The 57671-nt window shown below is 55.4% G+C and carries 52 protein-coding genes and 3 tRNA genes (2 of these 55 only partly in view); 8 read left to right on the top strand and 47 right to left on the bottom strand.

Translation table 11 applies throughout. The annotated features are described in order from the left end of the window. Positions 1 to 706 carry the 3' portion of a sensor histidine kinase gene (locus KQX66_RS37275; protein ID WP_253956953.1) on the top strand. It extends 674 nt beyond the left edge of the window, so 706 of the gene's 1380 nt are visible here — the last part of the coding sequence; its start codon lies beyond the left edge, outside the window; it ends in the stop codon at positions 704 to 706. 126 nt (positions 707 to 832) lie between these two features. Here KQX66_RS37275 and KQX66_RS05875 read toward each other — a convergent pair whose 3' ends face one another. From KQX66_RS05875 to KQX66_RS05860, 4 genes are all read right to left on the bottom strand, one after another. Next, complete coding sequence (locus tag KQX66_RS05875; protein WP_216790866.1) at positions 833 to 1750, bottom strand: PadR family transcriptional regulator; 918 nt, start codon at positions 1748 to 1750, stop codon at positions 833 to 835. Positions 1751 to 1925: 175 nt separating this feature from the next. Continuing rightward, the gene (locus KQX66_RS05870) at positions 1926 to 2240 is read right to left on the bottom strand and encodes a type II toxin-antitoxin system RelE/ParE family toxin (RefSeq protein WP_216790864.1); all 315 of its coding nucleotides are present in this window, start codon (positions 2238 to 2240) and stop codon (positions 1926 to 1928) included. Then, entirely contained in the window at positions 2224 to 2496 is a 273-nt protein-coding gene (locus KQX66_RS05865) for a type II toxin-antitoxin system Phd/YefM family antitoxin (RefSeq protein WP_216790861.1), read from the bottom strand. Before KQX66_RS05865 ends, KQX66_RS05870 begins: the two co-directional genes overlap by 17 nt. Positions 2497 to 2615: 119 nt before the next feature. After that, positions 2616 to 2972: a hypothetical protein gene (locus tag KQX66_RS05860; RefSeq protein WP_216790859.1), complete on the bottom strand. Its 357-nt coding sequence runs from the start codon at positions 2970 to 2972 to the stop codon at positions 2616 to 2618. Positions 2973 to 3200: 228 nt separating this feature from the next. Here KQX66_RS05860 and KQX66_RS05855 point away from each other — a divergent pair, with 228 nt between their 5' ends. Further along, a complete protein-coding gene (locus KQX66_RS05855) occupies positions 3201 to 3428 on the top strand; it encodes a helix-turn-helix domain-containing protein (protein WP_216790857.1) in 228 nt (75 codons plus the stop codon). Between the two features lie 58 nt (positions 3429 to 3486). Here KQX66_RS05855 and KQX66_RS05850 read toward each other — a convergent pair whose 3' ends face one another. From KQX66_RS05850 to KQX66_RS37270, 25 genes are all read right to left on the bottom strand, one after another. After that, the gene (locus KQX66_RS05850) at positions 3487 to 3714 is read right to left on the bottom strand and encodes a hypothetical protein (RefSeq protein WP_216790855.1); all 228 of its coding nucleotides are present in this window, start codon (positions 3712 to 3714) and stop codon (positions 3487 to 3489) included. A 151-nt stretch (positions 3715 to 3865) separates the two neighbouring features. After that, entirely contained in the window at positions 3866 to 4078 is a 213-nt protein-coding gene (locus KQX66_RS38195; protein ID WP_368858146.1) for a helix-turn-helix domain-containing protein, read from the bottom strand. 71 nt (positions 4079 to 4149) lie between these two features. Beyond that, entirely contained in the window at positions 4150 to 4476 is a 327-nt protein-coding gene (locus KQX66_RS05840; protein ID WP_216790851.1) for a hypothetical protein, read from the bottom strand. Between the two features lie 14 nt (positions 4477 to 4490). Further along, complete coding sequence (locus tag KQX66_RS05835) at positions 4491 to 4790, bottom strand: hypothetical protein (RefSeq protein WP_216790849.1); 300 nt, start codon at positions 4788 to 4790, stop codon at positions 4491 to 4493. A 126-nt stretch (positions 4791 to 4916) separates the two neighbouring features. After that, positions 4917 to 5504 (bottom strand): pentapeptide repeat-containing protein, encoded by a 588-nt coding sequence (locus tag KQX66_RS05830; RefSeq protein ID WP_216790847.1) that lies wholly within the window; start codon positions 5502 to 5504, stop codon positions 4917 to 4919. A gap of 29 nt (positions 5505 to 5533) precedes the next feature. Beyond that, positions 5534 to 6181: a pyridoxamine 5'-phosphate oxidase family protein gene (locus KQX66_RS05825; protein WP_216790845.1), complete on the bottom strand. Its 648-nt coding sequence runs from the start codon at positions 6179 to 6181 to the stop codon at positions 5534 to 5536. 77 nt (positions 6182 to 6258) lie between these two features. Beyond that, complete coding sequence (locus tag KQX66_RS05820) at positions 6259 to 7578, bottom strand: AAA family ATPase (RefSeq protein ID WP_216790843.1); 1320 nt, start codon at positions 7576 to 7578, stop codon at positions 6259 to 6261. Positions 7579 to 7622: 44 nt separating this feature from the next. Further along, a complete protein-coding gene (locus KQX66_RS05815) occupies positions 7623 to 9062 on the bottom strand; it encodes an RtcB family protein (RefSeq protein WP_216791091.1) in 1440 nt (479 codons plus the stop codon). 953 nt (positions 9063 to 10015) lie between these two features. Beyond that, the gene (locus KQX66_RS05810) at positions 10016 to 11983 is read right to left on the bottom strand and encodes a dihydroorotate dehydrogenase (protein ID WP_216790840.1); all 1968 of its coding nucleotides are present in this window, start codon (positions 11981 to 11983) and stop codon (positions 10016 to 10018) included. A gap of 106 nt (positions 11984 to 12089) precedes the next feature. Then, on the bottom strand, positions 12090 to 13274 hold the full coding sequence (locus tag KQX66_RS05805) for a response regulator (protein WP_216790837.1): 1185 nt from the start codon (positions 13272 to 13274) through the stop codon (positions 12090 to 12092). Then, on the bottom strand, positions 13271 to 15082 hold the full coding sequence (locus KQX66_RS05800) for a cache domain-containing sensor histidine kinase (protein WP_216790833.1): 1812 nt from the start codon (positions 15080 to 15082) through the stop codon (positions 13271 to 13273). Before KQX66_RS05800 ends, KQX66_RS05805 begins: the two co-directional genes overlap by 4 nt. A 95-nt stretch (positions 15083 to 15177) precedes the next feature. Further along, positions 15178 to 16065 carry a carbohydrate ABC transporter permease gene (locus KQX66_RS05795; RefSeq protein WP_253956952.1) on the bottom strand — a complete coding sequence of 296 codons (888 nt, stop codon included), beginning with the start codon at positions 16063 to 16065 and terminating at the stop codon, positions 15178 to 15180. A 19-nt stretch (positions 16066 to 16084) separates the two neighbouring features. After that, positions 16085 to 16966, bottom strand: coding sequence for a carbohydrate ABC transporter permease (locus KQX66_RS05790; RefSeq protein ID WP_253956969.1), 882 nt, complete (start codon positions 16964 to 16966; stop codon positions 16085 to 16087). A gap of 177 nt (positions 16967 to 17143) precedes the next feature. After that, positions 17144 to 18493, bottom strand: a complete 1350-nt coding sequence (locus KQX66_RS05785) for a sugar ABC transporter substrate-binding protein (protein WP_216790828.1) — start codon at positions 18491 to 18493, stop codon at positions 17144 to 17146. Positions 18494 to 19181: 688 nt separating this feature from the next. Beyond that, positions 19182 to 20387: a VWA domain-containing protein gene (locus tag KQX66_RS05780; protein WP_216790825.1), complete on the bottom strand. Its 1206-nt coding sequence runs from the start codon at positions 20385 to 20387 to the stop codon at positions 19182 to 19184. A gap of 3 nt (positions 20388 to 20390) precedes the next feature. Continuing rightward, entirely contained in the window at positions 20391 to 22793 is a 2403-nt protein-coding gene (locus tag KQX66_RS05775; RefSeq protein ID WP_216791089.1) for a DUF5682 family protein, read from the bottom strand. Next, complete coding sequence (locus tag KQX66_RS05770) at positions 22772 to 23863, bottom strand: ATP-binding protein (RefSeq protein WP_216790822.1); 1092 nt, start codon at positions 23861 to 23863, stop codon at positions 22772 to 22774. The genes KQX66_RS05775 and KQX66_RS05770 overlap by 22 nt, the downstream gene beginning before the upstream one ends. After that, a complete protein-coding gene (locus KQX66_RS05765) occupies positions 23839 to 25638 on the bottom strand; it encodes a HEAT repeat domain-containing protein (RefSeq protein WP_216790820.1) in 1800 nt (599 codons plus the stop codon). The genes KQX66_RS05770 and KQX66_RS05765 overlap by 25 nt, the downstream gene beginning before the upstream one ends. Before the next feature lie 16 nt (positions 25639 to 25654). Beyond that, positions 25655 to 27094 (bottom strand): SWIM zinc finger family protein, encoded by a 1440-nt coding sequence (locus tag KQX66_RS05760; protein WP_216791086.1) that lies wholly within the window; start codon positions 27092 to 27094, stop codon positions 25655 to 25657. A 169-nt stretch (positions 27095 to 27263) separates the two neighbouring features. Continuing rightward, positions 27264 to 33407 carry a putative Ig domain-containing protein gene (locus KQX66_RS05755; RefSeq protein WP_216790817.1) on the bottom strand — a complete coding sequence of 2048 codons (6144 nt, stop codon included), beginning with the start codon at positions 33405 to 33407 and terminating at the stop codon, positions 27264 to 27266. A 68-nt stretch (positions 33408 to 33475) separates the two neighbouring features. Continuing rightward, positions 33476 to 34000 (bottom strand): phage tail protein, encoded by a 525-nt coding sequence (locus KQX66_RS05750; protein ID WP_216790814.1) that lies wholly within the window; start codon positions 33998 to 34000, stop codon positions 33476 to 33478. A gap of 17 nt (positions 34001 to 34017) precedes the next feature. Continuing rightward, the gene (locus tag KQX66_RS05745) at positions 34018 to 34515 is read right to left on the bottom strand and encodes a phage tail protein (protein ID WP_216790811.1); all 498 of its coding nucleotides are present in this window, start codon (positions 34513 to 34515) and stop codon (positions 34018 to 34020) included. Positions 34516 to 34545: 30 nt separating this feature from the next. Further along, entirely contained in the window at positions 34546 to 35064 is a 519-nt protein-coding gene (locus KQX66_RS05740; RefSeq protein WP_216790809.1) for a phage tail protein, read from the bottom strand. Between the two features lie 37 nt (positions 35065 to 35101). Further along, entirely contained in the window at positions 35102 to 35401 is a 300-nt protein-coding gene (locus KQX66_RS38675; RefSeq protein ID WP_438804173.1) for a DUF6916 family protein, read from the bottom strand. A 14-nt stretch (positions 35402 to 35415) separates the two neighbouring features. Then, the gene (locus tag KQX66_RS37270; RefSeq protein ID WP_216790807.1) at positions 35416 to 35937 is read right to left on the bottom strand and encodes a GNAT family N-acetyltransferase; all 522 of its coding nucleotides are present in this window, start codon (positions 35935 to 35937) and stop codon (positions 35416 to 35418) included. A 144-nt stretch (positions 35938 to 36081) separates the two neighbouring features. Here KQX66_RS37270 and KQX66_RS05730 point away from each other — a divergent pair, with 144 nt between their 5' ends. Together KQX66_RS05730 and KQX66_RS05725 are read left to right on the top strand one after the other, a co-directional pair. Next, positions 36082 to 37746 (top strand): PhoX family protein, encoded by a 1665-nt coding sequence (locus KQX66_RS05730; RefSeq protein ID WP_216790804.1) that lies wholly within the window; start codon positions 36082 to 36084, stop codon positions 37744 to 37746. 156 nt (positions 37747 to 37902) lie between these two features. After that, positions 37903 to 38415: an SEC-C metal-binding domain-containing protein gene (locus tag KQX66_RS05725; protein ID WP_216790802.1), complete on the top strand. Its 513-nt coding sequence runs from the start codon at positions 37903 to 37905 to the stop codon at positions 38413 to 38415. A 102-nt stretch (positions 38416 to 38517) separates the two neighbouring features. Here the strand turns inward: KQX66_RS05725 and KQX66_RS05720 are convergent, their stop codons facing one another. The 11 genes from KQX66_RS05720 to KQX66_RS05670 form a co-directional block, all read right to left on the bottom strand. After that, on the bottom strand, positions 38518 to 38901 hold the full coding sequence (locus KQX66_RS05720; RefSeq protein WP_010492813.1) for a winged helix-turn-helix transcriptional regulator: 384 nt from the start codon (positions 38899 to 38901) through the stop codon (positions 38518 to 38520). Between the two features lie 232 nt (positions 38902 to 39133). Further along, positions 39134 to 39691 (bottom strand): 6-phospho-3-hexuloisomerase, encoded by a 558-nt coding sequence (gene hxlB, locus KQX66_RS05715; protein WP_216790800.1) that lies wholly within the window; start codon positions 39689 to 39691, stop codon positions 39134 to 39136. Between the two features lie 5 nt (positions 39692 to 39696). Next, the gene (gene hxlA, locus KQX66_RS05710) at positions 39697 to 40329 is read right to left on the bottom strand and encodes a 3-hexulose-6-phosphate synthase (RefSeq protein ID WP_216790798.1); all 633 of its coding nucleotides are present in this window, start codon (positions 40327 to 40329) and stop codon (positions 39697 to 39699) included. Between the two features lie 458 nt (positions 40330 to 40787). Then, positions 40788 to 41582, bottom strand: a complete 795-nt coding sequence (locus KQX66_RS05705) for a TatD family hydrolase (RefSeq protein ID WP_216790796.1) — start codon at positions 41580 to 41582, stop codon at positions 40788 to 40790. After that, entirely contained in the window at positions 41579 to 42151 is a 573-nt protein-coding gene (locus tag KQX66_RS05700; RefSeq protein ID WP_216790793.1) for an RNA 2'-phosphotransferase, read from the bottom strand. The genes KQX66_RS05705 and KQX66_RS05700 overlap by 4 nt, the downstream gene beginning before the upstream one ends. Positions 42152 to 42185: 34 nt before the next feature. Continuing rightward, positions 42186 to 42761 carry a ribonuclease H-like YkuK family protein gene (locus tag KQX66_RS05695; protein ID WP_216790791.1) on the bottom strand — a complete coding sequence of 192 codons (576 nt, stop codon included), beginning with the start codon at positions 42759 to 42761 and terminating at the stop codon, positions 42186 to 42188. 53 nt (positions 42762 to 42814) lie between these two features. Continuing rightward, positions 42815 to 42888 (bottom strand) — tRNA-Asp (locus KQX66_RS05690). 9 nt (positions 42889 to 42897) lie between these two features. Beyond that, positions 42898 to 42968: transfer RNA gene (locus KQX66_RS05685), tRNA-Gln, on the bottom strand. Positions 42969 to 43061: 93 nt separating this feature from the next. After that, a tRNA-Glu gene (locus KQX66_RS05680) sits at positions 43062 to 43138 on the bottom strand. Between the two features lie 929 nt (positions 43139 to 44067). Then, a complete protein-coding gene (locus tag KQX66_RS05675) occupies positions 44068 to 46128 on the bottom strand; it encodes an iron ABC transporter permease (RefSeq protein ID WP_253956950.1) in 2061 nt (686 codons plus the stop codon). Next, positions 46125 to 47162, bottom strand: coding sequence for an ABC transporter substrate-binding protein (locus KQX66_RS05670; RefSeq protein ID WP_216790788.1), 1038 nt, complete (start codon positions 47160 to 47162; stop codon positions 46125 to 46127). The genes KQX66_RS05675 and KQX66_RS05670 overlap by 4 nt, the downstream gene beginning before the upstream one ends. A 193-nt stretch (positions 47163 to 47355) precedes the next feature. Here KQX66_RS05670 and KQX66_RS05665 point away from each other — a divergent pair, with 193 nt between their 5' ends. After that, a complete protein-coding gene (locus tag KQX66_RS05665) occupies positions 47356 to 48015 on the top strand; it encodes a DNA-3-methyladenine glycosylase family protein (protein WP_308647134.1) in 660 nt (219 codons plus the stop codon). A 26-nt stretch (positions 48016 to 48041) separates the two neighbouring features. Here KQX66_RS05665 and KQX66_RS05660 read toward each other — a convergent pair whose 3' ends face one another. Together KQX66_RS05660 and KQX66_RS05655 are read right to left on the bottom strand one after the other, a co-directional pair. Continuing rightward, complete coding sequence (locus KQX66_RS05660) at positions 48042 to 48740, bottom strand: PIG-L deacetylase family protein (protein ID WP_216790786.1); 699 nt, start codon at positions 48738 to 48740, stop codon at positions 48042 to 48044. Positions 48741 to 48822: 82 nt separating this feature from the next. Next, a complete protein-coding gene (locus tag KQX66_RS05655) occupies positions 48823 to 49866 on the bottom strand; it encodes a LacI family DNA-binding transcriptional regulator (RefSeq protein ID WP_216790784.1) in 1044 nt (347 codons plus the stop codon). A 262-nt stretch (positions 49867 to 50128) separates the two neighbouring features. On the opposite strand from KQX66_RS05655, the gene KQX66_RS05650 reads away from it, so the two are divergent. Then, positions 50129 to 51181, top strand: a complete 1053-nt coding sequence (locus KQX66_RS05650; protein WP_216790782.1) for a 2,3-butanediol dehydrogenase — start codon at positions 50129 to 50131, stop codon at positions 51179 to 51181. 310 nt (positions 51182 to 51491) lie between these two features. On the opposite strand, the gene KQX66_RS05645 is transcribed toward KQX66_RS05650, so the two are convergent. Together KQX66_RS05645 and KQX66_RS05640 are read right to left on the bottom strand one after the other, a co-directional pair. Further along, positions 51492 to 51800 (bottom strand): DUF6809 family protein, encoded by a 309-nt coding sequence (locus KQX66_RS05645; protein WP_216790780.1) that lies wholly within the window; start codon positions 51798 to 51800, stop codon positions 51492 to 51494. A gap of 138 nt (positions 51801 to 51938) precedes the next feature. Next, entirely contained in the window at positions 51939 to 52118 is a 180-nt protein-coding gene (locus KQX66_RS05640; RefSeq protein ID WP_216790778.1) for a CopG family transcriptional regulator, read from the bottom strand. A gap of 340 nt (positions 52119 to 52458) precedes the next feature. Here KQX66_RS05640 and KQX66_RS05635 point away from each other — a divergent pair, with 340 nt between their 5' ends. Beyond that, positions 52459 to 54054 (top strand): GmrSD restriction endonuclease domain-containing protein, encoded by a 1596-nt coding sequence (locus tag KQX66_RS05635; protein WP_216790776.1) that lies wholly within the window; start codon positions 52459 to 52461, stop codon positions 54052 to 54054. Positions 54055 to 54513: 459 nt separating this feature from the next. On the opposite strand, the gene KQX66_RS05630 is transcribed toward KQX66_RS05635, so the two are convergent. After that, positions 54514 to 55824, bottom strand: coding sequence for a homocysteine synthase (locus tag KQX66_RS05630; RefSeq protein ID WP_216790773.1), 1311 nt, complete (start codon positions 55822 to 55824; stop codon positions 54514 to 54516). A gap of 396 nt (positions 55825 to 56220) precedes the next feature. On the opposite strand from KQX66_RS05630, the gene KQX66_RS05625 reads away from it, so the two are divergent. Next, complete coding sequence (locus tag KQX66_RS05625; RefSeq protein ID WP_216790771.1) at positions 56221 to 56766, top strand: OsmC family protein; 546 nt, start codon at positions 56221 to 56223, stop codon at positions 56764 to 56766. Between the two features lie 91 nt (positions 56767 to 56857). On the opposite strand, the gene KQX66_RS05620 is transcribed toward KQX66_RS05625, so the two are convergent. Further along, on the bottom strand, positions 56858 to 57214 hold the full coding sequence (locus tag KQX66_RS05620) for a dockerin type I domain-containing protein (RefSeq protein ID WP_216790769.1): 357 nt from the start codon (positions 57212 to 57214) through the stop codon (positions 56858 to 56860). 430 nt (positions 57215 to 57644) lie between these two features. Next, positions 57645 to 57671, bottom strand: the final stretch of a protein-coding gene (locus tag KQX66_RS05615) for a hypothetical protein (RefSeq protein ID WP_216790766.1). It continues 174 nt past the right edge of the window; only the last 27 of its 201 coding nucleotides appear in the window; its start codon lies off the right edge, out of view; the stop codon is at positions 57645 to 57647.

The raw sequence follows: 57671 nt of genomic DNA, 5'->3' as shown, positions 1-57671 counted from the left end.
TAACCGGATGGCCGGCGAGCTCGGTCAGATGGAGCGAATGCGGCAGGAGTTTATTGCCAACGTCTCCCACGAAATCCAGTCGCCGCTGACGTCGATCAGCGGTTTCTCGCGCGAGCTTCAGAACGATAACGTCAGCAAGGAAGAGCGAATAGAAATACTGGGGATTATCGAGACGGAAAGCAGGCGGCTATCCAAGCTGAGCGACAACTTGCTCAAGCTGACGTCGCTCGAATCCGACCATCATCCGTTCGAACCGAAGCGCTACCGGCTGGACAATCAGCTGCGGAAGATCGTTCTTGCCTGCGAGCCGCAGTGGGTCGCGAAACATCTGGAGATGGACGTCGAATTGGACCACGTCACCGTAACAGCCGACGAAGACACCTTGAGCCAGGTGTGGCTCAACTTGCTGAGCAACGGTATCAAATTTGCCCCGGAAGGCGGCGTGATTGCTATCCGGCTGCAGCAGTTGGAAGACCGCGCCGTAGTTACCGTCCGGGACAACGGCTGCGGCATCGCCGAGGAGGATCTTCCTTTCGTCTTCGACCGGTTTTTCAAAGCCGACAAATCGCGCAGCCGCTCGAGCGGAGGCAGCGGACTCGGATTATCCATCGTCAAAAAGATCGTCGATATGCATCAAGGCACGATAACCGTGCACAGCGAACCGGAGAAAGGGACAGCCTTCACCGTCTCGCTGCCACTCTCCTAGAGCCGGTGTCGAAAAAAGAGATGATTTGTCTGAAAAACAGCAGGGGCGGAGCTGTCTTTTCGCCGCTCGCTATCACAAACGTATCCCCATAACGGGTAGGAACGTACCATGTTTCGTGCGGCGACGTCAAAAGCTTAAAAGCCACGCTTCCGCTTCCCCGGCGCTGCCGAATACCCTGAAATCATTTCCTTTGTTGGCTTCGGCCAGCAGCTCTTTAAATCTCCCCTTCACAACCTGTTCGTTCGTGATGATAAGGGCTGCCTTTACGCGATAGTTTATGAATTTTTGCAGCATTTCTCCTGCCAAGCCCGTTTTAAGATTGAAGAAATCGTCGGACAGCGCCTCCGCGTGAAGCACTAACAGATTGGTGTCATGTTCAAAACATCTTGCAATAAGATCCAACGCATCTTGTCTTGTGCTCAGCGGCGTTTCGGCAGAAGTGTATTCCACGTATTTTTTCGTGCCTCTTTCGATAATTTGAACGTTCATTTGATTTTCCTCCTTCTCTATGGGAATACGCAATTCGCTGCGCAGCTTTTGAATCCATTCCCATTCGCGCTTGTAGAAATCGATTAAATTGTCGTAGATCATATCCCATAAGCAGATCTCCCTGTCGGTTCTCCCGGGAGAAAACGGGCCTCTGAGCTTTTGTTCCTGCTGCAATAAAATCTGCGTCCGGACTTCCTCTTCATATTTTGTGAGCAGGGCGTTCAATTCGTCAGTGTTTAGCTGATCGGCCCAAGCAAGCTGAATCAGAAACGATTTCTTCAAATCCGGTGGTTCGGGCGTGGAAATCACCCAATTCTTCAGCTCGGCCAACCCTTCTTCCGTGATCGTATAAATCTTCTTTGAGGGCGAGCTTTCCTGATGCTGAACTTCGCAGGTCGCGAAGCCTTCGTCCAGCAGCTGCACCAGCGATTTGTAAATCTGATTGTTGTTGGCCGACCAGTACATGAAGGGGGATTCCTGAATGATTTTTTTCAAATCATAGCCCGTGACAGATTTCCAGCTTAAAATCCCCAAAATCGCGTGCGTAATGGACATGGCAGTTGCTCCTTGATCAGTATCATATGTTAACAGTAACATATGATAATCAATATTTCAACATTCGATGTGGAATGAATCTGCCACTCCGGTATCAAGCAAAACAAAAAGCCCTTCATTTCGAGGGCTTTGCAACATATCTGTATTCGTTTGTTGTTTACGACAATCCGTTTCCTTAAAAAAGTTCTCGCAAATAGTCTCTTCGGCCATGCAGAATCCGGTGGATGATGACTTCGTTATTTATGATTCTGTAGAAAACCAAATATGGCGAAACGACAATAAAACGATACCCTCGCTGTATTAACGTATAGTCATCCTCTGACAATACAGACCCCATATGGGGAAAATCAGCAAGGCCCCCGATTTCACGGCTCAACTTCTCCAGCATCTTTTCAGCGTTTTGCCAGTTATCTTGGGTTATATACGAAAAAATTTCATCCAGATCATCTACCGCTGCCGGTGTATATCTCACTCTACTCTTTGGAGGCATTCACTTTCCTCCGCAGGTTTGCCATCACTTGATCATGATCCGGCAGTTCAGCACCTTCGGCAACTTGCTTCTCGGCAACCAGAAGCTTGGTCTGCAATTTGATACGGGCCTCCATACGGCGGAAAGCTTCATGGCTCATAACCACCAAATCGGCTTCTCCATTGCGTGTCAGCACAACGGGTTCATCAATCTCATGGCAAAATTTCGAAAACCCGTTGTAATCCTGACGAATGCTCGTAGACGGCTTTATATGCATCGTTTCACGCCCTTTCCCATATCATTAATCTGACTATATTGTATCATTATTATTGTATCCAAGTCATCCCGTTTTAGTGCGTAGTGCGCTCTCCGACTGACAACTTACCGGATAAAGACTCACTCGAAAACAACCCTTGTCGTATGATCATCGGCATTGGCGTTAACGATATCCATCAATCCGATCCCCGCAGCCTGCATTAAAATATGAGCGGCTTTGTCCAGCCCCATTGCCTCATGAAAATATTTTCTCGCTTGATCAGTCTCGTCTAGAGCCTCGCACATCCTTCGAGCGGCCTGGAGCCGTCGATGCTCTTCATAAATTTCAACGCAAGCCTTGATGATGATTTTCTGTTGTTCCGTATCCTTGCGAAGTATCGAATGTAAAGCTACCGCCGCGTGCTTAAAGCCGTCACTCACCCCGCTGGCATACATTTTTTCATTTTCGTCCTCCTTCCTCTCCGCTTCCCAAACCATATGGATGGTCCTGAAAATCTTTCAGCAGTTTTCTCAGTGCTTTACTCATCGTTTCCTCCTTCGGGGCTAAGCTACATTTGTCGGATTAAATACATTACATACTAGCCATTTTGATCAACTTGTGGTTATAATGCATAACAAAATTATCATTAAGTCAATTATAACAGTCAACTTTTTGATCATTTTCGTTAACTTTGATATCATGAAGACAAAGGGAGGGAGAAAGGTTTGATCATCAATAAGTTAAGCGAAATCATGGGGCGTAAACGTCTGAAGATATCCGACGTAGTGGATGGTACGGGCCTTGCCCGTAATACGGTGACCGAACTTTATCATGGGCGCGCAAAAAGAATTGACCTTGAGACATTAGACAAGCTCTGCTCATATTTAGATGTTAGTGTCGGTGAGATATTCGAGCATGAAGACCAAAGAAAAGAGTCCCTGCCTGCGGATTAAGTGGGCTGGGACTCTTTCTCATACAAACATGCGATCAACAGCTTATACTTCTTCTGGTCTAGCATGGGAAATTTCCGTCGTCATCAGCCCGCTCGCTTTCATTCAACTCAAAAGCAACATATTTCCGAAGTACCGTATGTAAAGCTATTGCTGCATACTTAAAGCCATGACTCATTCCGTCTGCGGACATCTTTCCACTTTCATCTTCCCGCATTTTTGACTCGGTACTCCAGTAAGTTTGAAGATCGTGTAAATCTTCGAGTAACCGATTTAGTTCATCGACCATAGCATCCTCCCATGATTAAGGCCTGCCAAGCCAATTGATAAGCTGGTGCGGTACTTTTACGATACTTCCCCAACCAAAGTAGCATACCCCCAAAATGAGAACATTTTGTTCTCATTTTATGCGCGGGAGTGCGGAATTTTCCGCAGCCTGCTCAATGTTCAATCCATTCATAAAGATCTTCCATTTTGCAACCCAACAACTTGGATGCGGTATACAAATCCTCCGGCAGCATAACGCGTGTATCGTTGCAAAAATGCGAAATAACTCGTTTGGATCGACCGGAACGGCGAGAATATTCAGCTTGGGATAATCCCAATTTGTCCAGCCAGTCCGGGAGCAAGCATCTCCCTCGGGAGTATGCCACTGAAACCCGGGTCTCCTTCCATCAAGAATGAACACTACTAAAATTATAGCATTAAAATGGGAGTTCGTGTTTTACCTTCCAGCCAACACTTCTCCACTCCAATCGAAGACCATCGGCGGTCCGTTCTCTTTAGGATTCCATCCTTGTTCGATGGCCTGAGAAATCATCGTCGCGACTTCCTTCGGCGTTACAATTTTCAAGTTCAAGCCGTCCACATATGGAAACCGCGCCCAATAATCATTTATATCTGATTCAATATGGACATGAAGCTCCCGCCCTTTTTCCTGCCCGTGTTCCGCAATTAAGGCAATATGTCCTTTTGAAGCTGCGGAGATAATCCACCGATATGGTTCGTTTCCTACAACGATTTTCCGGGACCCTTTGTTTCTTAACGTCACCTGTTCACCCCCACTCACCTAAACCCTAATTCATCGATAAGAAAATCACCTTGTTCGATTTTCATCGTTTGCTTCTCTTGGGCAAAGTCCCATCCCTGCTCAATGGCATATTGAATCAAGCTGGCGCACGTATGCGGCCGATGCAGGTTGATATACCAATTGCCTTTCCACGAAAAGCGAACTTCGAAAAAGGAAGTTTTCGAAGAATACACTCTAAAGCCGACATCTTCATTACGGGGAAATGGGTTAATCACACAATGAAACAAACAACCGTTTACCGTAATCTTTTTCGTGTCTTTGCCAAACGATTTCACGAATCCCTCACCCCTATCACACAAAAAGGCCGCTCTCCCGGCAGCCTTTTTGTTCACTCCAACCTCTAAATTAAAAACTGCATATCTTTCACCTATGCAAGGGTTATCTCAGAAAACGGCTAAAAATCAGTCAATAATATGAATTCCCGGTATTACCATTAATAGCGACCGTACTTCACTCAAAGGCAAGCCGCTTTCCTTGGCCAGCACACTGGCATCACCAAACGTAGCGACACATTCCCGATCCTCATCCGTATAAATATCCAAAATCAGGCCGATCTTTTTCGGCCATGATTGTGAGTTCATAAAATCCCGTGCTTCCGCCGGATTAGATAAGCAAAAGCATGGCCATTTGGGAATACGAATCCTCTTCATGTCACAATTTAACAAACGGCACTCGTGCATTCGAGCAGATGAAAAATCACACTCGGATACGGATGATCGGTTTATGTCATCCCAGTCACCAAAATCGCAGCCCAAATAATTGCCCATAAACCTGACACGCGAGAAATGTGCGCCCTGAAAGTAAAAGTCCTTCAAAGCTCGCTTCTGATGGAAAATCCCTCCGTGCATCCTCAGTCCGACAAAAGTCAGGCCTTTGCCATCAGCCTCCGAAATTACGGTGCAATCGTGCATCTCCAGGTTCGGCCCCAAAATACTTACCCGATTTCGCTCAAGCTCAATCGTTTGGCTTGAAAGCACTTGAATATTCATTTTCTCACCTTTGTCCTCGAACCGCTAAATTAATACAACCGCTTCGTGTAGCTCTCCTGCAGCATTTGATCGACTTGATCCGCCGTAAGCTCTATTTTGCCCTTCACATGAGCGGCGATAATCTGCGCAGGGGACGGGCGGTCGCCCTCCGGCAGCCAGGAGTCCGGCTTCCACAGCCCGGACCGCTTGAACGCTTTGGCACAGTGCATGTAGCACTCCTCCACCTCGACGCCGATGCCGATCAGCGGCTCGCGTCCGTTCACGGCGGTCAGCTTGAGCAGCTCCGGGTCGCGGGTGACAACGGCTTTGCCGTTCACGCGGAACGTTTCTTCCAAGCCGGGGATGATGAAAATCAGGCCGATATGCGGATTGGCGATAATGTTATGAATGGTGTCCATCCGGCGGTTCCCGGGGCGCTCCGGGATGAACAAATGCCGGTCGTCCAGCACATGCACGAACCCCGGAGCATCGCCGCGCGGCGAGACGTCGCAATGTCCCTCGGCGTCGCCCGTCGCGACAGCGACAAACGGCGCCTTGGCAATAAACGCTTTGCCGTGAGCATCAAGCGCGTGGATGACTTTGTCCCTCACCAGTTGGCTCGGCGCTCCTCCCAAGACCGGAAGCAAGGCTTCCAACTGCTCTTCCGTTGTGATTCGCTCCCGAAATACATGCTCCATACCGATCACCCTCGTTTCCAGAAATGTAAGCTCATTGTAACACGTTCCGGCAAGCGGGGGCGAACCTTCCATGATACTCAGCCGGTCGTAAAACCGACCCGGGACGATTTTTGATCGGAATGCCACAGCTGGGTGCGGCCTTTGCCAAGCTCCGTATTCATCTCGCGCACAAGCTGCTCCACATCGACGGTATGCTCGTAATGCTTACGCAGCGCCGCCGACACATACAGCTCGCCGAGCTGCGCGAAGGTGAATCCTTCCGTCGCTCTCGCCGCCACCGCGACCGCTTCGTCGTCGAGAAGCTCGTGCAGCCGCTTCAACAGCAAATAGCTGCGGCGCTGCTCTTCATCCGGCAGCTTGATTTCGTAGGCCCGGTCGAAACGGCCCGCACGGTTCATCAGCGCCGGGTCGATTTTCTCCGGATAGTTCGTCGTCCCGATCAGGAAAATGCCTTCCTTCGAGGTCGCCCCGTCAAGCGTGTTCAGAAAATAAGACCGCGCCGACTCCGGCATGGAATCGATATCTTCGATCACGAGCACCATCGGGGCCATGCGGACAGCCGCTTCGAACACCTCCTGGATCGAGTCGCTGGTTGTGTACTCGGTAATGTGCCAATAAGCGACCGGCGCGTCCACACTGCCCGCGATCGATTTGACTAGAGTCGTTTTGCCGTTGCCCGGCTTGCCGTACAGCAGAATGCCCCGTTTGTAGGGGAGGCCGTACGTTTGGAAAAAGTGCCGGTCCTGCGCGAAAAACTCGTCGATGGAACGATAAATTTCCGTTTTCACGCCTTCGTTCATCACCACTTCGTCACGCTTTACGCCGCGCGTCAACGATTCGCGTTCGCGATCCAGCCCGTCGCGGGTATCCTTGAATACGGTCACCTGCTCCCGGTCGTACTGCCGCTGTCGACGGGACATGTCCTTCAAGAATTCGGCCAGGCCCGCGTCGGATTCGGCCCATATGAAATCCTCGCAGGAAATGCCATGCTGCCGGAACATCGGTACCCGCGCCATGGCCACCCGGAATCGGGGGTAAACAAACACGTTGTTGCGCAGCGACGGGAACATGCGCGGGCCTTCCCCTTCCATCGCGTCTCCGAACGTGAACGTGCGAGCCTCCACCGTATCGAAGACGGCGCAAAGCCGCTCGACCTCGGGATTGTCCGCCTGGATGTCGCGCTCCAATTGATCCCAAAGATCTTGCCCGTAATCTTCTTGAACATATAGCTGAAAACGGGCCCGGTACTGCCCCTCCAATCGGGCTTGGATCGACTGAATGACGAAGGCGTAATCGCCGTATTCGACGATATCGAGACCTGGTATGCCGTCGCCGGAAGCGGTAATGATCGGCTGCGGATGATTTGCTTTTTCATTTATTTTAATAACAGAACTCATAGTAGAACTATTTCCTCGTTTCATATTTTTAGATTAATTCGATATTAAACGCCCTTGATGCTCGCCAGCGGTTTGCATTTGGCGACGACGGATGCTAGCCCGGCTCCGACCACGCTGTCGATGATCTGATCGACGTCCTTGTACGCCTGCGGCGATTCGTCGATGATCGACTCCAGCATGCGCTGGTTGACGACGATTTCGTCCGCCGTTCCGACGCGCAGCGACGATTCGAACTGATCGACGGTCACAAGCCGCTTCGTCGCGCTGCGCGAGCGAATCCGGCCGGCGCCGTGGCAGATCGAGTAATAGTTGCGCTCCCCGCCGGGCTGACCGACCATCAAATACGACGAGGTGCCCATGGACCCGGGGATCAAGGCCGGGTGGCCGGTTGCCATATACGGCTCCGGATTGTCCGGATGCTGCGCCGGCAGCGCCCGCGTCGCCCCTTTGCGGTGCACGAATAAAGGCGTGCCGCCATGCGTTTCTTCCCAAGCGTAGTTGTGCATCAGATCGTACAGCGTCGTCATTTCGAACTTCGAGCCGCAGACGTCCCGGAACGCTTCCCGGATGGCGTAAGCGATCAGGTGCCGGTTTGTGACGGCATAATTCAGCGCGGAATACATCAGATGGATGTAAGCCTCGGCCGCCTCGCTGTCCAGCGGGGCAAAAATCAGCCGCGGATCGGCCGTCCCCGTCCCTGTGCGGCGCATCCATTTGCCGATTTCCGAGCCGCCGTACTGGCTGACTGCACCGCCCCAAGCCCTCGAGCCGGAGTGGATCATGACGATGATCTGACCGTCGCGCAGTCCCCATTTTTCGGCAATGGCGCGGTTGTCCTCGTGAATCTCAATCGCCTGGATTTCGGCAAAATGGTTCCCGCTCCCGAGCGTCCCAAGCTGCCGGTGGGACCGGTGCCAGTACATCTCGGGCAGGCGATCCAAGTGCGACTCGTCAAAAGCAAACTTGCTGTGCTCCACATGCGTGAGCGACGTGGCTTTTTTCGGCGTGTAGCCGTCCGGGATGTACTTTTTGGGGAGGCCGTGCAGCCCTTTGCGCAGCACGTGCTCCAGCCGGATGTCCGAGAAGTGCCCGCGGGCATGCTCTTCGGCCGGAAGCAGCTTTTCGATCGTCTTGACCAGCTTGCGCCGCAGCTTCACCTCCTGCAGATCGTCCCGGTGCAGGTTCGTCAGGTGAACGCGCATCCCGCAGCCGATATCGCTGCCGACAATCGACGGGGAGACGTAGCCGTTCTCGGCTTCCCACACCGCCGTCGTGCCGATGCACGTGCCGACGCCCACATGCACGTCCGGCGTATAGCTCATGTAGAGCCGGTTCGGAATTTGCAGATTGTTATTGGCCATGTCGAACACTTTGTAATCCAGCGCTTCGAACAGCCCGTCTCCAGCGAAAACGTGCAGATCGCCCGCCGGCATTTGCACCTTGCGGTAGTATTTTTCGTTTGGTTGATCGTTGTAAGTAAACATAAATGCCGTCAAACTTCCTTCCTGTTTCTCGGATTGCCGTAAAAATGAATGCAAAAAGACCGTAAGCCATAAGCCTACGGTCGTCATGTCACGCGTCTATGCGTACGATGGCATGGAGCAGCTCGCAGCTCACTGCGCCGCTCTTCATGCCGTTTGTATCGATGCAAACGAAAGACCCTAGCGGAACGTACATGGAACGAACGTGCCGGGGGTTGCTCTCGCTTACGTCGGGCCCGTAGAGGCCGATGGAACGAATTCCGGTATGCGATTGTCGCTCAAACGGTCGGACAACAAAACACCATGGCGGATCATGTGGATCGGCCTCCTTTCTCCATTCAAGATACGGTTATCATAAACGCGGGAGGGAAACTTTGTCAACCGTTAAATAAAAACTATTTATTAGTTATATTTATTTTTTCTATTGCACTGGCAGATGGGACAGGGGTGTTTACGGTAACATGAGGGAGCTTTTGCGGCTGTTTGGAGCTGTTTGCTCCCGTTACCCGCTCTTCAACCTATGGTGAAAGTGGATTAAAACCCGCCTCTCCCATTCGTCTCAGCGATAGAGGAACGCTGATGCGTTAAGAAGGTCGGGAGAGCCGCCCCCTACAATTTAAAGGAACTCACATTCGCTATTCGTGTCGAATTTTATCACCGCTGCTTGTTTTGGCGGATATAACGCATCGCAGTTCCTTTATGCTGCTGGCTCCAGCAAATTCCGCCAAATAAGGCATCCACGTTCCTCTATTGCGGCGAGCCGCTAGAGTAGCACGCATCTTGTGCCAACGCAGAAAAAAGCGCTCCTGCAACGGATAACCGTTGCAAAAGCGCGTCCCCAGTACGGATCGTATACGGGCAGTAGCTTGTTCTCCTCCGATCATAGATCGTATACGGGCAGTAGCTTGTTCTCCCCCGATCATCCATCGTATACGGGCGGCAGCTGCTCCCACCGATTATCTATCGGATACAGGCAGCGCCTGACTTGACCTGCCGCCATGAAGCCCGCTTCGCACGGGCCGCCGCATGAGATACGGGTACAGTAAAATCAAGCCGCCGACATACAGCAGGAAAGCGAAATAGGCGGGAAGTAGATGTACGAAATCGGTGTAGCCGATTTGAAAATGCACGCTGAGGCCCGCCAGAAAGCCGGGAAAGCCGCCCAGCAGCAGCGTCCACCAGACCCAGCGCTGGCCTTGGCCGATGCCCCACAAAGCGATGATCAGCACCGCGAGGGCGTTCGAGAACAGAGCGCCGCCGAAGCCCGCCCGGTCGTGCGCGATCAGCGGAATCAAGCGCTCGTTGATGTCCGCGAGCATCTCCGCCGAAGCGCATAAATAAGCAAGGTCCGTCGGGACGAAGACGAAGGTGATTCCGACGCCTGCGATCACGATGCCGCCGACGGCAAGCGCGAAGCCGAGCGTGACGAACAGAAGCTGGCCCCATTGGGCGCGCCGCCAGATTCGATCGTTCGCCACATTCGGCGGATCGTACGAAGGGCGGTCCGTCCGCGCCCGCATGGACAGAATGAACATCGGCAGCAGCACCGCCGCCGCCAGCGCATGCAGCGGGTCGAAATACCCGTACCCGAGGTACAGGAAAAAGCTGCTAAAGCCGACCAGGCCGGAGGTCATCAAGGCCGTTTTCGTCCAATGCAGCCCTTTTCTCAGCCCGTGCCGGGCCAATTGGTAATATAAGATGCCGATGGAGATCATCGTTCCCGCCAGCGTTACCCGGTCGTGCGACATAAAGCCGAGCAGCCAGCGGTTCGCCTGTCCGAGCCTCGTCTGATCCATGCCGAGATACAGCACATCGTACGGCAGCATGACCGTCGTCGCCGCGATCATCCAGGCCAAAATGCCGCCGATAACCATGCCGATGCCGAGCAGACACATCCAGCCCCAATCCCGCCAAAAGGACGCTTCCGACGGACTTTCCGCTTCCCGCACCTTCTCGTAGATCAGCGCCTCGTTGATCCGCTTCGGCAGCCCCGGCCCCGAGTAGATGAGCCCGCTGTGAAGCTGCACGCAATTTGCCCCCGCTTCGACCGCCAGCAGCGCGTCCCGAGGCTCGTGAATGCCCCCGGCCAAAATAATCGTCAGCTCCGGCCCGGCAAGCTGCCGAAGCTGCCTCACCCGTTCCACGCCCGGCGCAAGGGCCTCCCGCCCGATGACGGAGCCCTCGGGCGTCCGCACGGCATCGCCCACGACGACGCCCTCCCATGCCGCCGCGTCAAGCAGCGCTTGCAGCCGTTCCGCCGGATCATCCGGCGCCACGTACAGCAACAGCGGCTTCCCCGGGGCCGCCTCCCGGGACGCTGCCCGGACCGCGTTCAGATACGCGGCCGTCGCTTCCAGCGGCCAGCCTGTATCGACGCTGTCGATGTAGAACGCGGCGGCCCAAGGGGCGAGCCGCTCCATCATCAGCCGCAGCTCCGCCTGCGCCTGTTCCGGCGAGACGCCCGGCATCGGCCGCAGCCGGAACATCAGCGGCAGCCGGTGCCCCTGCTTGCGCTGCATGCGCCGGACGAGCTTTTCCAGCCCTTCGTTTGCGCCGACGTTCGGATAGAGCAGCGCTTCGCCGGACACCTCTCTCCGAATCGGGCGGTCATCCGTTACTTTCCGGACCGTCACCGGGCCGATCTCGATAAAGCCGAACCCGAATTGAGCCAGCGCCCGATGCGCCGTGCCGTGAACGTCCAGTCCGCCGCTGAGACCGACGGGATATTTCAGGCGCAGCCCCCCGCACGCTTCGCTTTCCAGAATCGGATGCGACTCCATATGCCCGAGCGTCTTGATGACCAGCGTCCCCCCGGGCAATCTGCTAAGCAGGCCCATGGCTCCCAGCGTGAAATCCCTCGCCGTCTCGGCGGGGAGCCCAAACAACAGCGGGCGAAACAACGTCTGATACGACCAATCCGGCATGCTCTCACTCCCGTACTCCGTCATCCATATGCTGCCATTGTATCATGCGCCGGGGTTGTTTTGTCCATAGCGGGACTTGATCGTCAAACATTGGGCTTAATTGCTGTCAGCCGCGCCCCTCTCCCGCCGACAAACGCTGCCGGAACTCGGTCGGCGTCTGCATGAATTTTTTGCGAAACACCTGCGTAAAATGCCGCATGTCCTGGTAGCCGATCCGCTCAGCCACGTCGGCGAGCCTAAGCTGCGGGTCCCGCAGCAGCTCTTTGGCCCGTTCCATCCGCAGGTGGATCACATATTCCTTATACCCCTGTCCGGTCTTTTGCTTGAAGAGCTGGCTGAAATAGACCGGATTCAAATACACGACGGACGCTACCTTCTCCAAGGACAGGTCGCTGTGGAAATGCATGCGGATATACTGCAGCGCCACCTCGACGGGGCTGTCTCCGCAGGGCTCGCGCTCGGATGCAGCCGCCGGCGCCACCGTCCGGGACCGCAGCCGCCTGACCTGTTCCGGCACCGACCGGATATCCGTCACCGGTCCGCTGTGAACGATCTGGAACGGCACCTTCACATAGCGCTTCAAATGGGTATGAAGCTCCTCATGGAACGCTTCGATCACCGTGCCCGGACGCAGCGCCGCAAGCCCGAGCAGATGATGGCTGTCGAGACTGGCGGCGAATCCGTCGCCCCGCATCTCGATTAGCTCGGAAAGCACGTTGTCGACGATAAAATGCTCCAGATGCGCTTTTCCCGGACTGCCCAGCGCAACCAGGACCAGATGAAATTCGGAGTAGCTCCGTTCGAGAGCCGACATGTCGAAGCGGCCGATATCGAGTCCCGCCGCCCAACGCTGGAATACGGCCTCGCGCAAATATTTCAGGTTTTGCTTCAAAAGCTGGCTTTCCGCCGAAACGGCATGCTCTTGGCGCAGTTCTTCCCGCAGCGTATGAATCAGCTCGACCAGCCGTTCTTTGCCGATCGGCTTCAGCAGGTAATCCCGGGCTCCGAGCCGGACCGCTTCCTGCGCATACGCAAATTCCGAGTGCGCGGAGATGACGACCCATTTCACCTGCGGGTGCCTGCGCCGGGTAAGGCGCATCAATTCCAGTCCGGTCATTCCCGGCATCAAAATATCCGTCAGCACGACGTCGATCCGGCGGGAGGCGAGCGTTTCTACCGCTTCCTCAGGCGAGGCGGCCAAATGCACCTCCGCGTCCGGAAACGCGCCCCGCACCGTGCGTTTGACCCCTTCCCGAATCACCTTTTCGTCATCCACAATGAGCAGCTTCATGCTTCCGTTCCCCCTTCCCCGGGCAGCGGCATCGAGATCGTCACCGTCGTTCCGGTCCCCGGCGAGCTATCGATTTGCAGCCCGTACGCTTCTCCGAACATCAGCCCCAGCCGACGGTGCACGTTCTGCAGACCGATCCCGCCGCGCCGCGCTTCCCCGGCCTCCACCGCCGCAGCCTCTTCTCCCGCCGGCACGGCATTCGTTCCGAGCGAACGCCGCAGCCGTTCGAGCACGTGCGGCTCCATGCCGCCTCCGTTATCTTCCACATACAACCGAAGCTGACGGTCGTCCGCCTTCGCGTATACGCGCAGCACGCCGGGGCGGTCCAGCCGCTCAAGCCCGTGCTTGACCGCATTCTCGATTACCGGCTGCAGCGTCATCTTCGGCAGCCTGATGTGCTCCCACGCGGGATCGACGTCCATTTCGACGGAGACTCTCCCTTCGAGCCGCGCTTCGATGATCGTCAGATAGTCCCGGATCTGCTCCAGCTCGTCGCGCAGCCGAACCTCGGAGGAGCCTTCCCAATGGCTGCTGTAGCGAAACATATGTGAAAGCGATAACACAACTTTGCCGAGCCGTTCGTTCCCTTTTTCGTCGAGCATCCAATAAATCATATCGAGCGTGTTATACAGAAAATGCGGGTTCACCTGCGATTGCAGCGCCAGCAGCTGGGCATTTTTTTCGCTGATGGACACCGCTTTGACTCTTTCGATCAATTCGTCCATCCGGTTGACCATTTGGTTGAAGGACGCTACCAGAATGTTGATTTCTTCATACGATTTGACGTGCAGCAGGCCGCGGAAATTGCCGCGCTCCACCTGCCTCATCTGCTGAATGAGCCGCTTGAGCGGAGACGAAATCGTCCGCGATACGAACGTTGCCAGCGCCGTCGAGACGACGACGAGCACGGAGATGACCAGCAGCAAAAAGCGCTTCATCTGATCCTGCTCCACGTTCAGATCGGCATCCGGCGTCGAGCTGACGACCTGCCAATCCGCCATGGACGGCTTGGAGGCGACGATCAGACGCCCCGCCTGCGGATCGACCCGGACCTCGCCGTCGCCGAGCGCATCGCTCCAATAGTCCGCGACGGAAAGCTCCTTCGGCGTCTGTACGGACACGGCCATCACCTGCTTCGCCTTCGACAGGATATAGACCTCGCTCCGCGGGCTCAAGCTCAGGTTCGCAAGCCCCGACAAAATCGGCTTCGGGTCCGTCTCGATGAGCACGATACCGATCGGCCGGTGCTCGTGCAGATCGTAGAGCGGCCGCCCGAAGGCGAACACCGGCCTTTTCTCTGCCTGATCGATGATCGAATGCTCCTTGACGCCAAGCCATACCATTTCACCGGACGATTCGCGTATGCTGCGGTACCACGAGGAGTTTGCGAAGCCGGGGTCAATGACGCTCATCGAGTTGCCGTAGCTGTAGATCGCACCCGAATTCGCCACGACATGAATGCCGATCGTATCTTCCCGCGAGTAATAGATCGCCCCGATCAGATTCGTGATCGTCCGTTCGTTGATCATGCGCAGCGCGGAATCCTGCGTCGGCGGCGCCTGCAGCAGCCGCTGCAAATCCGGGTTGCCGTTCAGCGATTTGGTCAGGCTGTCGTACCCTTTGAGCAGCAGGTCGAACAAGTCCATCGTTTGCGAAAAATTTTTTTGCGCGATCTCCCCGATCTTCTGGTGCAGTTGATCCGTTGTCCGCTTGTAATACAGCGCGCTGACGATAAGCAGCAGCCCGAGCATGCAAAACAGGAACAGCAGAAACAGACGGGTATGAATGGAATGAAGACCTCGCTTCAATCGGAAACTCCCCTTTCCGTATCCTTACTGTTCCTATCATATCACGCGAGATTGGAGGGCGAATATGGGGTCTATCCTCCGCCTGCGTTCGCTTTCTACCCCTTCACCGCCCCGGCCACCATGCCTTTCGTAATCCGTTCCGACAGCGCAAAATAAATGATGATCACCGGCAGCGCCCCAAGCACAAGCAGCGCCCCGATTGCGCCGTAATTGACCGAATATTGGCCGATGAAGCTGTTGACCCCGAACGGCAGCGTCTTAAGCTTCTCCGACGAAATGAACGTCGCCGCCAAAATGTACTCGTTCCAGATCGAGATAAAGGTTAGGATGCACACCGTCATGATCGGCGGGACCGAGACCGGCATAATGATGCTGCGGAACGTCCGATACACGCTAGCCCCGTCCATGATAGCGGATTCTTCGATTTCATACGGGATCGATTTCATGAACCCGCTCAAAACGAACACCGCAATCGGAGTCGAGAACGTAATGTAGGGCAAGATTAAAGCCAAATGCGTATTGAGAATGCCGATGTTTTTGAAAATGATCATGAGCGGCAGCAGCGTCGCTTGAAGCGGAATCATGATGCCGATCAGAAACACCGTCATGACCAACGTGCCGTAGCGCCAGCGAAACCGCGTGATCGCATAAGCGACCATGGAGCTTAGCACGATGACCAATGCCACCGTCACCGAGGTAACGAGCAGGCTGTTGAACAAATATTGCAGGTAATGCCCTCCCTCGTAGGCATCCTTGTAGTTCTGCCACCGCAGCTCGCGAGGCAAGGAAAAGAAGCTGCCGTCCAATATTTCTTCGTTCGTTTTGAACGAATACAGCACCAGCCAGACGAGCGGATACAATTGCGTGACGAACAGGACGGACAGGAACGGCAGCACCGCCGCCTTTTTCCATTTGAACGTCCTGCTCCGCAGGCGTACGGAAGTCCGCTGCACAGCCGCATTCGGGGATGAATTTATCGACATCGGAGCGTCCCTCCTGTCCTTAAGATAGCTTGCTCTCGATCCGCCGGAATACCGCATTCAGCAGCAGCGTGGCGGCCAGACATTCGATGACCAGAAATACCGCCATTGCGCTGCCATACCCGTACCGCATCGACAGGAATGACATGTTGTACATGTGGGTGGACGTCACGTCCGTCGCATGGGCCGGACCGCCTCCGGTCATGACCATGATCATGTCGAACGCTTGCAGCGAGCCGATGATGGCGAGGACCAGCGAAATTTTAAAAATCGGGATAACCATCGGGAACGTAATGTAGCGGTCCGCCGTAAAGCCCTCCGCTCCGTCGATCCGCGCCGCTTCGTAGATTTCGGACGGAATGTTCTGGATGCCCGTGAACTGGATCAGCACATGGTAGCCGAGATACTGCCACAGCGCGACGAAATACAGCGCGATCATCGCCGTATTCGGATCGGTCAGCCACGGCTTCGTCCACGAATCCAAGCCGACCATCATCAGCAGCTGGTTCAGCATACCTCCGAGCGAAGCGGGGTTGTAAACCGTTTTCCATAGCTGCCCTACGACGACAACGGATAAAATGACCGGTAGAAAATAGCTGGAGACGAGAAAATTAGGCTTGCGCACATAACGGCTGATCAGGATGGCGACGAACAGCGCGATCGGAATCTCGGCCATGGAAAATAAAGCGAACATCAGCGTCCGGCCTACGGACGGCCAAAACACCGCATCCTTCGTAAACAGCTCCTTGAAATTGTCCAGCCCGATAAACCGCGCTTCGCCGATGCCGTTCCAATCCAGCATGGCGCTGTAGAACGACACAAGGATCGGCACGAACACCAGACCGATATAGAGCAGCAGGCAGGGAAGTACGAAGACGGCGATCGTCCGCGGGGAAACCTTCATGGCATGCACGGCTCAAGGGCACCTCCTTTGGCGAAATGTGACTGGTAGAGTGGAGCATGAGATGATCGAAGCGGAACTTTTTGGTTTCGTTTTTACGTTTGGGCAAGGGAACGCGCGCCTCTCCGGCGCGCGCTGCGGCAATCCCCTTGCATTCCGAATCTGGTGGTCGTACCGTCGTTACTTGTTGTTCGTTTCGAAGGCGGTCTGATGCTCCTTGGCGACATCCTTCGGATCTTTTTTCTGGACGAACAAATTCTGGATGCTGGTCAGATGCGCCTGCGCCGTTCCCGGGTTCATCGTATTATCGAAGGCAAGATCACCACCCTGTATGTTTTTGAACAGCTCAAGGATATCCATGGCAAGCTGCGAATAGCCGGCCGCCTTGAAGTCGCCTTCCACCTTCTGCCCAATCCCGACGGCGTTCTTCATCTCGAAGGATACCTTCGGGAAGTTGATCATGAAATAATTGAGGAATTCCTTCGTTTCCTTCAGATGCTTGCTCGTTGCCGATACGGCGAAGGCGCTGCCGGGAGCGATCATGTACTGATCCGGGTTACCCTTGCCCCCCACGGTCGGGAACTTGAAGACGCCGATTTTGCCTTTGACCGACGAATCGTCGATCGCGCCGGTGGCCCAGGTTCCCATGATATACATCGCGCTTTTGCCCGTCTTGAACAGGTTCTCCCCCGCATTGTAGTCAAACGAGGTCGCTCCTTCCTGGAACGCGCCTGCCTGGACCAGGTCCTGGAATTTGCTTGCCGCATCGGTAAATGCCGGGTCGCCGAACGTCTTCTTTTTGTCCAGCACGTCCTTCAGGAAGCCGGGACCGTTATTCGTGCGAAGCAGCATGTTCATGAACAGGAACGACCCGGTCCAGCTGTCCTTTTCCCCGATGGCGACCGGCGTAATGCCTTTGGCTTTCAGCTTCTTGACGACTTCGATCATTTCTTCGAACGTCTTCGGCACTTCGACGCCCGCCTGGCTGAACAGCTCTTTGTTATAGAAGACGACCGCAATATTGTTGCCGTCCGGAAGCGCATACACGTTATTGTTGAACGAATAGTAGTCGAGGATGCCTTTTTGGAACGTATCCTTCAGCCCGTTCTGGTCGAGCATATCGTTCAGCGGCGCGAGCAGGCCCGCATCGACGAACGGCTTCATCTGGGCGGCGGGGTTCACAATCGTGATGTCCGGCACTTCCTTGGCTGCGGCTTGCGTTTTGAGCTTCAGCTTTTGCTGGTCGGTATTGAGGGAATCCAGCTCGATCTTAATATTCGGATGCGCTGCGGTGTAATCGGCGATGATTTTCTTCATAATTTTATGATTCGGCGCGGTCGGGTCCGGATAAATGTTCTGGAAGGTGATCGTCACCGCACCCGGCTTGTCCTTCTCCTTCGCCGCCTCTCCGCTTGACGCCGTGCCGCCGCTGCCTGCCGCCGGTTTATTCGCATCCGTTCCGCATGCGGCCAGACTTACGGCCAGCGACCCGGCCAAGGCGACCTGCGCCCACTTCATCGCTTTTGCCATCGTTCGTTTCCCCCTCTGGTTTAATAAGCTCATTATGGCGGATACGCTCCGATCGAACAATGCATGAACTTCAGGAATGAGGTTTGATTTTTTCAGGTGGTCGGGGGGCGGGGCCGAGGCGGGAGAAGCAAAGATGTGGTAGGACGCGGGCGACTGCGGGTTACGAGTGACGGGGACTGGATGCAGGTAGGCGGGATATGGGTGAGACAGAGGTGGGATGCGGGCGGTAAGCGAAATATGTTTTGGGATTCGGTACTCGGTGCAGCGCTGTAAGGCGGGTGGTCGGACCCCATGCAGAGACGCAGGTGAAACGGAGCGCCATTCCTAAAATAGAGGAACATTCGTTCCTCTAAGCTATTCAATTTAGCCGATCTGCGATAATTAGCGGAACTGTAGTGTAGCTATCGAGCCGAAATTCGCAGCAACGAAAGTTTTTCGACAAGGATAAAGCATCCTGCTTCCTCTATGTGCCGATAGCGTGCCAAAACCTCGAATTAGCGCATCAGAGTTCCTTTAGTTATACCGCCCGCCGCCGAAAACGAACGTTGTTACCTAGCCCTTTGGCTCCGCCTTTCCGCGGAATGCCAAACTTCGCTGCTGCAACTGCAAGAATCCCCCGGCGAAAAATGAAAAAGCGGCCGGGCGAGAACATCCTCTGCCCGACCGCTACCCTCAACTGTCGTACAATCTACTTCTTGGCATCCTTCCCCGCCCTCGCGGCGAGCTCCTGCAAATTCCGTCCTTGCAGCGCGCCTTCGATCAGCTCGGGGAGCAGATCCGGCGTGCAGCCGAAGCACGGGATGCCGAGCTGCGCAAGCGTCTTGGCGACCTGCTCGTCATACGACGGAACGCCGCCGTCCGAAAGGGCCAGCAAGCAAAGCGCTTGCACACCTGCCGCCCGCATTTCCCCCATCCGGCGGATCAACGCGGAGCGGTTTCCGCCCTCGTACAGGTCGGAGATCAAAATAAACAGCGTCTTCTTCGGCTCGGTGATGAATTGCTCGCAATAGGCGACCGACTTGTTGATGTCCGTCCCGCCTCCGAGCTGAATGCCGAACAGCATATCGACGGGATCATCCGCACACTGCTCCGTCAAATCGACGACCTCCGTATCGAACACGACGACACGGGTGTCGAGCGCCGGCAAGCTGGCGAAGATCGAGCCGACCACGGAAGCGTAAATGACGGAGTCGGCCATCGATCCGCTCTGGTCGATATCCAAAATAACCGTCCATTCTTTGCTTCGGCGCGCGCGGTCGAAGAAATAGAACCGCTCCGGGATCAGCCGTTTCGTTTCCGTATCGTAGTGCTTCAGATTGGCACGGATGGTCTTTTTCCAATCCATCCCGGACAAGGACGGAAGCGGCGAATGCTTCCTGCGGTTCAAAGCGCCGGTGACGGCCTGACGGATATCGTGTTCCAGCTTCTTGGCGATTTCCTCCACCACGGCTTTGACGAGCTGCCGGGCCGTGTCCTTCGTCTTCTCGGGAATTTTGCCGCGCAGCGCCATGAGCGTCGCGACCATGCGGATATCCGGCTTCACCTGCGCCAGCGTTTCCGGCTCGAAGAGCAGCTGCGTCAGCCCTTTGCGCTCGATCGCGTCGGCTTGAATGACCGAGACGATGTCCGAAGGGAAAAAGGTTCGGATATCGGCGAGCCACTTCGCCACCTTGGGCGAAGAGGGACCCCGCCCCGCAGAGCGCGACCCCGGGGAGGCATCGGCTTCCAGTCCTGTCCCCCCGGTGCCGTCGTAGATGGCCGCCAGCGCTTCGTCCAAAATTTTCGTCTCGTCATCAAGCAAGCCGTCTCCTTGCGAGTACTCTGCGAGCTTTTCTTCGGACGCGTCTCCGAGAATCAGTCTCCATCGTTGCAACGCTTTATTTTGATCCGTCATGGTCTACAAATCTCCGAAATCAAAATCGTTAAGTTCATCCAGCTTCCCTCTTTCGTCTTCGCTTAGCGGCTCCTGCAGCTGCTCCGCAGCCCCCTGCCCGTCGAGGCCCCACAGCACGCCCAACGTTTCCGCAATCGACGCTTTCTCCCTCGGCTCGAACGAGCCGAATGCCCTGCGCAAAAAGACCAGCGAACGCAGGAACGCCTCGTCCTCCAAGGACGCGATATATTCGTCGAGCTGCTGCCACAGCCCCGAGCGCGATAGCAGCGCATAGCGGTTTCGCATCGACACGCCTTCGAACCAGCCCGCGCCCAGCTCCGCCGGAATTCCCGGCGACAGCCGCCGCGATACTTCCTGCGCGCACTGGTCGGGGGAGATCAAATTCCGCTCCAGCAATATGGCAAAAGCAAACCCGGACAGCTTCGCGTTCCGGTCGTCCCGGGAAGCCAGCGCCCACAGCTCGGCAAGCCACCGCTCGTCGTCCACCTCTTCCAGGTGCTCCTGCGAGATGCGGTGCATCTCGTTCATGCCGGTGATCATGGCGCCTGCCGCCTCATCGCTGCATACGGCTGCGTCCACGAGGAGCAGCGTCCCCCGCAAAAACAACTGCTGCAGCAGCGGCACGAACGACGAGGTATCCACCTTGCGAATGTCCCCGTAGCGGATCAATACCGACAACTCGTTGGCAGCAGCGGCGATCTGCGCGAAATCTCCGGCATCGACAGCCAGCCGCTGCAGCGTGAGCCTCGCTTCTTCCATCGCCTCGGGGAGTCCGCACTGGCAGGCCAGACGGATAATCCGGGAAGCCTCCGCGAGATCCGCGCAGCCTTCGAGCCGCTCGTGCAGCACAAACGCGGCGGCAAGCTCCACCGTTTCCCCTTTGAGCGTCGATTCCACCGCTTGAATCTCCGCCTCGGGGCTCCACTGGAGCACCCAGTGCTCCGCCCAGGTCGCCGTGTCCTGCCGAACCTGCTGCTGCCGCGCAAAATCGATGCCGAGCAGGGCAAGCCGGTGTAGAAAGACGGACCGGTGCAAATCGAGAAACGCCGCCTCTTCGCTCTTGACCCGCCGGTTCTCACGCAAATCCAGCTCCAGATCGGCAGCCACGGCGGATTTATACTTTTCCAGCTTCAGACGCTTCAGATGCCGGTTCAGATCGTCTTGAATCGGCGTCTGGCTGACCCCTTCGGGCAACGCGCCGATCGCCGTGCCGATATCCGCGCGGGCCAGCGCCTCGGCCACCGAAGCCAGGTCCCCGAACCCGAGGGAGACGACGGCCGCATCCCGCAAATCCCCCCAGGTCGGCATGCTGCCCCCGCGCAGCGAGGCGAGCGATTCGGCCAGCCGTACCCCCTCGATGACGGAGGCGGTGGAACGATGCGTCCCGCTCTCCCTCAAGGACGTGGCCACTTGCGACAAGTAAAGCGACGGCAGCCTCGATGCGTCCTGCCGGTTCAAGCAATCCCAAAGCCGCTCGAAATAAGCCGGGGCCTGATTGCCCGCGCCATAGCCGGATTGAACGGACAGCTTGTAGTACGAATAAGGCATCAGCGTCAGCTTGGTGGACGAACGAGGCAGCGTGCGGAGCTCCTCGTCCGACATCGCAGGCAGCGCCAAGTCCATCGCCGAAACGTGATGCGCCCCGGTCACGACCACGATGCGGTCTGACGGTCCGGAGGCATCCAGCGCTTGCCGGATCTGCCGTCGCATGTAAGCTTCACGCACCGCGTTGTAGGACGCTTCCCGCGGGTCATGCGCCCGTTCTTCCCGCTCCAGCAGTTCGCGCATTTCCGCGGAGAACCGTTCGATCGCGTGACGATACGCTTCCTTGCTCGGGCTATGCTCGAAATACCGCTCCCAGTAGCTATCGTAATCCGTCTCCCCGGCCAGTTCGGCAACCTGCTCGTACAGCTCGTTCTGCCGCCGGTAAAAGGCTCTCCGTTCGGCCAGCGCATCCTGTCGGCCCGTTTGACCGCCCTCGCCATCGAAGTGATCCGCGCGCGCATCCTCCGGGTCCGCTTCCTCCAGACCCGCGCTAGCACGTCTTGCCGCTTGCAGCGTCACCGCCGCATCGGAAGGAAGATCGATGAACTCGGCGCGGACCCCGTTTTCCGCCGCCCATAGAAACGCCTGGTATTCGGGGGAATACGAAGCCAAAGGGAATACCAGCGTACGGACCGGAAGCTGATCGGTATAAGCAAGAATCGCAACGGGCGGAACGACGCCGCGGGAAGCGATCTGCCCGATCAAATCCCCCGCGTCCGAAGGCCCTTCCACCAGCACGACCTGCGGCCGGATTTCGTCCAGAAACGCTCGCAGATGATAAGCGCCCGCCGGCGACAAATGGCGGATGCCGAACACATGGACTCTCCCGTCACCACTGCTCAATCGTTCATCTCCCGGCATGCGTTGTACAGACTCCGCCATTCCGATCCCCGCTTTTTCATCACATTTTCCAAGTATTCTTTCCAGGCAATACGGTCCTTCTCCTCATCCTTCACAATCGCGCCTTGCAGAGCGGCAGCCAAATCCTCCTCTTGGATTCGTCCGCTTCCGAAGCTGGCGGCCAGCGCCATGCTGTTCGTCAAAAGCGAGATCGCTTCCGCCGTCGAGATGACGCCGCTCGGCGATTTCAGCTTCTCCTTGCTGTCGAGCGTTACCCCGGCGCGCAGCTCCCGGAAAATAGTAACGATCTTGCGCACCGCCTCTTCCTCCGGCAATGCCGCCTGCAGCTCGTAGTTGGCGGCAATTTCGCCGACGCGTTTGCGCACGATCTCGACTTCCGTTTCCAGACCGGATGGCGACGGCAGTACGAGAATGTTGAACCGGCGCTTGAGCGCGGCGGACATTTCGTTGACGCCCCGGTCCCGCGTGTTCGCCGTTGCGATGATCGAGAAGCCTCTGGCCGCCGATACTTCGCGTCCCAGCTCGGGGATGGAGATCGTTTTTTCCGACAAAATGGAAATCAGCGCATCCTGCACCTCGGAGGCGCAGCGGGAAATTTCTTCAAAACGGGCAATGCCGCCGCCCTCCATCGCCCGATAAATCGGGCTCTTGATCAGCGCTTCGTCCGACGGGCCGTGCGCCAGCAGCATCGCATAGTTCCACGAATACCGGACATGCTCCTCGCTCGTTCCGGCCGTTCCCTGAATTACCTTAGACGAGTCGCCGTGAATCGCGGCCGTCAAGTTCTCGGACAGCCACGATTTTGCCGTTCCCGGCTCCCCGATCAGCAGCAACGCCCGGTCCGTCAGCAGCGTCGCGACGGCAATCTCCACCAGCCGCGTGTTGCCGATATATTTAGGCGTGATGTTCACGCCCCCCGCCTGGCCCCCGGTAATAAACGTAAGCACGGAGCGCGGCGACAGCTGCCAGCCCGCCGGCTTCGGGTCTTGATCCGCTTCCTTCAACGCTTCCAATTCCTGGGCGTACAGCCGCTCCGCAGGCAGCCTCAATACATTTTGCTTTTGATCCATTCGATCCATCCCGCTCCTTTACCCATTTCCGCTTCATCGCTCGTTTTCGTTTTAAGCCGCTCTGCCACTTCAAGCACCTGCTGCTTCACGCTTTCGTAGGACAGCAGGTCCGCGAACTTCTCCAGCCTTTCGGCATAGCTGCCGGGAAGCAGCGACATCAACGTCAATTTGTCCCGGTCCAAATAATAAAACTGTCTGCCTCCCGAGGCTTCGAGCGCCTGCATCAGCAGCTCCGAGGTTTCTTCATGCCCAATCTTGAACAAGGCAAAGAACAGCGAAATCGTTCTCGGCTTCATCTGTTGCGGCGCCACCTGCACCTTTTTCAGCAAGTAGTCGGCGACTTTCGTGTCCCGCTCCTGAACGAACCGGCATACCAGCTCTTCTTCGTTGATGTCCACGAACAAATGCACCCAGCGGGGGTCCCACGAAATCGCGGACGACTCCTCCGCCTCGCGATACACGGTCAGAGCCAGCCGCTCGGTCAACTCGTACAGCGTGCGCAGCAGCTCTTTGGCCTGGGCCTGCTGCTTGTTCCGAACCAAAGGGGCGAACTGGTCATAAACCTCCTCCGGAGACAAGCAGCGAAGCGCCGCTTGAAAGCTGTACGAAATGTGCTTTCCGCCCCACTGCCGGTACAGCGATTCCACAAACCGGTAGCCTTCCGGCCGCTGCATGTCAAGCAGAAGCTCTGCCGCATATTCCTGCACGGTCAACGTTTCCTTGACCATAAAAGCAGGCGAAGACAGCAGCTTTTCCAAAAAGACGCGGACCGTCTCGTCGTTCTTTCCTTTCAGGCATTGCACCGCCGCCGACAGCTGTTCCACGGCTTCCGTCTTCACGGCGCTGCCGTCAAAAGCATTCAGCCACGCTTCCGCTTGGTCCAGTATCCGCTGGGTCAACGCAGGATGAAGAGAAGCTTGGATCGGTTCCACCGCAAGCTCGCGGTCCTTGCCCGTCAGCGCTTCGAACAACCGGTCGGCCGCCCGCCCGGTCCCCAGTCTGGATAAAGCTGACAAAGCGGCCCGCCGTACTTCTTTTCTCCTCTCATACGACTGCTCCAGCACGACGTCTTCCAGCTCGGGGTAGTCCCCGAGAATGTCCACGGCCGCGATGCGGACTTCGGCCGCGCCTTCGCCGGCCGCCCGCAGGATCAGCTCGGCATTCACCGGACCCTGCAGATGATGGATCAAATACAGCTTGCGCGCGTCTCCTTTGCCTCCCTGAAGGTTCAACTGCCGATGTAGTATCGGTACGACCGCCGGTCCGATCGACGGAACAACTTTATCGTACATAAACTCAGCAATTTCCGCATACCCGTCTTCCAAAGCGGCGACCGCAGGCATATGCGTCCGGAAATCTTGAAACAACGAGTCTTCGTACCCTTGGCGGATCACTTCCAAGCGGCCGGGCCCGCGTTCCGTTAACGCATCGATGAGAGACCTCATTTTCCGGTACGGGATAGCTGTTACGCCGCGCGTATCCGTCACTTGAACCTCTTCCAGCGTCCCCTGCGCCTCGGTCCGTCCTTGGGTATACAGAATGGAGTGCAGCAGGGTGCCAAGCTCCAGCAGTTTGGCGGAGGCCTGCTCGGGCTTTGCTTCCGTGACGAGCTGTACGCTATCGGCCAGCCGGTTGAACACCGGCGCGTTCTCTCCGAGCTTGCGCAGCTGAGGCAGCAGCCGGGTTAGCCGCAGGTCGCCCGCGGCGACGGAACTGCCGGCGATAAACAACCGGCGCACTTCTTGATGCAGATCGGTAAGCACCTGTAAGCTCATGGATTCTCTCCTTGTTTTAGTAAATAAATCTGACGATTTCGCTTGACGTCACGAGAGCGAGCGGCTGAGCCAGCAGCCTTCCATCGGCAAAATCATGCTCGAACATGACCAGCATGGCTTGGTCCTGCATATCGCCGTGCTTGAGCAGCGGCAGCAGCTGCGTGCTCGACTGGCCCAGCGCGGGAATATCGCCGAGAACGATCCGTTTGCCCTGCTCGTCCTCCAGCACGTAGTCCTCCCCGATCCGGCCAAGTTTGGCGTAGTGAAGCAGCATCACCGGATGTTTATCGGACAGCGGGTTTTTCAATTGATTTTTGACCGTCTTGACCGCCTCAACATATGAACGCCGGGCATGGCTTCGGATCGTCCCGTAGTCCTCCGGCTTCATATCGCGGACCGTCATGTCCTCCCAGCGCGCTCGCGGATTCAAGTCTCCCGGGTAAACGAGCAGCTCCTTCGCGGCCACGACCGAGAAGAACGAATCCTCTTCCTTCAGATGCTTCGCCGCCCGGAACGGTCTGTAGCTGCGCACCGCAAAAATGTCGCCACTCTGCAGCTCCATCCAAAAGCCCTCATCGACGTACTCGCCTCTCGCCTCATCGGTATACGAACGGAACGTGAGTTGCGCCAACTCTGCCTGATGCCGGGCTAATCCGTGCTCGCGCAGCTCGGCCAGCTGCCAGGCATGCCCAAGCCGTTCTTCCAAGCCGCTTTCCGTATCCGGCGGAAGCTCAGGATTTCGCTGTCTTTCCGTTAAATAGTCCCGGCTTTTCTTAATCAAAGACTGCAACACCGTTAAGCGGTCCATCGCTTCCGTGTACACGCGCTCACGGTCTTCGGACGTACGCAATATAAAGAGCAGCTCGCGAAACGCCGCCTGAACGCCGGGAATATAGTAGTTTCCAAGCTGCTTCGCTTGGTCTTCCATCATCTTGGCCGTTTTCGCATCGAGACCTGCCAGCCCGTTCTGCACGATCTGTTGAACCAGCTTTTCCAATAAACCGATGCCTTCGAGCTGGGCGGCCCGTTTCTTGGCCAAGGCCGATTTGTTCGGCTTTCGCTTGACGGCCGTTTCTTCTCCGGCGGCAGCCGTTTCCTTCTTCTTCTCTTCCCGTTTCTCCGCCTTGTCCCGTTTGTCCGCGATGTCCTGAGGAACCGCATCCACTTGGAATTCTTTACCGAGAACGTAGGCGTACATCAAGCCTAAAATATGCTTGCATGGAAATTGCCGGCTCGGGCAGCTGCAGCGAAATACGGGGCTGTCCGGCTTGACGAAATCGACGGAGCACCGGTATGGCTCTTTGCCGCTTCCTTTGCATTCCCCGAAAATAAGCGTGTCGTCCTCTGACCGGCACAGCTTCGGGAAGCTGTTTTTCTTGACGAGATCCCTGCCGTTCTTGATCGCGGCGGCATTTAATGCAACGGAATCCACATAAGCTTCTGTCATCGTAGCTATCATCGCATGCTCCTTGGTAAAAATAAGGTGATCTTAGCCTTTTTCCACGTGCAGGAGCCTTTTTCCTTTTTTTAAATGGTAAAAAAATAACATTCCTTCTCCGATGACGATGGCCGGCAGGCAAAAAAGACCAAGCCCGCTCCAAACGGACTTGGTCGATCTTCAGTTGCTAGATAAACGAGATGGCTTTGAGCAGCCGGTACAGCATGGTCGCCGCCTCGGCCCGGGAAGCCGAATCGGACGGCCGGAAGCGGCCTTGGTCGTCGCCCTCGATAATTCCGGCTTTGACCGCCTGACGTACCGCGCCGTCGGCCCATCCGGAAATGTTGGCGGAATCGTGGAACGATTCGCTGTCGCTGCGGATGTCCGCGGGCTTGGCCCCGACGTACTTGATCGCACGCGTCGTCATGGCCGCCAGTTCTTCCCGGGTGACGGTTTGATTCGGACGGAAGGTGCCGTCTTCGTACCCGTCAATCAGCTTCACTCTATGTGCGGCGCCGACCGCTGCGGCGAACCAATCGCCATCTTTTACATCGCCGAACGGCGCCTTCTCTTGCGAGACGTTAAGCCCCAGCGAGCGAACCAGCAGAGCGGCCCATTCCGCCCGGGTAACGCGGCCCTCCGGCTCGTACGCGTCAGCTTTTCGCCCCTGCACGATCAGCTTGGACGCCAGCGATTCGATTGTCGCTTTCGCCCAATGTCCCTGCAGATCGCCGAACGAAACGGAGCGGTCGAGCACCGTATACACGCTGAAGCCTTGTCGTTTCAGCTTGGCAACGGGCTTTCCGTCCCAGGTTTCAAACACGGTCGGAACAAACCGGTATTCGCGCGCTTCGGGGTCCCACCATACGCCGGTGGCGGTCGCCGCATTCGCTTGTCCGTTTAACGGGAGCGTGCGGACGATATAGCTGGTGAAGACGTTTTGCTTCACTTCGTTGCCCTTGTTGTCCGTGATGCGAACGTAGAAATCGGCCGGCGCTGCGAGCTCCTTGCCGCCCATGCGGCGAAGCGCCTCGCCGAGCTGCTCGCGCTCTTGAGCATCGGGCGTGCGGATTCCGACGTTAACGTGGAAATCGTCGGCCGGCAGTCCGAGCAGCTTCGCCAGCGTCTGCGGGTCGATCTGCGCCAGTGGCAGCTCAATCAACCCGCCGGCCGTCTGGAACAAGATCGACAGCTCCGGATTCATCGCCAGCAGCTTCGCAATGGTAGCCGATGGCAGCTCCACGTAAGCAGAGGAATCGGAAGCCGTAACCCGGACAAAACCGGTTCGGATGTCGTCCTGAGATACGTTAATGGTTTCTTTCGAGCCGTTGCTTAGTCTGAGATTTACCGTAATCCCCCCGGGGGTCGGCATTGGAGCCGGACCGGTTCCGGTGGACGGAGACGAACCGCTGTCACTATCACCGCCGCTGCCGCCGTCGCTCCGAGCGCTCACGCGGATAACCGCGGTCGCCGAGCGTCCGCCGTAAGTCGCGGTCAGGACCGTCGTTCCCGGCTGCAGCGCGGTCACGAGTCCTTCCTCGTTGATCCGGGCAATCCCCTCGGTTTGGAATGTGTAGACAGCCCCGCGGCCGATTGGCGTCGTGCTCTTATCCGAGAAATCCGCTATGAGTACGCTCGGAACGGTTTGGCCCGTTTTCAGCTCGTACGTATCCGGCGTAAAGCGGATGCCGGTAAGGGTAACCTCAAGGTTGACGACAATCGTCGCCTGAACCGTATCCTCGCCGTACGTTGCGCTCACCACGGTTGTTCCTGCCTTTTTGCCAGTAACCACTCCGTGCAGATCGACTTCCGCGATAGCGGCGTCCTTGACGGAGTAAATCACTCCGTTCGACAGGACGATTCGTCCGCCTCCGTACGTTGCGCTGACGACCGTATTGGCCTGCTCTCCGACCTTCAGGCTGTAAGAAGGACGGTCGAAGGCGAGGCCCGTGATGCTTTTGTTGACGAGGATGGACGTTTCGGCCTTGATACCGCCATACGTGGCCGCCAGTACGGTGCTTCCGCTTTTTATCCCGGTGAGCTGACCGGATGAGTTGACCACGGCCACAGACGTATCCTTGATCGTATACACAACGCCGGCAGTTAATCTGACAACCTTGCTGTCCGAGTAAGTGGCCTTCACAACGGTATCCCGGGTTTCCCCTGTCAAAACCGCATACTCCGATGCCTCAAAAGCGATTCCCAGCAAAACCGGAGGATGGATTTTCAGCGTCAGAACCTTGGATACGGCTATGCCGTTGCCATCCTTCACTTGAATCGTCACCGTGTAGACAGCGGATTCCTTCGGCGTTCCGTCTATCGTTCCCCGGGAAGCATTCAGTGTCAGACCGTCCGGCAGACGGCCGTCTTCGACACTCCAGCGGTAGGTGCCGCTGCCGCCCGCCGCACTTAAGGTTCCGCCTGCGTAGGTCAAGCCTACGGTGCCTTCCGGCAGAGGCGCCGCCGTGAAGGTCAGCTCCGGATTCACTTGGATGCTAAGGTCCTTCACGACGGTGACTCCGTTGCTGTCCTTCACTTGAATCTGAAACTCATAAGCTCCTGCCGCCGTCGGCTTCCCTTGAACGAAAGCTTTCTTCGGATCGAGCGGGTCAACGGCAAACGTCAGGCCCGCAGGCAGTGTACCGCTGACTGACCACGTGTAGGTCCCGCTGCCGCCGGCTGCGGAAAACTCTTGGTTGGCATAAGCTATGCCAACCGTTCCTTCGGGCAGCTCCGGCGTTTGGACCGTTAATGCCGCGCGGATTAGCAGTGTGACAGCCTTTGTCGCCTTCACACCATTGCCATCCGCAACCTGGACCGTGAAGCTGTACGTACCGTCCGCCGCCGGCGTCCCGCCGAGCGCAGCCGTCGCCGGATCGAACATCATGCCTGCCGGAAGCGAGCCGCTTGCGACCGACCACGTGTACGTCCCGTTCCCGCCGCTTGCGCTGAGCGTCTGCTGCAGGTAGGCGGTGCCCACGGTGCCTTCCGGCAGAACCGGCGCATGAATGACAAGCTGCGGATGAATCTGAAGCGTCAGCGCTCTTGACGCCGTCATCGAGTTGCCGTCCGTCACAAGAACCACGAAAGAGAATGTCCCTTCGCTCGCGGGCGTGCCGCTCAAGGTCCCGTCCGCCGCAAGCGTCAGTCCGCCTGGCACCGTACCGGCGGCAATACTCCAAGCGTAGACGCCGTTGCCGCCCGCTGCCGCAAGCGAGGCCGTATAAGCCGCTCCGACAGCTCCATGCGGTACGCTGGTTGTGGACACCTCAAGCACCGGGTTCACCTGAATCGTGAGCTCCTTCGTCGCCGTTACGCCGTTGCCGTCCGTAAGCTGTACGGTAAAGCTATGGCTGTTCGCCATCGTGGGTGTGCCGCTGAGCTTCGCCGTCGCGGCATCGAACGTTACACCCGCGGGCAGAGCACCGCCGGTCACGGCCCACACATACATCCCATCACCGCCTGTCGCCGTCAGCGCTTGCGAATAGGCGACGCCAACCGTCCCTTGCGGCAAGCTCGAAGTGGCGATTTGCGGCTTCGGATGAATAGCAGTCGCATCGCTGGCCGAATTATTGCCCGTATGGATCTCGCCGCCGCCGGAAACGACTGCTGAGTTCGTTACACCCGCAGGTGCATCTTGGTCTACCGATACCGTCACGGTGAGCGGAGGATAGGCGTTCCCCCCTGCCAGCGCATCGGATCGGGTACAGCTTAACGTCCCGGAATCGCAGCTCCAGCCGTTGCCGCCAAGGCCCTTCAACGTGAGCCCGGCCGGCAGGGTGTCCGTTACGGTTACAGCAGAGCCGTCCGTTGTACCTTGTCCGCTATTTGTCACCGTTATCGTATATACGGCCGAGGCCTGCCCCTGCGTAAAGCTGCCCGTATGGGACTTCGCAATCGTCAAGTCGGCCACGGGAATGATCGTCGTCGGATCGCTTGCCGTATTATTGGCGTTATTGACGTCGCCGCCGCCCGAGACGTTAACCTTATTCGTAAGCAGCGCAGCCGCATTGGCCGCAACGTCCACCGTCAAAGTGATCGGCGGATAGCTGTCCCCGGAAGCAAGCGCGTCCGATCTGCTGCAGGTAACCATGCCCGCATCGCAAGCCCAGCCCACTCCCGCGAATCCCGTAACGGTCATCCCCACAGGCAGCGTGTCCGCCACCGTTACCGTACCGCTTGTCGTGCCCGTTCCGGCATTGCGGACGATGATCGTATACGCGGCCCCCGTTTGCCCTTGCTTGAAGTTCCCCGTATGGGATTTTTCAATCGTCAGATCGGGCAATTGAATAATATTCGTCGGATCGCTGGCCGTGTTATTCGCCGCATTTGCATCTCCGCCGCCCGAAACTTCGGCCGTGTTCGTGACGCTTGCAGGCGCGTTCGCCACCACATTCACCTTCAACGTAATGTCCGGATAGCTCGCTCCTGCCGCCAATGCGTCGGTTCGCGTGCAGACAAGCGTTCCCGTATCGCAAGTCCAGCCCGTTCCCCCCAGCTGGGCGGCCGTCAATCCGGCGGGCAGCGTATCTTTTACCGTTACGGTACCGCTTGTATCGCCGCCCCCGCCGTTTTCGACCGCAATCGTATAAACCGCCCCGGTCTGCCCCTGCGTAAAGTCGCCGGTGTGCGTCTTGCTGATGGAAAGATCCGGCGGGCCCGTAACCGTCAGCTTGAACGAAGTGCTTACACTGCGGGGCATTCCCGAAACCGAGCTGTTGGCGGTCACCTGAATGTCGGCTGTACCGCCGGCCGTCGGCGAAACGGTCAATGTGCGTGTGGCCCCGCTGCCTGTGATGACGACGTTTCCGTTCGGAACCACCGTTTGATTGGAGGAGCTGGCCGTCAGCCCGGAAAGCTTCGTTTCGTCCCACGGAAGGATCACATCATAGGTGCCATTCACGCCGATCGCGGCATCCGGCAGTCCTTCATAAGCGCCGATATCGACGGCGACGTTCTTTTTCCGCGGAAAGCCGCGCTGGTCGAACGCCGCTGCCAAAGCATTGCTTCCTTTGCCGATCGCGGGACTGCTTCCCTTCAAAGCGTTCGTTTCGCCTAGGCCGCCGTTGGCGCCCAAAGGAAGCACACCCGGGTCGGCAACACCCAGCAGATTTCCGTTCCCTTCTTGGATAAGCGCGTTGCCCCCCAGTCCGATCAGGTTGTAGCTGCTCGTGGCGTCGATTCCCGCAACGACGTTTTGACCGGTCCGCGCTTCCAGATCGCTCGCAGCGCTCCCTGCCTTGCTATTCCCGGCGGCAAGCGTGTTTTGCAGCTTCGGATTGCCATCCTGCACATACAGCCCGCCGCCCCCCTGATCGGCGTTATTGCTGAACAAAGTGGCGTGCGTCAGCGTAATGTTTCCTTTCGAAGCGACATACAAGCCGCCGCCTTTCCCCTTGGCCGTATTGCCGCTGATCGTCGTATTCGTTATCGAGGACGGTGCGCTGAGGTAAAGTCCACCACCGCCTGCCTGAGGATCGATCGTTCCGTTGGCTTGGTTGCGGGAGATGGTTGTCCCGTCAATCCGGATCTGCCCCCCTGCCGAAGCGGGAAAAACAGTCATTCCGCCCCCCAAGCCGTTCGAAGCGATATTTCCGTCGATAATGGAGCTTAGTACATCGATGTTCATGTCGCCCTCAAAATGCACGCCGCCTCCCCGTTCCACAGCGGTGTTTCCTTGAACGACCGTGTTTCGAAGAACGACCTTGCCTCCGGGCAGTCCGGCGATATTCATGCCGCCGCCCCAATGGCCGGGGGCTGATACGGAGTTGCCGGTGACGACGCAGTTCTCGATCGTTACCGTGCCTTGGCCGCCTGTGTAACCGAGAATTCCTCCGCCTCCGTACAGCTCGCCGGCCCCAAGCTGTCCGCCGCTGACCGTCAGCGCCTTCAACGAGATGCTATAGCCGGTATCCGAATCCGGATTCAGATTGAATACCCGATTCCCTGTCGCCGCCGTCTGCTTGATCACCGTGTCCGCTGGATTCCCGTTGGGGTCTCCTCCCGCTCCGATGATCGCCACGTTGCTTCGAATTGCCAATTCTCCCGAATTCAGCACGTAAGTCCCGGCCGGGATTTGGATCGTATTTGATCCGCCCGAGCCGTTGCTTTGATTCACCGCCGCCCGCAGCGAGCATTGGCCCGCTACCGAGCAGTTTCCCGGTATATCGGCTATCGTGTCCACGGTTATCGTAGCTGCGAAAGCCGAGGAAGCTGCAAACATGGACAAAAGCAACAATAAAACCGCCGCACCGCCAAAAACAGCAAGCGTCCGTACGAAGCCAGCAGTTTGCCTCGCTTCGGCATGATCAACCAAGGCGTTTATTCTCATTCATACCCTTCCTTCGTCTCGCCGATTCTCCCTTTTAACGACCAAATAACGTTCCGGATGCCGGCGTATTAGCTGTCTCTAGGAGGAAACATACCATTAAGGCAAATAATAAAATGAATGGCAAGATAGGGCTGCATATTGTTATGAGGTTGGGAGCCCCCCGCCGATTGGACCGCTCCCGGATGCATCGGAACGGAATTTGTAAAGCCACCGTAAGCCGCACCCCCGACACGCCCCGGGGTTTTCGCCCACAACATCCCTTCCACCGTAGTTCCGGAACCCATAGCAGCGGAGTTGACTAAATGCGTATGCGCGGGAAGCTGCGATGTCAATAGCGTTACCGTCCGGCTGCCTCCCGACTGTCCGATATTCCGCGGCGTTAACCCCGGCCCGTTCCCCCAATGCATCGGAGCCGCTCCCTGCAAATTGGGCAGGGCAAACGTCGTTTTCCCGTCTCCCCCATACTGCGTGCCGAGGATCGAAAACAACGGCGTATTTTGCGCAATCGGGATAAGCTGTCCGTTGCAGAAAGCCCAGCCTTTAGGAGCAAAATTGCCCGCAAACATCGTAATCTCCCCTAAAAAACTATCCATAGGCCTGCTCCTTCCTCCTAATCCCTGGTTGGGTAACTGCCATCAATCGCAATGCAAAAATTCAAGACCGTATAGGGCTGCATGTTCGTGTGAGCTTGATTTTGCCCCACACTCCCCACAACGCCCGTACTTAGCTGTTTGTCGGCTTGCGTATGATAGGAGCTTACAGCTGTTTTGGCCCAGACGTTATTTACGGGGCTTTTGGACGAGGCTGTGTCATTGCTCCCCCACGCCTGATGGGTATGTGCCGGTATTTCGTTTACGGTCAGCGTATGCGCTTCCTCGCCCCCAGCTTGTCCTAAGGTGATGCCGTTCCCTGGATGAACCGGCACCCGTCCTCGCAAATCCGGGAGTGCAAAAGTGGTCACACCGTTCCCGCCGTAGGTCGTGCCGAGCAGCGAATACAAAGCCTGATTCTGATTGATCGGCAAAATGGCTCCATTGCATAGAGCCCATCCGCGCGGAGCAAAGTTAAACGCAAATAATTTAATTTGTCCGAGATAAGGTTCTGACACCCCGACTCCTCCTTCTTCAATCCGTCTGAACTAGTTCTGGGAAGGGTAACCTCCATGCAAGGAAATGATGAACGAAATGGTCGTGAAAGGCATCACATTGTCATGCGGTTGCCCTCCCCCGGAGGGCATTAAGGCGTTGGGGTTCATCGTTCCGCCCGGCGTTCCGCCGCCGAACTGCGTTAGCGTGGAGTTCGCCCAGTATCCGCCTTCCGGCGAATTCGATGTCCCCTGCTGCGACTGAGCCATCACGCCATGCGTATGCGCGGGCATCTGATTCGCGATTAGCGTTACGGATTCGACGCCGTCCTTTTGTCCCAAGGAATAAGTGCTGCTTGTTGCAGGATTTTTTCCCATATGAATCGGCACCCGTCCTCGCAAGTCCGGCAATGCGAAGTTCGTTTGTCCGTCCCCGCCGTAGGTCGTGCCAATCAACATAAAGAGAGTGTCGTACTCTGCAATGGACAACAGTCGTCCGTCGCACAACGCCCAACCTAAAGGCGCAAAGTTTCCGGCAAACATCCGGATTTCGCCCATATATGGCTCTGCCATCCATAATCAGCTCCTTTTTCGATTGATATAGCGAATGCTATTCCGCCGCTAACGGGCGGCTAAATACAACTTCGTACAAGAAACCATCGGGATTTTTGCCTACGGGCACCGTAAACAGGTGGAGTTCGCCCAACTGTGGATGTCTGAACAAGTAGATTTGCTGTGGGAGAAACGGTTCTAGGGGGCCTGAGAATAGTAATGAGAACCGCTCGTAATCCGGGGTGGAGCCTGTGTCCTTGGCTTCGATCAAGCTCAATTCAGCGTCGCTTTCATCCAGCTCCACTTTAAAGCTGGTGTGCAGCACACTATGAAAGGAAGAAAAACAATCCAGTCGCAAAATATCACCTACATCTAGAATTGAGTATTGGCCTGCCAGATCATCTCGCAATACAAACCGTTTTCTTGCTGTGTACGGAACCCGAGCCGCTCGTATAAACGCCGGGCCGGGTTATGAGCCTGTACGCTCAGCCAAAGCGGCTTGCCAGCTTTTTGCGCTTCCTGTTGAAGCGATTGCAGCAGCGATGTGCCGATCCCCTGCCGTTGATACGCGGGAAGCAGGGCCACATCGACCAGCACGATCCGGTCTTCCAGCCAGGCCGTCATCCTGCGGCCGACCCGTTCTTGCCCACGCCAAACAATATTCCATGCGGCTTCCGGATACTGCTCGGAGTACGCCTTTTGCTGAAACCGGTACTGCATCCGGAGAAACTGGTCGATCTGCCCGGGTCCCCAGCCCCATGCCCCGACTTCCCCGATCCGGCTGCTTGCGTACACTTCATAAAGAAAGGACTCGTCCTCCGCTTGAGCGCGGGAAAACCGTAACACCTTCTGCACCTGCCTCCGGGCCTGATTGCCGTCAAAAAAATCGTCCACTGCGTCTGCCGCCGTATTCCGCAAATCAGCATTTTATGCTATCTTAAACTTTAGGTATAAATTACTAGATTGTTCAATTAAATTATACATAGTTTCCTACCTTTCGGCTACAACGAATTGATGCTCTAATAGAGGAGATTTCGAATGAAAAATAAACCGCTTTCCCGACGCACGTTTCTGGCGTACCTTGGCACCGGAGCCGTTACGATTGCCGCTGCATCGACAGGCTTGGGCGCTTTCACCGGCAGTGCCGCCGCAAGTGATCTCCTGTTCGACCGGAAAACCGGCAAAGTAACCGATGCTTTCGCACCGATCGAACCTGGAGCGGGCGACGAGCTCGTCCTCCCCAAAGGCTTCAGGTACGACGTTCTGGTCAGCTTCGGAGACCCGATTAACGGTAGGGGCGATACGTTCGGCTACAATAACGAGTTTACCCGTTTCTTTCCGTTCGACGACAAGCAGGTGAACGGGCTTCTCTGGGTCAATCACGCCTCTGTCCACCCGCTGCTCGCGCTGGGTCAGCGGCAGCCCGGCCCCCTCGGCGCAGATCAGGTCAAATCGCTATTGTACAACCAAGGAGCCTCAATCGTTGAAGCGTACCGCGATCGGGAAGGCAAGTGGAAAATCAAACCCGACTCCGCGTACGGACGGCGGATTACGGGCTATGACCGGGTCGAGCTTTCCGGCCCGGCCCGGGGAACGCACGCCGTGAAGGGAGCCGCGCTGGTGCAGGGCACCTTCGGGAACGGTGCGGGGAGCGTCACGCCTTGGGGCACCGTGCTTTCCTGCGAAGGAGACTTCGAGAGCACCTGCGGCAGCGCGGGGCTTGAGCTCTCGCATTACGGCTGGGTGATCGAAGCCGATCCGTTCGACGGCAATTTCAAGCTGCGGAAGCATACCGCCCTCGGCCGGTTCCATCACGGCCAACTGGCCGTAACGCTAAGCAAGGACGGCCGCGTGGTCGTCTACATGGGAGATACGACCACGGATTCGTGTCTTTACAAATTTGTCAGCTCCGGGAAGTTCCAGGCTGCGTCTGGAAAAGCAAATGCCGACCTGTTGACCGACGGCACGCTTTACGCGGCCGACCTCGTCAACGGGCGATGGGTTCCGCTGACGATCGAAGCCGTCAAGAAAGCGTTGAACCGCGACGACTTCCAAGTGCCGTTCGGCGTCAATCAAATAAAGGAAGTGCTCGTCGAGCGGTACAAGGAGCAAGCCGATGCGCTCGTCTACGCCCAGGACGCCGCCTTGATCTTGGGCGCGACGCCAACCGACAGGCCGACCGGATTGGCTGTTCATGCCAAAAGCGGTGCTCTGATCGTCGCCTATCCGAATAATATACGCCACGGGAATATCCACGGGCATCTGGCGCAGCTTGCGGAACAGGACGGAGATGCAGGTGCCGCGGCGTTCGACTACGAGATCGTATCGTACGGCGGGCGCAGTAGCGGCTACAGCTCGCCGGGAACGCTCCTCTTCGACGACCGGAGCAACCTGTGGGTCGCCTCCGAGATCCCGGCGGACAAGCTGAATCAAGGCGCGTACACCCCGTTCCGCAACAACGGGCTGTACGTGGTCCGCACAGCCGGTCAAGACGCCGTGGCGGCGCAGCTTTTTGCTTCCGCACCCGTGGAAGCGGCCTTGACGGGCCCCTGCTTCACGGCGGATGAGCGGACCTTGTTCCTGTCCGTCTCACACCCCGGTCAAACCACGGCACAGGCCGGCAGACCGACGAGCCTATGGCCCCACCGCTCCGGGGATTCCGGTCCTCGCCCGTCCGTCGTCGCCATCAGCGGTTTCGCTTGATACGGAAAACAAGCCTTCCCCTGCGGAGGCTTTTTCCTCGTAAAAAGCACCGGATTTACCTCTTAATGTTGTCGAATCGTGTCGAAGTCTTGGAATTTTTCCTTTCAAAGGCTATAATGTCATCAGAGTGAATTTGGCAGAAGAAATGGAAGTGGAATGAACTTGCGAAAAATTGGAAGAAATGAGCCGTGTCCCTGCGGCAGCGGCAAGAAGTACAAGCACTGCTGCCTTCTGACCGGTGAAGCGCCCCAACTCCAAGCGGCAGCGCCGAATACCGGCTCGCCGTCCAACATCCGGCCTTCAACGGATCAAGGTCCGTCTCTCAATGCGGAAACCGTGCAGACACTTATTGAGGTGCTGGACTGGCCTCAAGAAATATATCAATCGGTCGCCGAACAATTAGCCGGACAAATGGTGGGAACCTTCGATTGGCAGCGCATTACGGAAGCCGTTGCCTTATGGCATGCTTACGCGTCCCACGAACGCCCGCAGATCCGCAAAGCGGACGTGATGCTCGCCGCTATGGAATACGCCATCGGCTCCATGCACGGCGTTGCCGAAGTGACGCAATCGGCGCTTTCGGCCAAATACAACGTATCCTCCGGTTCGATCGCCCAGCGGGCGCAAAAAATTACGGAGTTCGCCGAGCAGATGAAAAACGGCAAATAGACCGTGCGTAAGATATGCTGAACAAAACAAAAACCGTTCTCCCGACTCATCGGGAAAACGGTTTTTTTGTCGTTGCAAATATGCCAACGTGTCAAGGGTCGACTATAATGCGGTCTCCTGGCAAGTCCGCCCGTCTTTCCATATGACTTGTTCCCCGTAATTTTTCCCCCAGTTGTACATCATTTTCAAGACAGGTACGAGGCTTTCACCGTGCTCCGTCAAAGAATATTCGACCCGGGGCGGAACTTCGGGATATACTTTACGGAAAACCAACTGATCCTCTTCCAATTCGCGCAGCTGATTGGTCAACATTTTTTGCGTAATGTGGGGAATCAATTTTTTCAGTTCGCTAAACCGTTTCGTTCCTTTCAACCCGAGATGCCACAAAATGATTAATTTCCATTTGCCTCCGATCACGGCCAGCGTCAATTCCTTCTCGCAGTTAATCGTCATCAAATCGATTCGATCTCTTACCTCGTTCGCCATCGTCATCCCCTCCTCCCGATAGTATACCATAAGTAACTACAATAGATAAAAGGATATACCATCTATTTGGAAACTAAAGGAGTCGATGAGTTTGTACATGGTTCGAATGCATCAACTGCTTTTTTCTACAGTATGTCCGCTGAATCCATAGGTTCCAGCCTCCCGTGGCTTCATGTATGAATGAAAGTCCTCACCAAGAGCGGCGAGGACTTTCAAGTAACTTGCGATCGATTTACTCCAGGTTGGCATGTCTGCCGTACATCCGGTCAGAGTCCAGTCCCGTTTTGTCCATCATCCGAAGAATGACAGCGTCGTAAAATACCAATAATGTTTGTTCGAACAAAGAAGCCATCGGCTGGATCGTCGTATGACCGCCGCTTGCTTGATCTTTAGGCGATCCTGGCAGCTTCACCAGAGCATCTGCCAAACTTCCGATCGCCGACTCGGGAGCAATCGTGACCGCAACAACGGATGCACCCAGACCTTTTGCTTTTTGGGCCATTGGGATCAAGCTCCTTGTTTCCCCCGAGCCCGTGCCGATGATCAGGACATCGTCCTTGCCGATGCCGGGAGTTATCGTTTCCCCGACCACATAGGCATTTATGCCGGTATGCATCAGGCGCATGGCAAAAGCTCGTCCCATTAAACCCGACCTTCCGGCGCCAGCCACAAATACCTTGTTGGATTGCAAAATGATATCGGCCAATGTTTCCGCTTCTTCTTCGACAATCCGTTCTACCGAGCGATGAAGTTCCTTCACGATTTCGGATGCATATTTTATCGTTTGCATGGCGATTAGGCCTGACGAACCAATCGTTTCATTTCAGCCGCAGTTGCCTTCTTATCCTCTTGACCGGTAATGCCGCCGCCAACAATAACCAGGTCCGGGCTGGCCTTGATGACTTCCGGCAGCGTATTCAGCTTAATACCGCCTGCAATCGCCGTTTTCGCATGCTTGACGACACGCTTGATCGCCATAAGCTCTTCAAAAGAGTTTTTGCCTGCCGCCTGATGGTCATAACCGGAATGAACACAGATGTAATCCACGCCAAGCTCGTCGATTTCTTTGGCCCTGCCTTCAATGTCCTTCACGTTGATCATGTCGACCATAATTTTTTTGTTTTGTTTTCTGGCTTCTTCGACGGCCCCTCGAATTGTCGAATCGTCCGAGACACCCAGAACAGTAATAATATCCGCCCCCGCTTCGGATGCTTTCATGACCTCGTACCCGCCTGCATCCATAATTTTCAGGTCAGCCAAAACGCGCAAAGCCGGAAATGCCTCTTTGATTTCCTTTACCGCCCTCAATCCTTCGTTAATGACAACCGGCGTGCCGATTTCGACGATATCTATATGCTCCGCCACTTCCGCAACCACTTGTTTTGCTCCGGGAATGTCTACAAGATCCAGTGCCAATTGAAGCTCCATAGGATGATCTCTCCTTCAAAATGATTGTTGTTGTTCGACACAGCCCATTGTAGAGCCTTCATTTCATTTTAGGAAGTAGGCACTTTGCCGTGGGGTAGTTACTTGGAGGATACTAATAAATGGAGAAGCTGTGACTGGACTCGACCTTTGTTTCCTTCCGGTGAACAATCATGGGAAGGAACTGCCAACAGATCTGATTGTGAAATTTTCGAAAAGATATTACGCTGTCCTGTCGAACAAGCCGATTGCTTGGAATGAAATGATTGCAAATCTGGAGCGGAAAGATACGGTTGCACCCATGCCGATTTAACCCGTTGCGTTGAAGGGACGGCTCCAGAAAAAAAACAAGCGAATCCGGTATGCCGGTTCGCCTGTTTACAAATTGGATTGCAACGTAACAAATGCCGCCGATCCGGCTCGATTGCCGGTTGCTGCAGCCGAAAGACGCTCCGTTACAATTACAAGCCGAAAACATGCCTGGCTGTTTGCGTCGTCGCTTCAGCCACTTCCTCCGCGCTTTTGCCCATACAAACGGATACGGCCTGCAAGATGTGCGGCAGAAACGCGGGCTCGTTGCGTCCGTCCGCCGGCTTGACCGGCAGATCCCGCGGCGTCAGGAACGGGGCGTCCGTCTCGATCATCAGCCGGTCGAGCGGAATGCGCCGCACTAGCTCCCGCAGATGCTTGCCCCGCCGCTCGTCGCAAATCCAGCCCGTAATCCCGATATACAGTCCCATATCGAGATACGTCTTCAGCTCGCTTGCGCTGCCGGTGAAGCAGTGGACGACCGCCCGGTCAATCCGGTGCAGATGCGTCTTCAAGATGCGGACGAAATCCGCATGCGCCTCCCGCTCGTGCAGGAACAACGGCATCCGCAGCTCGCACGCCAGCATGACCTGCGCTTCGAACCACTTTCGCTGCACATCGCGCGGCGAGAAATCGCGGTTGTAATCCAAGCCGCATTCCCCGATCGCTACGACGGAGGGCAGCGCGGCCAGCTTCCGCAGCTGTGCCAGCGTGTCCGGGCCGCAGTTGCGGGCGTCGTGCGGATGGATGCCTGCGGTGGAGTACAGCTTGCCCGGAAACCGGGCCGCATATCGCGCGGCTTCTTCGCTGTTTCGCATATGCGTCCCCGTCAAAATAAGCGGAGAGACGCCCTCCGCTTCCGCCCGGGCGACGACCTGGTCACGGTCCGGGTGAAACGAGCGGTGCATCAAGTTGACCCCGATATCGATCAGCGACGGCTTCTTCATCGTCTGCTCGCTCCTCTCCCCTCGTCTACGGCGCAGCAGGACGCCGGCACTTCGTCGGCCAGCCACACTTCATTTCCCGCAAAATAAAACGATACGCCCATACTGCGGGCTTTAGCCGTGTCCACGCGCAGGATGACAAGCTCCCCTCTGCGACTGCCTGCCAATGTGGCGAACTGCAGCCCTTCGGACAAATGCACGTACTGACGGCCCATCGGGCGGATGCCTTCCCGCAGAATTGCCGGCGCGGCATGACGGTTCGTGCCATGATACAGCGTCTCTGGCGGGTCGCCGGGCTCGTAGCGAATCTTCTCGAAGCTGTGCCCGTATCGGGCGCGGATGCGGCCGTTCGTGATTTCGAAGCGCTGCTTATCCGATTTGCGCACGACTTGCTCCACATCCTCCAACGTAATCGACGCCCATCTGGGCTGCGACCGGATGGCGCGCATCATGTCCTTTAATTCGCACGATCCATCCGTCGGGTCCAGGATGAGTCCGAACGCTTTAGGATCGTGTCTTAACAGCTTGGTCATAAATTTGCTTAAGCGAATTTCTGTTTTTTCATTTAACATGTCGATCTCTTCCTTATTTAAAAATTTAAAAAGTTCACATAACCAGGCTGGCTGGGCGTTTCGTATGCCGGTTGGCATAGGCGGAGGCGGCGTACGAGTCAGGCTTTACCCGAGCGGCGTATCTTCCCATGGCTTCGACCCGGTCCACCATCTCCTGAACGTATAGCGACGTCTTGTTGACGACCGGCTCCGTGCCCGCATCAATATCGATGAACGCTTCGAGCGAAGCGCCTTGGTACACATAGGGCAGCAGCAGCTCTTCCATCCGGTTCATCGCATCCCCCTCGAAATAACAGGCGATCTCCTGCGAGAGCGACGTTTCGATCGTCAGCTTCTCTTTGACGGAGGTCAGCTCCCGGGGAAGCACCACCTGCCGGTAACAGGCCCAAGCGCCTTTGCCCGGACGGCGGATAATAATACCGGTCACAAATTTGGTATGACCGCGGTGAACCTGACTGTCGGTACCGATCATCAATTGATACGGCGATGCCGGATCTTGAGAGATGAACCGCAGCATCCGCTCGATCACATCGTCGAGGGAGAGGCGGCGTTCTGTCACATTGTGAAATATGAGATCATCGTGCATGGAAAAAAGATTTGTTCGCTTCATGGTTGTTTGTCACCTGTACAACGTACACGGCATCCTTTCGTTATGTATTTGGTTGGAGCCGGCGGGACTTGAACCCGCGGCCTCCGGTCTGACGAACCGGCGAGAACTCCCGCTTCTCCACAGCTCCATGTGGGTATAGGGGAAGATGGATTCGAACCACCGCTCGCAGCTTCAAAAGCCGCTGCCTTACCACTTGGCGATTCCCCTGAGTTGGACGGATAGGTGCGGGGACGGCCCGCAGGTCTGCCAGTCGCCGAATAAAGCAGCAACCTCTATGACTACATCCTATCCATGATGAAATGGTGACGCATGGGGGATTCGAACCCGCCGAATGCACGAGTGAAAGTCGTGTGGCTTCACCGCTTGCCTAATGCGCCGCGTTAACAATGAAAAAGACTGCTAGCTCACGCGCTCTTCTTTTGCCCCGATTCACTCCAAGGCATAAGAAAAGCCGCCGTGATCCGGCAGCCTTGTATCTCCGTATTTTGCATACGCCAAAACGTATGTCAGAATCGCCCGACCTTCAGGGAAGGAGGGGTTCGGAGCAAATCAAGACTACTGGATTTTGTTTGTAATTCAAATTGGACCTCGTGAACATGGACAATCTTATCATGATTCGTCATCGCTACTCTCTCCTTCCACGCGAATTTAAGCAAACAAAAAAGCTGCGCTTCGTCCCTTTTTCCCGCCACGAAGGCAAAAGAAAAAGGCTACGACGATTCGCAGCCTCACCTACCGAATTCCAATTACGACGGGTCTAAAAGCCCCAAACATCGTACAGGTACGCGAAAGCTACGTAAAAAGCGTTGGTTATGAAAGGAATCATGAGCGGATCCTTGCTCGGTCTGTAACAGTTGTTCGAATGCGTTATGCGTTCTCATGTTCCTAACCTCCCTTCGCTTTTGTGTTCATCAAGTTGGTGAAATCTTATCATGCGTTCTGCAAACGTGTCAACCATTATTTTTGTAAAATTGTATTTCTTTAACTTTCACGCTTGAAAGTGGTCAATTGAGGTAATAGAGGTGTACGAGGAGGTGGGGTATCCACTTCCGGTCACTGTTGTCTGCAGGAAATCTTAATTGGAAGCCGCTTAGCAGCGGGTATTTCCCGCAGACAAAGGTGAACGCTGTCGCTCCTCCAGTGGATACCCCACCAACGTATGTATCTCTATTTGGTTTATGAACCACTTTTTCAACACTCTGGACCGCCAAATGGCAGCCTGAGTTTGCTGAAATCCTATTTGCAGTCAAGATCACTGCACCGTCACAGTTCACATCTTGCCAATCGTCGCATCCTTCATTCGCATTTATCTGCGCGAAGACCGCATCAGCCAAAGAAAATAAGGCGCTCCGAGGAGCGAGACGATCAGGCCCGATGGAATTTCTTTGGGCGGCAGCAGGTTGCGGCCGACGATGTCGGCCAATACGAGCAGGACGGCCCCGAGCAGTGCAGCGAGCGGCATGAGCCGGCGATGATTGTGCCCGATCAGAAGGCGTGCCGCATGAGGAGCGATCAGCCCGACGAAGCCGATCGTGCCCACGATCGATACGGCCGCAGCCGCCAGCGCCACGCCGATCGCCGCCGCTCTCAGCCGCGTCTGCTCGACGTTGACCCCGAGGCCCACCGCACCCTCCTGCCCGAAGGCCAAAATGTCCACTCTCCGCCCGATCAGCCATGCCAGCGGCAGCAGCAGCACGGGCCACACCACGAGCTGCGCCAGCTCCTCCCAACCGCGCGCGTACGTGCTGCCGGAAATCCAGGCTAACGCCACGGCCACGTTCATTTTGGTCTGCACCACAATGAGCTGAATGACGGCCGAGCCGCACGCGGATACCGCGATCCCGACGAGCGCCAGCACGGCCGGCTGCAAGCCCGTTTTGCGGGCGATGAGATAGACGATGAGCGCCGCGGCGATCGCTCCGGCGAAGGAAGCAAAAGGCAGCAGCGCGATCGGCAGCTCCGGCCAGACGAGCAGCAGAAGCAGCGCGCCGACTCCGGCCCCGGCCGAGACGCCGACGATGGATGGGTCGGCCATCGGATTGCGCACGACCCCCTGCAGCAGCAGGCCGCTGACCGCAAGCGCCGCGCCGGCGCAGGCCGCGACGAGCATCCGGGGCAGCCGCTGGTCGAGCACGATCGAGCGGGCCAGGTCGGGGCCTTGGCCTTGAACCGCCGCCAGCACGTCCTGCAGCGGGACTTTTACATCGCCGAAGATCATGCCCAGAATCGTGACCGTGACGAGCAGCACCGCGAATAAACCAAGGAGCGCACGGTACGGAAGGAAGCGGGCTGTCGTGCCGAGCGACGAAGCGGACGGCTTCGGCACCTCGCGATGCTTTTGCGCCGCCCGATAGGACAAATAAGCGAGACACGGCCCTCCGATAAGCGCCGTCACGGCGCCTACCGGAAGCTCGCCGTACGAGCTGTTGTTGGCCAGCCGGCTGCCGACGTCGGCAGCTACCAGAATGACTGCGCCCCATAAGAAGGAGGCCGGCAGAAGCAGCTTGTGGCTGCGCACCCCGATCAAGCGGACCAGATGCGGCGCGAGCAGCCCGACAAAGCCGATCGGACCGACGATACTGACGATCATAGCGGCAAGCAGCAGGGCCAGAACAAGACTGATCAGCCGGATGCGCCCCACATGCTGACCGAGCGACTGCGCCGTCTCTTCGCTGAGCAGCAGCAGGTCGAGCGAGCGGGAGAGAAACAGGGCTGCCGCAGCGGCAGCCCCAACCCAAGGCCAGGCGGCGCTGACGCCGCTCCAGTCGTTCTGCACAAGCGTGCCGCTGCCCCACAGAAACAGGCCGCTCGTTTCCTCCTCGAACAGCAGCTGCAGCGCGCCGGTCATCGCGGACACGGCCATCGATACGATCATCCCGGCCAGCGTCATGCGCAGCGGCGTCGCACGCAGTCCCCCGGCCAGCGAATAAGCCAGCAGCGCCGCGAAAATGGCGCCGCCGAACGCCACCAGCATCGGCGAGACGCCCATCAGCGACGGAGCGAACACGGTGGCCGCCACGACTGCGAAATAGGCGCCCGCATTGATGCCGAGCGTACCGGCCGAAGCCAGCGGGTTGCGGGTAATCGTCTGCAGCAGCACGCCAGCGACCGCAAGCGCCCCGCCGGCCAGCATACCGGCGACGACCCGCGGCAGCCGCAGCGTGCGCACGATCTGGTGCTCGGCCGTATCCTGCGGAGCGAAAACCGCTTCAAGCACCATGCGGGGAGTCAGATCGGCGGCTCCCTGCATCACATGGACGACCATGAGCAGAAGCAGCAGCGCCGCTCCCCCGCCGAACACGAGGACGGGCGGGGCCCATCCGCGCATAAAGAAAGCAGCGTTTACGCCGCTTCTTTCCGTTCTCATTTCGTCATCGCCGCCGCCGCTTTTTCAGCGATCAGTTGTGCCGACAGCGGTCCGCCGAACAGCCATGTATCCCCGCCCATCGCGTACATCCGGTTTTCCTTGACGAAATCGAGATTTTTCCATACCGGATTTTCCTTCAGCTGGTTGGTGAAAATGTTATCGTCATCCTGCACGATGTAGAAGAAATTCGCTTTCTTCATGGCAAGCAGCGGCTCGACGCCCCCTTCTTCGAAGGTCGGGACGTAACCCTTCGGCTTGAACGCGTTTTTCATCCCCAGCTTGATCAGCACCTTGGCGGACATCGCGTTATCCGACATAATGCGCATCGTCGGCGCCTTTTTCAGCGAGAAAGCTTGCACCAGGATGAATTCGGAGTCCGCTTTGCCCGCTTTCTTCACTTTCTCGGCCAATCCGGCAATCGCCGTGTCGACGTCCTTCAGCACTTTTTCCCCTTCATCCTTCTTGTTCAGCGCGTCCGCGACGATCCGGAAATTTTTCTCCATCATCGCGTAAGCATCCGGCTCCTTTTCCGTGTTCGGATAGAATACGATGGTCGGAGCGATCGCTTTTAATTTGTCGTAGAAGGCTTCGACGCGGTTGGTCGCGATGATCAAATCGGGCTTCAGCGCGGAGATTTGCTCCAAACTCGGCTCAACCCGGCTGCCGACATCCTTCACGTCCGGGGACAGCTCGTGCTTCACCTTCACCCATTTTTTGTAGCCTTCGATATCGGCAATGCCAACCGGCTGGACGCCCAGCGCCAGCACGTCCTCGACAACGGACCATTCGATGGCGACGATGCGCTGCGGCGTGCCTTTGATCTCTGTGGTGCCGAGCAGATGGTTGATAGTTCGAACCGCCGGATCTTGCGATTTGCCCTGCTCTTGCGTCGATGCTTGCTCCGGCTTCTTGGCGTCGGTGCCGGAAGCGGCTTTCGGAGCGGAAGATGTATTGGTATTCGCCGTTCCGCAACCGGCGATGAATAGCATGACGCAGCAAAAGACCAATAGAACATGATGCATAGATCGTGACATGATACAGCCCCCTAAGTATGTACATTAGTTGATAATAATTATCATTATCAATTGACAGTTTAAAATGGTTTCCTGCATCTGTCAATCCCCAGTTGTTCGGAGTGAATTTGGAACTACCAAAGGTTTTCCCGGGAAATACTTTATGAGATAATCATGCCAACAAAGTATGTGCTTATGAAAAGGGGGAACCTTCGTGAACCGCAGTATGACGCTGAATTCGGACGATGAACGGATAAGTTACCTTTGCCGCAACGATGCCAAGCTGGCCGCTCTGATCGCCCTCATCGGCGAAGTGACGTTCAACGTGCGCAGCAGCCATTTTGAGTCGCTGGTGCTGTCGATTGTCGGGCAGCAGCTTTCCGTGAAAGCAGCCGCCACCATCAACAGCCGGGTAAGATCGCTCGTCTCCTCCATCACTCCCGAGGAGATCGACCGGGTCGATCCTGAAGCGCTCCGAACCGCCGGACTATCGGCCGCCAAAATCAACTACATCAAAGACTTGAGCGCCAAGCTGCTTCATAAGGAAATCGACCTGACCCTGCTGCCCCAACTGGAAGACCGCGAAGTCGTTGAGATGCTCACCAAGGTAAAAGGGATCGGCCAATGGACGGCGGAAATGTTTCTGATCTTTTCTTTGGGGCGAATGAACGTACTGTCTCTGGGCGATGTGGGTCTGGTGCGAGGAGCCCGATGGCTGTATTCGGCGGAACCTAAAAAAGACGGCAACCCTCTGGCGCAGCATGCGCAGAAATGGTCGCCGTATTGCAGCATCGCCTCCCTCTACTTATGGGAAGCCGTCAACCGCGGATATGTCGATTCGGGCAAAACGGTCGAGGAACTCGTTTCGGGCTGAGCCGCTTTTCCTGTCGAACCGTATGTTCAAATTAAATCGTCGAATAAGCTTGTCTCGGTTTTGGAAGGCCAGCGCTGCCCCCGTTCCCAGTACAGGACAAAAAACTCGTAGCGCCGGTCCTCCGGGAAAACGTTCAAATTCCCGAAATACCTCTCGGTCGCGAGAAGCTGGGACGTATGGGCGCGCAGCGCTTCCGCTTTGACGCTCCATGCTTGTTCCGTATCGACGATGAACGTCGGTTCGTAGCCTTTTTCCCTCAGCGTCTTGGACAGAGTGTAGTACAGCTTCTGGACCGAAGGGCACCGCCCGCTCAGCACGGCCGCTGTCGCAAACCGCGAAATCGCCATATGATCGGGATGAAAATTGCCGCCGTCCTCCGGAAACGTTACCACGATTCTCAAGCGGTGTTTGTTGATGAAACGGATGGCCGCCTCCAAGAACAGCGTCTCGTCGACCGTATCCAGCTTTCCGTCGGGGAAGCCGAGATGCTCCACTTCCGCAATGCCCAGCACCGCGGCGGCTTTCTCCATTTCCTTGACCCGGATCGCGGCAAGCTCCTCCTTCGTCGCTTGCGCCGCGTAGCCGTTCTTTTGCCCCGCTTCGCCCTTGGTCGCCAGCAGCAGCACGGGCGCATGCCCTTCATCCGCCAGCTGCCGGATCAGGCACGCGCTCAAAAAGCTTTCATCGTCGGGGTGCGCGTATAAAAATCCGACCGGTTCTCCCATCGTCAGCCGCCTCCTTTTAGACTCATTATAACCAGAGTCCCCGGCGATTAAAATGATGGGCACGATTGCAAGAACAAGCTGGTCATCTGACCCTTTTCGTAATGGAAGGGGGTTGGCGAATGACGGCCACGCTCGATTCCCGCACAATGAGCCGAGGCTCGAACTGCACGCGTTCATATTCCCCGGTACCATGGTCGCGAATCCGCTTCAGCAAAAGCTCGGTAGCCAAGCGGGCCACTTCATCCCCCATGATCGAGACCGAGCTGATTTGCGGGCTTGTCACCGTCGACCATAAGTTGTTGTCGATGCCCACGACCGCCACATCCTCCGGAACGCGGATGCCCAACTCCTTGAAGCGATTCACAATCCCGATGGCCACCATGTCGTTGACCGCATAGATGGCATCCGGCATATGTTTGAGGCTGTAAAAGTAATCGGCCGCGCGCAAGCCCGTTTCAAACGAGAAATCCTCGCCGAAAAAAACGAGGGAAGGATCTACCTGCGGCAGCGACTGCTCGTAGGCAAAATACCGTTCCTCAATTTTGTTCTTCGGGGCACCCGCGTATGCGATTCGCGTCCGGCCGATTTTGATCAGATGTTCCATCACGAGACGGCCTTCCTGGCTAGCCAAGCCGACAACGTCCGCTTTTACATGGTCGTCGAGCTTTTTGCCATAGTTGATGATCGAAACGGGTACGCTTGCCTTATTGATCAATTCCACTAATGTTTTGGGATATGCGAGCGGCATAATAATCAACCCGTCCACATGCAGCTTCTTTACCTCGCGCACCGTCTCAAGCTCAGTCCGGGCGTTGCCGGTGGTGTTGATCTGCACGACGCGGTAGCCATGCTGCTTCGCCGTCTGTTCTACGGACCAGGCGATTTCGGGAATGATCGCATTGCGGATATCCGGCACGGCCAAAGCAATCTGGTACGTCTGCCGCACCTTCAAGCTTTGCGCCGAAGTATTCGGTGTAAAGCCCATTTCCTCAATCACCTGCAGGATCTGCGCTTTCGTTTTGGGACTGATCCCGCCGCTATCGTTAATGGCGCGCGATACGGTGGCGATCCCCACCCCCGCTTTCTTCGCCACATCTTCAATCGTTACTTTTTGCTTTCTGGTCAAGAGCGATGTCCTTTCTTATTGGAATCGTTTTCTATGATACGAACCGAGGTCGTTTGTCTCTTTTTATTATAGCATACGATGCCGCCGTTTTGACGAGCCGCGGGCAAGTGCTGTTAAGCCCCCCTCCGTTTAAACCATCTTCATTCGTAAATCAATTTGACAAATGTATCAAACTTGTGACATTATTTATTGACGGAAACGTTTCCTATTTTATCACTAAATTTATTTTATACTTAACCCAGTAAGGAGATGCAATGCAGGCATGAAGGCGTTACGATGGCATGGTGTGAAGGATCTGCGCTTGGAAACGATTACGGAACCTCAGGCGCTCCAAGGAAAAGTAAAAATCCGCGTGGAATGGTGCGGCATTTGCGGAAGCGACCTGCACGAATATGTGGCCGGCCCGATTTTTATTCCGGAAAGCACGGCCCACCCGCTGACAAAAGAAAAAGCCCCTATCGTGATGGGGCATGAATTTTCCGGACAAGTTGTCGAGATCGGGGAAGGCGTCGCTTCGGTGAAGGTGGGCGACCGGGTCGTCGTCGAGCCCGTCTTCGCGTGCGGAACATGCCCTTCGTGCAGGCAGGGTAAATATAACCTTTGCGAAAAAATGGGCTTCCTCGGCCTTGCCGGCGGTGGCGGCGGCTTCTCCGAATACGTAGCGGTCGATGAACACATGGTTCACAAAATTCCCGACAGCGTCTCTTACGAGCAAGGCGCTCTGGTCGAACCGTCCGCCGTCGCACTGTACGCCGTTCGTTCAAGCCAGCTGAAGGTCGGAGACAAAGCCGTCGTGTTCGGTACCGGCCCGATCGGCTTGCTGGTCATCGAGGCGCTGAAGGCTTCCGGGGCCTCGGAAATTTACGCCGTCGAACTTTCACCGGAACGCAAGCGCAAAGCGGAAGAGCTCGGTGCGATCGTCATCGATCCGAAAGAATACGATGTGGTTCAAGAGATTCACAACCGGACAGGCGGCGGCGCCGACATCGCCTTCGAGGTCACCGGGGTACCTCCTGTTCTCACCCAAGCGATCGAGTCGACCAAAGTCGCCGGACAGATCATGATTGTCAGCATCTTCGAAAGAGAAGCGCCGATCCGGCCGAACCACCTCGTCATGAAGGAGCGGAACATGACAGGCATCATCGGGTACCGCAACGTATTCCCGGCAGTCATCCGGTTGATGGAACAAGGCTTTTTCCCTGCCGAGAAGCTCGTTACGAAGCGAATCAAGCTGGACGAAGCGGTGGAGTATGGCTTTGAAGCTTTGTTGAAAGAAAAAAATCAAGTGAAAATCCTCGTAACTCCCAAACCGTAAACAGCGATGTTTTAGCAAAAGAGGGTGTCCCAAAGCCATGAAAATGGCTAGGGGACACCCTCTTTTGCTGATTAACCAGCCGAGAAAAAAGGAGACGCGTCGGGCGACTTTCTGCTTTCAACAGCCACAAATCCTTACGTTTAGGAATCTGAAATCCTAACGAGCTCGGCATAAGCAAACAGCTCGTTTTCCCTAGACCTGACAGACGGAACGAGCTGCTGCATGCATATCGAGAGCATCTTCTATCTAAGCAATTGAATCTACATGTTATCCCATCTGCATATACGAAGTCATCAAGTCACTATTTTCATTATAATGACAAGCCCGAAGCAGCATTCGGAACCACCGCGTCACGTTTGCTCATCACTTCGATCATCATATTTGCTCCAAGCCTGAACCCATGGAGAAAGGCAGCTTCGACATGCATGCTATCCACGCTGTCACACAGGTCAAAATATTCCTTAAGCTCGCGAAACACTTCTTCACCCAATCGGTTTCGCCATTGTTCAGTCTGCGCCGCCACTTGTCGGGTTAAGAGTCGATATTCAGGATGAGACGGCACAATGGTCTCATCGGGATGAAGTTGTCCACGGAACAGGGCTTCCAGAGTAGATTTCATGTTCATCCTCCCATAAATGTAATCGCATCGCTTGAATGAGATTCCTGCACATGGTAGGATATTTATGCAGTCAGCTCACGTAGCGATTGCGGGTAGGAAGTGGCGGTGTTCTTCTCGGGACTCACGCCGCTTCCTTCTTTATTTTTGGAGATCGTCATACACCTTCTCAATCCCTTTACGCACGATATCCGAACGCGTCGTATCCAGCTTTTCGGTGCAAGCATCGAGCTTGCTCAAGATCGCTTGATCGATACGGATCTTGATCGTTTCGCTTTTGGGATTATCAGATGGAGGACGCCCCATCTTTTTGGACGACATCGCTTCACCCCACTTTTTGTGTCCACAATAATTGTATTATTGTGGACACAAAAAGTCAATCCATACGACGAACTGCTCACTCTTTTTTCTCGAAGGTTAGGTATTTTGTACACGAGACTGCTGTCTCGCGTTGTAGCAAGCACTGAATTTGGATATTCAATTTCGCTTATTAGGGGCATACCCTAATACCCTGTTGATTTACTATCTTTTTCTATTACTTCCCTCGATACTACCACTGCTACAAAATAGACATTCTCGTCTGATTAAGCAATTGTTTGATTTTTTTGTTATAATTAGGGAATCTCAGATAACAGATTTTAAGTTAAGAGGAGACAGGACTATGCGAACCAATATATCAGGAAGACTAGGGACAGACACCCCTCTAATCAAAGATTTAATTGGAGATATTAAAAAAGGCGAAATAAAAATCCCTCAGTTCCAGAGAAAATTTGTTTGGAAGGAACCACAAGCTCTAAATTTATTGGATAGTATTTCCAACAATTATCCAGTTGGAAGTCTACTTCTTTGGAAAACACAATCTAAGTTAGCAGTCGAGCGAAATATTGGGGATTTTAAGTTGCCCGAAACCGATGATTTAAGTCCAACGAATTACGTTTTGGATGGCCAGCAAAGACTAACCGTCATTTATTCTTGTTTCGGAGCTAATGATGAGGATAACGGGTTTTCTATAGCATATGATTTAGAAAAAGAAGAGTTTGTTCAAAATTCTGAAGAAATGAAAGTGACCTTATTTCCATTAAGATGGATATACCAGACCACAAAACTACTTAATTTTAGAACTGGCTTAGTAAGTCACAACAATGCAACAAAACTTCAAGAACGTTTAGATAGTCTAATAGATATTGTTACAAATTACAGAATTCCTGTTGTAACACTAAAAGATCTGACTGTGGAAGAGGTTTGTCCTATATTTGAAAGAATTAACAGTTCAGGAACACGATTATCCACCTATGATCTTATGGTAGCGGCTACTTGGTCACAGCAATTTAATTTAAATAATGAAGCAGAAGAAATTGCAGAAGCTCTTATGCCAAAAGGATTTGGGGACATTTCAGGCGATACAATTCTAAAATGTATGTCTGCTATTAACTTTCAAAGTATAAAAAGAGAACATATACTATCGTTACGAAACTTAACAAAAAGCCAAATGGATAGTTTAGTTGACAGAACTAAAACTGCTTTATTAAAATCAGTTGATTTATTAAGTACAGAATTTAAATTATACAGTTGGGACTATTTGCCTTATGAAGCAATAGTAGTGATCTTATCGTATATTTTCTCTCGAAAGAAGACTTTGGACAGTGACGATGTTACTAGAGTAAGACAATGGTTTTGGGCAAGCTCTTTTTCCCAAAGATATAGAGGGGCGTCAGATTCGTTCTTATCAAGTGATATTATAAACATAACTTCCTTTATTATCGAAAAGCAACTTGATTCCCCTTCATTTGATTTTGAGTCTTCCATTGCAAATCTTAAGAACGTACTTTTTAGAAGTAATAATTCGAGTACAAGAGCATATGTGTTGGCACTTGCTTGTATGAATCCTCAAAACATAACAAATGGTGCTAGAATCGATACTTCCGATGCTTTATCTGTGTATAATAGAAAACAATTTCATCATATTTACCCACAAGCATATCTTAAAAGATTAGGAATACCCGAAACCAACAGTATTATAAATATATGTATTTTAGCTGCTTCTGAAAATAATTTTATAAGCGATCAAAACCCCAACGAGTATATTCCTAATTTAATCAATTCTTTGGGAGAACGATATGAGCCAGTTTTCTCATCAAATTTACTTCCTATATTATCAAAAGAAGAATACAGTAAACTCAGTTATGAAGGCTTTTTGGAACTACGTACTGAAATAGTGTATGCATACGTAAAAAAACTATGTTTGGGAGAAAAATAAAACGAGTACTAATTTCTTTTTTTCTTACCAATTACTAAGACCCGCCTACAAAAATACCACCTATTTATAGAGGCCTTTGAAAAACTGCTGACTTTAGAAAAATGATAGATTTTAGGGATACAAAAATGTCTCCCTGAATGCGAAACGAGCCTTAGAAGCGATTCTAGAGGCTCGTTTTTCTTTACATATTCTGTTCACTATGGGGCTTTTTCAGTGGCCTCCTAATTATAGAAGTGGTCTTTTTTTTCGAAAATGCACGTTTGCAGCATTTTCATTCCCGGTTGTGAGCCACAGGCTCAGGAACATTTTTTTGCATTTGCAGCAGCGTAGATACTCGCATTCTAAGGTACACCTCGTAAAAACAGAATACTGGTTTATTCTACACATACAGTGTCTATATATAAAAAAGCCGCAACACGAGCAAATATCCTCGCATTGCGGCTTTTCGCATTTTACCTTTTACACCGACCCCCGGCTTTCCTCCTGGCTCGCCTGCAGCGCCTGTTCCAGATCGGCCAAAATGTCGTCGATCGATTCCGTGCCGACGGACAGACGGACTAGGCCCGGGGTAACGCCTGCGGCAAGCTGCTCCTCGCCGGAGAGCTGCTGGTGGGTCGTGCTGGCCGGATGGATGATCAGCGATTTGGAATCGCCGACGTTGGCGAGATGGGAGAACAGCTTCACGGCGTTGATCAGCTTTTTGCCCGCTTCGACGCCTCCCTTGACCTCGAACGTGAGGATCGCGCCTTGGCCCTTGAGCAAATATTTACGCGCCAGCGCGTAGGACGGATGGCTCTCCAATCCCGGGTATTGCACCGAATCGACCGCTTCGTGCTTCTCCAGAAAGCGGGCGACTTTGAGTGCGTTGGTACTGTGGCGCTCCATCCGCAGGTGGAGCGTTTCGAGCCCCTGCAGCAGCAGGAACGCGTTGAACGGCGACAATGTGGCCCCGAGATCCCGCAGCAGTTGCACTCTGGCTTTGATGATATAAGCGATCGGCCCCACCGCTTCGGTAAAGACGAGGCCGTGATAGCTCGGGTCAGGCTGCGTCAGTCCCGGGAACTTGTCGTTGGCGGTCCAATCGAACTTGCCGCTGTCGACGATAACGCCCCCGATCGATGTGCCGTGACCTCCGATAAATTTCGTGGCCGAATGGACGACGATATCCGCGCCAAACTCGATAGGCTTCAGCAAGTAAGGGCTCGGAAACGTATTGTCCACGATAAGCGGGATGCCGTTCTCATGAGCGATGCGCGCCACCGCTTCGATATCCAGCACGTCCCCTTTCGGATTGCCGATCGTCTCGGCGTACAGCGCTTTCGTCTGCGGCGTAATGGCGGCGCGGAAGTTTTCCGGATCGGACGGATCGACGAACTTCACTTGAATGCCCAGCTTCGGCAGCGTGGAGGCGAACAGGTTGTACGTGCCGCCGTATAAGCTGGTGGCCGAGACGATCTCGTCCCCGGCGGAGGCAATGTTCAAGATCGCGTACGTAATAGCCGCTTGTCCTGAAGCCGTTGCCAGCGCCGCAGCCCCGCCCTCCAGCGCGGCGACGCGCTTCTCGAAGACGTCGGTGGTCGGATTCATAATCCGCGTATATACGTTGCCGAACTCTCTCAAAGCGAACAGGTCCGCGGCGTGATCCGTATCCCGGAAGCCGTAAGAAGTCGTCTGGTATAGCGGGACTGCCCGGGAGAACGTCGTCGGATCGATTTCCTGACCGGCGTGAACTGCCAAAGTTTCGGGTTGCCATTGAGTTTCGTTAGCCATCGTTTTCATCCTCCAAGGTTTGATTAGTATGGGTTAATATGCAAAAAAAGAGACATAACGGCCCGCGCATTCCTGCGATGAATACGGGTTTCGTCATGCCTCCGGCAGTCCGGTAGACAAATTCCGATAGGTTTAATTGGCTATCAGGCGTTGATGCTATTTTAACAGGGGACTCTTGCCAGCGTCAACTTAAAAATTTTCGGGTTGCTTCCTCTGGCGTTTGATGCTACATTTTAGTAAATCGCCTTGATTTTGTATCTGCAAACCAATCCAACCAGCCCACCATGCCCTTGGAGGCTCCAGTTATTCGACCGCACCGGAAACGTCACTTGGCCGAATAATCATGGAGTCTTTTTATTTGGGAATCAAATTCCATCGTATGGGAGTGATCGAACGATGTCCACCTTGAACGAATTTCTGGTTCAAAAACGGGAAGCGAGCCTTCAGCGCAACGAGCAAGCTTTGAAGCAGCCGGAAACGGCCAGGCAGGCGATTAAAGCCAATGTGCGTGCGGCCGGGCGAAGCGGGGTGCGCGAAATCCGCATCCGCGATTTTCAGATCATCAGCGACAGTCCGCCGGACTTTGCCGGGTACAATCTCGGACCGACGTCGCCGGAGCTTCAGCTCGGCGTGCTCGGCAGCTGCTTGACGCATATCACCTTGATTCAAGCCGCCGAACGGGGCGTGTCCTTGGACTCGCTGGAGGTGGAAGTGACCGGGGAGCAGCATGCCTTGGCCGGGCAGCCGGGCTTCGAGCATATCCCCATCTATCCGCACAACATCCGGTATAAGCTGCACATTGTCTCGTCGGAATCGGAGCAGACGATTGCCGAGCTTCATGAGGCGGTGGAGCGGGTATGCCCGATTTTTCACCTGCTGGAAAATCCGCAAGACGTCGAAGGCGTCGTCATCCATACGGCTCCGGAAAATGCGCAAAGCTAAGCTGGTTTCCTTCTTGTAAAAAAAAGCGGCGCCCCGCAAGCATGGTACGCTTATGCCCGGGACGCCGCTTCTTATGCCGCCCAACTGCTCCTTAGTTTGCGATTTGGGCAAGGAAGTTCTTCTCTACCAGATCGAGGTCGGCCTGATTGACCGAGCCGTCTCCGTTGATATCCGCCGCCGCAAGAGCTTCCGGCGTCGTCTTATTGAGCGAAGCACCGACAATCACCGCATCGTAAATGTTGATTTCCGCATCGGGATATACGTTGCCTCCCCGCATCAAGCCTTCCTTGCTCCCGCCGTTGCCGGACGCCGCCAAGTTGCCGAGGTCGGCGGCTTTTCCATCCTGCACGATGACCGCCGCTTTGACCGGAATGTAGTGCTTCAGATTCGCCGTGACCGTGTAAGCTCCGGCAGAATGGATGAAACGCTTGAAACGCTGTCGCTGCATGGCTGCGGATGGTCGTCTACCGTTCTGACTGACCGGAGGCACAGGTGCCCGAATGCCGGCTCTCGGGCAATTCCATCGTCACGTTGTTCGCAAGGCAGATGCGTTTTCCTTTCCGTCGGTTTCGCCTCGCCCCTTCCGCTAATCGTCAAGAGGCTCGCTGCCGAACGCTTGTCCCACCTCCCGGTATCCATCGGAAAACCGCTGTCCGCAGACAGCCCGGTACAAGCCGGAAACGACAAAAAAAGTCCCGGGTCGCGCCAATGATCATGGCCGTCCCGAAGACTTTGTCGCACCATCGTTTTCCGATATTCGATCTGTTTTTACTGTACCAAGCCATTGTCATCGCAATGTTTTGCCCATGTGAATAATTCGTGAAGCTGCGCGAGTGCGCCCGGCTGCTGTCGAACGGCGAACCGGGTTAACGCATTTCTCAAGCGTGAGAAGCTTCGTGCTTATG

It is taken from the genome of Paenibacillus oleatilyticus (genome assembly GCF_018998565.1).
GTDB lineage: Bacteria > Bacillota > Bacilli > Paenibacillales > NBRC-103111 > Paenibacillus_G > Paenibacillus_G oleatilyticus.
This window is presented reverse-complemented; position numbering and strand designations above follow the sequence as displayed.

What these genes read in the sequence shown, in the direction of transcription:
- KQX66_RS05875 (WP_216790866.1), bottom strand. Translation starts at nt 1,750, where the DNA reads ATGTCCATTACGCACGCGATTTTGGGGATTTTAAGCTGGAAATCTGTC.
- KQX66_RS05870 (WP_216790864.1), bottom strand. Translation starts at nt 2,240, where the DNA reads ATGCCTCCAAAGAGTAGAGTGAGATATACACCGGCAGCGGTAGATGAT.
- KQX66_RS05865 (WP_216790861.1), bottom strand. Translation starts at nt 2,496, where the DNA reads ATGCATATAAAGCCGTCTACGAGCATTCGTCAGGATTACAACGGGTTT.
- KQX66_RS05860 (WP_216790859.1), bottom strand. Translation starts at nt 2,972, where the DNA reads ATGGTTTGGGAAGCGGAGAGGAAGGAGGACGAAAATGAAAAAATGTAT.
- KQX66_RS05850 (WP_216790855.1), bottom strand. Translation starts at nt 3,714, where the DNA reads ATGGTCGATGAACTAAATCGGTTACTCGAAGATTTACACGATCTTCAA.
- KQX66_RS05830 (WP_216790847.1), bottom strand. Translation starts at nt 5,504, where the DNA reads ATGAATATTCAAGTGCTTTCAAGCCAAACGATTGAGCTTGAGCGAAAT.
- KQX66_RS05825 (WP_216790845.1), bottom strand. Translation starts at nt 6,181, where the DNA reads ATGGAGCATGTATTTCGGGAGCGAATCACAACGGAAGAGCAGTTGGAA.
- KQX66_RS05820 (WP_216790843.1), bottom strand. Translation starts at nt 7,578, where the DNA reads ATGAGTTCTGTTATTAAAATAAATGAAAAAGCAAATCATCCGCAGCCG.
- KQX66_RS05815 (WP_216791091.1), bottom strand. Translation starts at nt 9,062, where the DNA reads ATGTTTACTTACAACGATCAACCAAACGAAAAATACTACCGCAAGGTG.
- KQX66_RS05810 (WP_216790840.1), bottom strand. Translation starts at nt 11,983, where the DNA reads ATGCCGGATTGGTCGTATCAGACGTTGTTTCGCCCGCTGTTGTTTGGG.
- KQX66_RS05805 (WP_216790837.1), bottom strand. Translation starts at nt 13,274, where the DNA reads ATGAAGCTGCTCATTGTGGATGACGAAAAGGTGATTCGGGAAGGGGTC.
- KQX66_RS05795 (WP_253956952.1), bottom strand. Translation starts at nt 16,065, where the DNA reads ATGTCGATAAATTCATCCCCGAATGCGGCTGTGCAGCGGACTTCCGTA.
- KQX66_RS05790 (WP_253956969.1), bottom strand. Translation starts at nt 16,966, where the DNA reads ATGAAGGTTTCCCCGCGGACGATCGCCGTCTTCGTACTTCCCTGCCTG.
- KQX66_RS05785 (WP_216790828.1), bottom strand. Translation starts at nt 18,493, where the DNA reads ATGGCAAAAGCGATGAAGTGGGCGCAGGTCGCCTTGGCCGGGTCGCTG.
- KQX66_RS05780 (WP_216790825.1), bottom strand. Translation starts at nt 20,387, where the DNA reads ATGACGGATCAAAATAAAGCGTTGCAACGATGGAGACTGATTCTCGGA.
- KQX66_RS05775 (WP_216791089.1), bottom strand. Translation starts at nt 22,793, where the DNA reads ATGCCGGGAGATGAACGATTGAGCAGTGGTGACGGGAGAGTCCATGTG.
- KQX66_RS05770 (WP_216790822.1), bottom strand. Translation starts at nt 23,863, where the DNA reads ATGGATCAAAAGCAAAATGTATTGAGGCTGCCTGCGGAGCGGCTGTAC.
- KQX66_RS05765 (WP_216790820.1), bottom strand. Translation starts at nt 25,638, where the DNA reads ATGAGCTTACAGGTGCTTACCGATCTGCATCAAGAAGTGCGCCGGTTG.
- KQX66_RS05755 (WP_216790817.1), bottom strand. Translation starts at nt 33,407, where the DNA reads ATGAGAATAAACGCCTTGGTTGATCATGCCGAAGCGAGGCAAACTGCT.
- KQX66_RS05750 (WP_216790814.1), bottom strand. Translation starts at nt 34,000, where the DNA reads ATGGATAGTTTTTTAGGGGAGATTACGATGTTTGCGGGCAATTTTGCT.
- KQX66_RS05740 (WP_216790809.1), bottom strand. Translation starts at nt 35,064, where the DNA reads ATGGCAGAGCCATATATGGGCGAAATCCGGATGTTTGCCGGAAACTTT.
- KQX66_RS05730 (WP_216790804.1), top strand. Translation starts at nt 36,082, where the DNA reads ATGAAAAATAAACCGCTTTCCCGACGCACGTTTCTGGCGTACCTTGGC.
- KQX66_RS05725 (WP_216790802.1), top strand. Translation starts at nt 37,903, where the DNA reads ATGAACTTGCGAAAAATTGGAAGAAATGAGCCGTGTCCCTGCGGCAGC.
- KQX66_RS05720 (WP_010492813.1), bottom strand. Translation starts at nt 38,901, where the DNA reads ATGGCGAACGAGGTAAGAGATCGAATCGATTTGATGACGATTAACTGC.
- hxlB (WP_216790800.1), bottom strand. Translation starts at nt 39,691, where the DNA reads ATGCAAACGATAAAATATGCATCCGAAATCGTGAAGGAACTTCATCGC.
- hxlA (WP_216790798.1), bottom strand. Translation starts at nt 40,329, where the DNA reads ATGGAGCTTCAATTGGCACTGGATCTTGTAGACATTCCCGGAGCAAAA.
- KQX66_RS05705 (WP_216790796.1), bottom strand. Translation starts at nt 41,582, where the DNA reads ATGAAGAAGCCGTCGCTGATCGATATCGGGGTCAACTTGATGCACCGC.
- KQX66_RS05700 (WP_216790793.1), bottom strand. Translation starts at nt 42,151, where the DNA reads ATGTTAAATGAAAAAACAGAAATTCGCTTAAGCAAATTTATGACCAAG.
- KQX66_RS05695 (WP_216790791.1), bottom strand. Translation starts at nt 42,761, where the DNA reads ATGAAGCGAACAAATCTTTTTTCCATGCACGATGATCTCATATTTCAC.
- KQX66_RS05675 (WP_253956950.1), bottom strand. Translation starts at nt 46,128, where the DNA reads ATGAGAACGGAAAGAAGCGGCGTAAACGCTGCTTTCTTTATGCGCGGA.
- KQX66_RS05670 (WP_216790788.1), bottom strand. Translation starts at nt 47,162, where the DNA reads ATGTCACGATCTATGCATCATGTTCTATTGGTCTTTTGCTGCGTCATG.
- KQX66_RS05660 (WP_216790786.1), bottom strand. Translation starts at nt 48,740, where the DNA reads ATGGGAGAACCGGTCGGATTTTTATACGCGCACCCCGACGATGAAAGC.
- KQX66_RS05650 (WP_216790782.1), top strand. Translation starts at nt 50,129, where the DNA reads ATGAAGGCGTTACGATGGCATGGTGTGAAGGATCTGCGCTTGGAAACG.
- KQX66_RS05645 (WP_216790780.1), bottom strand. Translation starts at nt 51,800, where the DNA reads ATGAAATCTACTCTGGAAGCCCTGTTCCGTGGACAACTTCATCCCGAT.
- KQX66_RS05640 (WP_216790778.1), bottom strand. Translation starts at nt 52,118, where the DNA reads ATGTCGTCCAAAAAGATGGGGCGTCCTCCATCTGATAATCCCAAAAGC.
- KQX66_RS05635 (WP_216790776.1), top strand. Translation starts at nt 52,459, where the DNA reads ATGCGAACCAATATATCAGGAAGACTAGGGACAGACACCCCTCTAATC.
- KQX66_RS05630 (WP_216790773.1), bottom strand. Translation starts at nt 55,824, where the DNA reads ATGGCTAACGAAACTCAATGGCAACCCGAAACTTTGGCAGTTCACGCC.
- KQX66_RS05625 (WP_216790771.1), top strand. Translation starts at nt 56,221, where the DNA reads ATGTCCACCTTGAACGAATTTCTGGTTCAAAAACGGGAAGCGAGCCTT.
- KQX66_RS05620 (WP_216790769.1), bottom strand. Translation starts at nt 57,214, where the DNA reads ATGCAGCGACAGCGTTTCAAGCGTTTCATCCATTCTGCCGGAGCTTAC.